The sequence below is a fragment of the Mesorhizobium silamurunense genome (assembly GCF_014843905.1).
GTDB classification, from domain to species: Bacteria; Pseudomonadota; Alphaproteobacteria; order Rhizobiales; family Rhizobiaceae; genus Mesorhizobium; species Mesorhizobium silamurunense.
In genome coordinates, this window is the sequence record NZ_LPVS01000061.1 from 56,421 (window position 1) to 112,578 (window position 56,158).

At 64.2% G+C, this 56,158-nt stretch carries 55 protein-coding genes (2 of these 55 only partly in view); 31 read left to right on the forward strand and 24 right to left on the reverse strand.

Annotation, left to right across the window (positions count from 1 at the left end; translation table 11 throughout):
* From AU465_RS17140 to trmB, 3 genes are all read left to right on the forward strand, one after another.
* Positions 1-56 carry the final stretch of a helix-turn-helix domain-containing protein gene (locus tag AU465_RS17140; protein ID WP_126086026.1) on the forward strand. 367 nt of this gene lie to the left of the window's left edge, so only the last 56 of its 423 coding nucleotides appear in the window; its start codon lies beyond the left edge, outside the window; its stop codon occupies positions 54-56.
* Positions 57-224: 168 nt separating this feature from the next.
* Complete coding sequence (metK, locus tag AU465_RS17145) at positions 225-1,490, forward strand: methionine adenosyltransferase (RefSeq protein ID WP_192250038.1); 1,266 nt, start codon at positions 225-227, stop codon at positions 1,488-1,490.
* A 5-nt stretch (positions 1,491-1,495) separates the two neighbouring features.
* Entirely contained in the window at positions 1,496-2,197 is a 702-nt protein-coding gene (trmB, locus tag AU465_RS17150) for a tRNA (guanine(46)-N(7))-methyltransferase TrmB (RefSeq protein WP_192250041.1), read from the forward strand.
* Between the two features lie 42 nt (positions 2,198-2,239).
* Here trmB and AU465_RS17155 read toward each other — a convergent pair whose 3' ends face one another.
* Complete coding sequence (locus tag AU465_RS17155; RefSeq protein WP_192250358.1) at positions 2,240-2,401, reverse strand: hypothetical protein; 162 nt, start codon at positions 2,399-2,401, stop codon at positions 2,240-2,242.
* Between the two features lie 289 nt (positions 2,402-2,690).
* Between AU465_RS17155 and rimP the strand changes: the two genes are divergently transcribed.
* From rimP to AU465_RS17205, 10 genes are all read left to right on the forward strand, one after another.
* Positions 2,691-3,323 (forward strand): ribosome maturation factor RimP, encoded by a 633-nt coding sequence (gene rimP / locus AU465_RS17160; RefSeq protein ID WP_192250044.1) that lies wholly within the window; start codon positions 2,691-2,693, stop codon positions 3,321-3,323.
* Between the two features lie 46 nt (positions 3,324-3,369).
* Positions 3,370-4,968, forward strand: coding sequence for a transcription termination factor NusA (nusA, locus tag AU465_RS17165; protein WP_192250048.1), 1,599 nt, complete (start codon positions 3,370-3,372; stop codon positions 4,966-4,968).
* Positions 4,969-5,000: 32 nt separating this feature from the next.
* On the forward strand, positions 5,001-5,651 hold the full coding sequence (locus AU465_RS17170) for an RNA-binding protein (protein ID WP_192250314.1): 651 nt from the start codon (positions 5,001-5,003) through the stop codon (positions 5,649-5,651).
* Positions 5,648-8,218 (forward strand): translation initiation factor IF-2, encoded by a 2,571-nt coding sequence (infB, locus tag AU465_RS17175; RefSeq protein WP_192250051.1) that lies wholly within the window; start codon positions 5,648-5,650, stop codon positions 8,216-8,218. Before AU465_RS17170 ends, infB begins: the two co-directional genes overlap by 4 nt.
* A 122-nt stretch (positions 8,219-8,340) precedes the next feature.
* Positions 8,341-8,760: a 30S ribosome-binding factor RbfA gene (gene rbfA / locus AU465_RS17180; protein WP_192250054.1), complete on the forward strand. Its 420-nt coding sequence runs from the start codon at positions 8,341-8,343 to the stop codon at positions 8,758-8,760.
* Complete coding sequence (gene truB / locus AU465_RS17185; RefSeq protein ID WP_192250057.1) at positions 8,761-9,720, forward strand: tRNA pseudouridine(55) synthase TruB; 960 nt, start codon at positions 8,761-8,763, stop codon at positions 9,718-9,720. It begins immediately after the preceding gene.
* A gap of 152 nt (positions 9,721-9,872) precedes the next feature.
* Positions 9,873-10,967, forward strand: coding sequence for a magnesium/cobalt transporter CorA (gene corA, locus AU465_RS17190; protein WP_192250060.1), 1,095 nt, complete (start codon positions 9,873-9,875; stop codon positions 10,965-10,967).
* A 147-nt stretch (positions 10,968-11,114) separates the two neighbouring features.
* The gene (rpsO, locus tag AU465_RS17195) at positions 11,115-11,426 is read left to right on the forward strand and encodes a 30S ribosomal protein S15 (protein WP_376774865.1); all 312 of its coding nucleotides are present in this window, start codon (positions 11,115-11,117) and stop codon (positions 11,424-11,426) included.
* Positions 11,427-11,793: 367 nt separating this feature from the next.
* Positions 11,794-13,944, forward strand: a complete 2,151-nt coding sequence (gene pnp, locus AU465_RS17200) for a polyribonucleotide nucleotidyltransferase (RefSeq protein WP_192250063.1) — start codon at positions 11,794-11,796, stop codon at positions 13,942-13,944.
* Positions 13,945-14,016: 72 nt separating this feature from the next.
* Complete coding sequence (locus AU465_RS17205; protein ID WP_192250066.1) at positions 14,017-15,027, forward strand: class I SAM-dependent methyltransferase; 1,011 nt, start codon at positions 14,017-14,019, stop codon at positions 15,025-15,027.
* 166 nt (positions 15,028-15,193) lie between these two features.
* Here AU465_RS17205 and AU465_RS17210 read toward each other — a convergent pair whose 3' ends face one another.
* From AU465_RS17210 to fabA, 4 genes are all read right to left on the reverse strand, one after another.
* On the reverse strand, positions 15,194-16,747 hold the full coding sequence (locus AU465_RS17210) for a putative bifunctional diguanylate cyclase/phosphodiesterase (RefSeq protein WP_192250070.1): 1,554 nt from the start codon (positions 16,745-16,747) through the stop codon (positions 15,194-15,196).
* 102 nt (positions 16,748-16,849) lie between these two features.
* Positions 16,850-17,662 (reverse strand): enoyl-ACP reductase FabI, encoded by an 813-nt coding sequence (gene fabI / locus AU465_RS17215; protein WP_192250072.1) that lies wholly within the window; start codon positions 17,660-17,662, stop codon positions 16,850-16,852.
* A 13-nt stretch (positions 17,663-17,675) separates the two neighbouring features.
* Positions 17,676-18,896: a beta-ketoacyl-ACP synthase I gene (fabB, locus tag AU465_RS17220; protein ID WP_192250075.1), complete on the reverse strand. Its 1,221-nt coding sequence runs from the start codon at positions 18,894-18,896 to the stop codon at positions 17,676-17,678.
* 125 nt (positions 18,897-19,021) lie between these two features.
* Positions 19,022-19,537, reverse strand: coding sequence for a 3-hydroxyacyl-[acyl-carrier-protein] dehydratase FabA (gene fabA, locus AU465_RS17225; RefSeq protein WP_027165888.1), 516 nt, complete (start codon positions 19,535-19,537; stop codon positions 19,022-19,024).
* A 244-nt stretch (positions 19,538-19,781) separates the two neighbouring features.
* Between fabA and irrA the strand changes: the two genes are divergently transcribed.
* Both irrA and AU465_RS17235 read left to right on the forward strand, forming a co-directional pair.
* On the forward strand, positions 19,782-20,213 hold the full coding sequence (irrA, locus tag AU465_RS17230; protein WP_071101810.1) for an iron response transcriptional regulator IrrA: 432 nt from the start codon (positions 19,782-19,784) through the stop codon (positions 20,211-20,213).
* Between the two features lie 8 nt (positions 20,214-20,221).
* Positions 20,222-20,602 carry a DUF4260 domain-containing protein gene (locus AU465_RS17235; protein WP_192250078.1) on the forward strand — a complete coding sequence of 127 codons (381 nt, stop codon included), beginning with the start codon at positions 20,222-20,224 and terminating at the stop codon, positions 20,600-20,602.
* Here the strand turns inward: AU465_RS17235 and AU465_RS17240 are convergent.
* Positions 20,592-21,149 (reverse strand): SH3 domain-containing protein, encoded by a 558-nt coding sequence (locus tag AU465_RS17240; RefSeq protein ID WP_192250081.1) that lies wholly within the window; start codon positions 21,147-21,149, stop codon positions 20,592-20,594. The genes AU465_RS17235 and AU465_RS17240 overlap by 11 nt on opposite strands.
* A 170-nt stretch (positions 21,150-21,319) precedes the next feature.
* On the opposite strand from AU465_RS17240, the gene AU465_RS17245 reads away from it, so the two are divergent.
* Positions 21,320-22,321, forward strand: coding sequence for a 2-hydroxyacid dehydrogenase (locus AU465_RS17245; RefSeq protein WP_124996031.1), 1,002 nt, complete (start codon positions 21,320-21,322; stop codon positions 22,319-22,321).
* Positions 22,322-22,335: 14 nt separating this feature from the next.
* Here AU465_RS17245 and AU465_RS17250 read toward each other — a convergent pair whose 3' ends face one another.
* The 11 genes from AU465_RS17250 to AU465_RS17300 all read right to left on the reverse strand — a co-directional run bounded on the left by AU465_RS17250 (position 22,336) and on the right by AU465_RS17300 (position 33,657).
* Entirely contained in the window at positions 22,336-22,746 is a 411-nt protein-coding gene (locus AU465_RS17250; protein WP_246506189.1) for an aconitase X swivel domain-containing protein, read from the reverse strand.
* Entirely contained in the window at positions 22,743-23,993 is a 1,251-nt protein-coding gene (locus AU465_RS17255) for an aconitase X (protein WP_312891275.1), read from the reverse strand. The genes AU465_RS17250 and AU465_RS17255 overlap by 4 nt, the downstream gene beginning before the upstream one ends.
* 5 nt (positions 23,994-23,998) lie before the next feature.
* A complete protein-coding gene (locus AU465_RS17260) occupies positions 23,999-24,487 on the reverse strand; it encodes a GNAT family N-acetyltransferase (protein WP_192250087.1) in 489 nt (162 codons plus the stop codon).
* A gap of 4 nt (positions 24,488-24,491) precedes the next feature.
* Positions 24,492-25,247: a molybdopterin-synthase adenylyltransferase MoeB gene (locus tag AU465_RS17265; RefSeq protein ID WP_192250090.1), complete on the reverse strand. Its 756-nt coding sequence runs from the start codon at positions 25,245-25,247 to the stop codon at positions 24,492-24,494.
* 97 nt (positions 25,248-25,344) lie between these two features.
* Positions 25,345-26,499, reverse strand: coding sequence for a DNA replication/repair protein RecF (gene recF / locus AU465_RS17270; RefSeq protein WP_192250093.1), 1,155 nt, complete (start codon positions 26,497-26,499; stop codon positions 25,345-25,347).
* Positions 26,500-26,538: 39 nt separating this feature from the next.
* A complete protein-coding gene (gene dnaN / locus AU465_RS17275) occupies positions 26,539-27,657 on the reverse strand; it encodes a DNA polymerase III subunit beta (RefSeq protein ID WP_192250096.1) in 1,119 nt (372 codons plus the stop codon).
* Positions 27,658-27,832: 175 nt separating this feature from the next.
* A complete protein-coding gene (dnaA, locus tag AU465_RS17280) occupies positions 27,833-29,305 on the reverse strand; it encodes a chromosomal replication initiator protein DnaA (protein ID WP_246506191.1) in 1,473 nt (490 codons plus the stop codon).
* 906 nt (positions 29,306-30,211) lie between these two features.
* On the reverse strand, positions 30,212-30,478 hold the full coding sequence (gene rpsT / locus AU465_RS17285) for a 30S ribosomal protein S20 (RefSeq protein ID WP_124996039.1): 267 nt from the start codon (positions 30,476-30,478) through the stop codon (positions 30,212-30,214).
* A gap of 243 nt (positions 30,479-30,721) precedes the next feature.
* On the reverse strand, positions 30,722-31,495 hold the full coding sequence (locus AU465_RS17290) for an enoyl-CoA hydratase (RefSeq protein WP_192250103.1): 774 nt from the start codon (positions 31,493-31,495) through the stop codon (positions 30,722-30,724).
* 40 nt (positions 31,496-31,535) lie between these two features.
* A complete protein-coding gene (gene mutM / locus AU465_RS17295) occupies positions 31,536-32,426 on the reverse strand; it encodes a bifunctional DNA-formamidopyrimidine glycosylase/DNA-(apurinic or apyrimidinic site) lyase (RefSeq protein WP_192250106.1) in 891 nt (296 codons plus the stop codon).
* Positions 32,410-33,657: a phosphopentomutase gene (locus AU465_RS17300; protein WP_192250109.1), complete on the reverse strand. Its 1,248-nt coding sequence runs from the start codon at positions 33,655-33,657 to the stop codon at positions 32,410-32,412. The genes mutM and AU465_RS17300 overlap by 17 nt, the downstream gene beginning before the upstream one ends.
* A 179-nt stretch (positions 33,658-33,836) precedes the next feature.
* Here AU465_RS17300 and AU465_RS17305 point away from each other — a divergent pair, with 179 nt between their 5' ends.
* Entirely contained in the window at positions 33,837-34,730 is an 894-nt protein-coding gene (locus AU465_RS17305; protein ID WP_192250112.1) for a phosphate/phosphite/phosphonate ABC transporter substrate-binding protein, read from the forward strand.
* Between the two features lie 4 nt (positions 34,731-34,734).
* Here AU465_RS17305 and AU465_RS17310 read toward each other — a convergent pair whose 3' ends face one another.
* The 3 genes from AU465_RS17310 to AU465_RS17320 form a co-directional block, all read right to left on the reverse strand.
* Positions 34,735-35,355 carry a TadE/TadG family type IV pilus assembly protein gene (locus AU465_RS17310; protein ID WP_192250115.1) on the reverse strand — a complete coding sequence of 207 codons (621 nt, stop codon included), beginning with the start codon at positions 35,353-35,355 and terminating at the stop codon, positions 34,735-34,737.
* 41 nt (positions 35,356-35,396) lie between these two features.
* A complete protein-coding gene (locus AU465_RS17315) occupies positions 35,397-36,002 on the reverse strand; it encodes a TadE/TadG family type IV pilus assembly protein (RefSeq protein ID WP_192250118.1) in 606 nt (201 codons plus the stop codon).
* A gap of 138 nt (positions 36,003-36,140) precedes the next feature.
* The gene (locus AU465_RS17320; protein ID WP_126085996.1) at positions 36,141-36,563 is read right to left on the reverse strand and encodes a pilus assembly protein N-terminal domain-containing protein; all 423 of its coding nucleotides are present in this window, start codon (positions 36,561-36,563) and stop codon (positions 36,141-36,143) included.
* A gap of 355 nt (positions 36,564-36,918) precedes the next feature.
* On the opposite strand from AU465_RS17320, the gene AU465_RS17325 reads away from it, so the two are divergent.
* The 9 genes from AU465_RS17325 to AU465_RS17365 all read left to right on the forward strand — a co-directional run bounded on the left by AU465_RS17325 (position 36,919) and on the right by AU465_RS17365 (position 46,059).
* Positions 36,919-37,098, forward strand: a complete 180-nt coding sequence (locus tag AU465_RS17325; protein ID WP_126085995.1) for a Flp family type IVb pilin — start codon at positions 36,919-36,921, stop codon at positions 37,096-37,098.
* Between the two features lie 156 nt (positions 37,099-37,254).
* Positions 37,255-37,773, forward strand: a complete 519-nt coding sequence (locus AU465_RS17330; RefSeq protein ID WP_192250121.1) for an A24 family peptidase — start codon at positions 37,255-37,257, stop codon at positions 37,771-37,773.
* Between the two features lie 278 nt (positions 37,774-38,051).
* The gene (gene cpaB, locus AU465_RS17335; protein WP_192250124.1) at positions 38,052-38,864 is read left to right on the forward strand and encodes a Flp pilus assembly protein CpaB; all 813 of its coding nucleotides are present in this window, start codon (positions 38,052-38,054) and stop codon (positions 38,862-38,864) included.
* Positions 38,861-40,390 (forward strand): type II and III secretion system protein family protein, encoded by a 1,530-nt coding sequence (locus AU465_RS17340; protein ID WP_192250128.1) that lies wholly within the window; start codon positions 38,861-38,863, stop codon positions 40,388-40,390. The genes cpaB and AU465_RS17340 overlap by 4 nt, the downstream gene beginning before the upstream one ends.
* A 14-nt stretch (positions 40,391-40,404) precedes the next feature.
* Positions 40,405-41,142: a CpaD family pilus assembly protein gene (locus tag AU465_RS17345; RefSeq protein ID WP_192250131.1), complete on the forward strand. Its 738-nt coding sequence runs from the start codon at positions 40,405-40,407 to the stop codon at positions 41,140-41,142.
* Positions 41,143-41,172: 30 nt separating this feature from the next.
* Positions 41,173-42,456, forward strand: coding sequence for a CpaE/TadZ family protein (locus AU465_RS17350; RefSeq protein WP_192250317.1), 1,284 nt, complete (start codon positions 41,173-41,175; stop codon positions 42,454-42,456).
* A gap of 30 nt (positions 42,457-42,486) precedes the next feature.
* Positions 42,487-43,986, forward strand: a complete 1,500-nt coding sequence (locus AU465_RS17355; RefSeq protein ID WP_192250134.1) for a TadA family conjugal transfer-associated ATPase — start codon at positions 42,487-42,489, stop codon at positions 43,984-43,986.
* A gap of 29 nt (positions 43,987-44,015) precedes the next feature.
* The gene (locus AU465_RS17360) at positions 44,016-45,029 is read left to right on the forward strand and encodes a type II secretion system F family protein (RefSeq protein ID WP_192250137.1); all 1,014 of its coding nucleotides are present in this window, start codon (positions 44,016-44,018) and stop codon (positions 45,027-45,029) included.
* Between the two features lie 13 nt (positions 45,030-45,042).
* On the forward strand, positions 45,043-46,059 hold the full coding sequence (locus AU465_RS17365) for a type II secretion system F family protein (protein WP_192250140.1): 1,017 nt from the start codon (positions 45,043-45,045) through the stop codon (positions 46,057-46,059).
* Positions 46,060-46,145: 86 nt separating this feature from the next.
* Here the strand turns inward: AU465_RS17365 and AU465_RS17370 are convergent, their stop codons facing one another.
* Entirely contained in the window at positions 46,146-46,973 is an 828-nt protein-coding gene (locus AU465_RS17370; protein ID WP_192250143.1) for a tetratricopeptide repeat protein, read from the reverse strand.
* Between the two features lie 119 nt (positions 46,974-47,092).
* Between AU465_RS17370 and AU465_RS17375 the strand changes: the two genes are divergently transcribed.
* The 5 genes from AU465_RS17375 to pdeM all read left to right on the forward strand — a co-directional run bounded on the left by AU465_RS17375 (position 47,093) and on the right by pdeM (position 53,308).
* Positions 47,093-48,457, forward strand: coding sequence for a leucyl aminopeptidase family protein (locus tag AU465_RS17375; protein WP_192250146.1), 1,365 nt, complete (start codon positions 47,093-47,095; stop codon positions 48,455-48,457).
* 73 nt (positions 48,458-48,530) lie between these two features.
* Positions 48,531-48,881 carry a MarR family winged helix-turn-helix transcriptional regulator gene (locus AU465_RS17380; protein WP_192250149.1) on the forward strand — a complete coding sequence of 117 codons (351 nt, stop codon included), beginning with the start codon at positions 48,531-48,533 and terminating at the stop codon, positions 48,879-48,881.
* A 29-nt stretch (positions 48,882-48,910) separates the two neighbouring features.
* Positions 48,911-49,771, forward strand: coding sequence for a C40 family peptidase (locus AU465_RS17385; protein ID WP_192250152.1), 861 nt, complete (start codon positions 48,911-48,913; stop codon positions 49,769-49,771).
* A 230-nt stretch (positions 49,772-50,001) separates the two neighbouring features.
* Positions 50,002-52,554 (forward strand): ligase-associated DNA damage response DEXH box helicase, encoded by a 2,553-nt coding sequence (locus AU465_RS17390; RefSeq protein ID WP_192250320.1) that lies wholly within the window; start codon positions 50,002-50,004, stop codon positions 52,552-52,554.
* Positions 52,555-52,591: 37 nt separating this feature from the next.
* Positions 52,592-53,308, forward strand: a complete 717-nt coding sequence (pdeM, locus tag AU465_RS17395) for a ligase-associated DNA damage response endonuclease PdeM (RefSeq protein ID WP_192250155.1) — start codon at positions 52,592-52,594, stop codon at positions 53,306-53,308.
* Positions 53,309-53,316: 8 nt separating this feature from the next.
* On the opposite strand, the gene AU465_RS17400 is transcribed toward pdeM, so the two are convergent.
* The 3 genes in view from AU465_RS17400 to AU465_RS17410 are tightly spaced (at most 13 nt apart) and all read right to left on the reverse strand, a layout consistent with a single transcriptional unit that may run on beyond the window.
* Positions 53,317-54,252: a dimethyl sulfoxide reductase anchor subunit family protein gene (locus AU465_RS17400; protein WP_192250158.1), complete on the reverse strand. Its 936-nt coding sequence runs from the start codon at positions 54,250-54,252 to the stop codon at positions 53,317-53,319.
* A 13-nt stretch (positions 54,253-54,265) separates the two neighbouring features.
* Positions 54,266-55,000, reverse strand: coding sequence for a 4Fe-4S dicluster domain-containing protein (locus AU465_RS17405; protein ID WP_192250161.1), 735 nt, complete (start codon positions 54,998-55,000; stop codon positions 54,266-54,268).
* On the reverse strand, positions 54,997-56,158 hold the end of the coding sequence (locus AU465_RS17410) for a molybdopterin oxidoreductase family protein (protein ID WP_192250164.1). The gene runs 1,769 nt beyond the window's last position; 1,162 of the gene's 2,931 nt are visible here — the last part of the coding sequence; the start codon falls outside the window, past its right edge; its stop codon occupies positions 54,997-54,999. The genes AU465_RS17405 and AU465_RS17410 overlap by 4 nt, the downstream gene beginning before the upstream one ends.

Here is a 56,158-nt window from a genome sequence, read left to right on the forward strand (position 1 = left end):
TGCGGCGCCGGATCATCGATCTTGTGAAGTCCCTTTCGCCGGACGATGCCGAGTGATTCCAGGCTCATGTCGCCGGCGGTGCCCTGCCGCCGGTGGCACAAGCTGATTGTGCCGAATAGTCATGCCAGATCCGTCGCACCGCTTGACGAGCGGCGCCCGGCACCGCTAACACGTGGCGCGCCAAAATCGGCAGCCCTGCCGATCTTTTTCAAGAGGGGACACCCGTGACGCGGCAGAACTATATCTTCACCTCGGAATCCGTCTCCGAGGGTCATCCCGACAAAGTCTGTGACCGTATCTCCGACGAGATCGTCGATCTTGTCTATCGCGAAGCCAGGAAGACGGGCATGGACCCGTGGAAGGTGCGCGTTGCCTGCGAGACGCTGGCCACCACCAACCGCGTCGTCATCGCCGGCGAGGTCAGGGTCCCCGAGACGCTGCTGAAGAAGGACAAGGCCGGCAACATCCTCAAGGATGCGGCGGGCCACCCGGTCGTCAATCCGGCCAAGTTCAAGTCGGTCGCCCGCAAGGCTATCCGCGAGATCGGCTATGAGCAGGCAGGCTTCCACTGGAAGACGGCCAAGATCGAGGTGCTGCTGCACGGCCAGTCGCCCGACATCGGCCAGGGCGTCGACAATGCCGCCGACCGCCAGGGCGAGGAAGGTGCCGGCGACCAGGGCATCATGTTCGGCTATGCCTGCCGCGAGACGCCGGACCTGATGCCGGCGCCGATCTATTACAGCCACAAGATCCTCGAATTGCTGGCCGCCGCGCGCCATGAAGGCAATGGCGAGGCCGGCAGGCTCGGCCCGGACGCCAAGAGCCAGGTCACCGTGCGCTATGCCGACGGCAAGGCCGCGGAAGTGACGCAGATCGTGCTTTCCACCCAGCATCTCGATTCGAGCTGGGATTCCAAGAAGGTCCGCAAGGTCGTCGAGCCTTACATCATCGAGGCGCTTGGCGATCTCAAGATCGCCGACGACTGCAACTGGTACATCAACCCGACCGGCAAGTTCGTCATCGGCGGGCCCGACGGCGATGCGGGCCTCACCGGCCGCAAGATCATTGTCGATACCTATGGCGGCGCGGCCCCCCATGGCGGCGGCGCCTTCTCCGGCAAGGACACCACCAAGGTCGACCGTTCGGCCGCCTATGCGGCGCGTTATCTCGCCAAGAACGTGGTCGCGGCCAAGCTCGCCGACCGCTGCACCATCCAGCTCTCCTATGCCATCGGCGTCGCCCAGCCGCTGTCGGTCTATGTCGACCTGCACGGCACCGGCAAGGTAGACGAGGCCAGGCTCGAGGAAGCGCTGCGCAAGGTGATGGACCTGTCGCCGTCCGGCATCCGCCGTCATCTCGACCTCAACAAGCCGATTTACGCCAAGACCTCGTCCTATGGCCATTTCGGCCGCAAGGCCGGCCGCGACGGTTCCTTCTCCTGGGAGAAGACGGACCTCGCCAAGGCGCTCAAGGACGCGGTCGCCGCCTGATACCAGTGGATCCGAAGGACCGGCCGAGCCGCGCGACCGAAGCATTTTTCGGCCGCCGGCACGGCAAGACCATTCGTCCGCAGCAGGCCGCGGCGCTGGAAAGCGGCCTGCGCGCCTACAGGCTCGACCTGACGGCGGCGGCGCCGGCGGACCTTGGAACGCTGTTCAAGGCGGAGGTTTCGGCCCTTCAGCTCGAGATCGGCTTCGGCGGCGGCGAGCATCTGTTGCATCGCGCGACGGAAGCGCCGGCGACGGGCTTCATCGGCGTCGAGCCCTTCGTCAACGGCATGGCCAAGGTGATGACGGCGCTCGCCAAGGCGCCGCTCGCCAATCTCAGGGTTCATGACGACGACGCCACGCGCCTGCTCGACTGGCTGCCGCCGGCCTCGCTCGACGGCATCGATCTGCTTTATCCCGACCCCTGGCCGAAGAAGAAGCACTGGAAGCGGCGCTTCGTGAGCCCTGCCAATCTCGACCGGTTCGCCCGGGTGCTGAAGGCGGGCGGCAGATTCCGCTTCGCCTCCGATATCGACAGCTACGTGAACTGGACGCTGCTCGCTTGCCGCGCCAATGGCAGCTTCGCCTGGCAGGCCAGGGAGGCCGCCGATTGGCATCGGCCCTATGAGGGCTGGCCCGGGACGCGCTACGAGGCAAAGGCCATCCGCGAGGGGCGGCGGCCTGCCTATCTGACTTTTATCCGGACGTAGGCCTGAAAAAGAGGGCGCGTCAGCATCCCCATCATCCGCTGCTTAGAAGCGGCCAATTCTATCGAAGGCGGTCGGGTCGATGCCGAGCTTCTTCAGGTCGCTGCGGCGCGGCTTGCGGCCGGCCTCGACGGCCCGCGATGCGGCAGCCGCGCTGCCGAACGTGCCAAGAAAATCGCCAATCACGAAAAACAGTCCACGGTCCATGACAAACATCTTCGCGCCACCGCGCGCGACCTTTCTTTTTGCGTTGCAAGATAGATGGGTACTGGCGGGCTCCAATCATAGGGGTGCCGGCGCATAGCCGTCATGCTCCAGAGGCAATGCTGATCCCGCCGCGGTGAAGTTTGGCCGCTGCCACCGTCAGGCTTGAAACACCGGCCAGGATCGTCTATATAACCCTCAAATTCTTGGTCGGTATGACGAAGAGTGGGTCCACCCGGTCCCGCTCTTTTTTGTTACCTGCCGGCCGGAGCGACAAGGCGACAGGAAATTTATGACCGCAGCGGCAAACGAAGCCGACGACCGTATCATCCGCGAAAGCGGCATCGATGCGCGCATTGCGCTGATCGTGCAGCCGGTGCTCAGGGCCGTCGGTTTCCGCCTTGTGCGGGTGCAACTGACCGGACAAAACGGGCTGACGCTGCAGATCATGGCCGAGCGCGACGACGGCACCATGACCGTCGAGGACTGCGAAGAGGTCAGCCGCGCCGTGTCGCCGGCGCTCGATGTCGATGATCCGATCGAAAAGGCGTATCATCTCGAAGTGTCGTCGCCTGGCATCGACCGGCCGCTGGTGCGCAAGTCGGATTTCGCCGCCTGGACCGGCCATCTGGTCAAGATGGAGACGTCGGTCCTCATCGGCGACCGCAAGCGCTTCAAAGGCAAGATCGCCGAGGCGGACGCCGACGGTATATTGCTGGAGCGCGACAAGGCGGCCTATGGCGAGGAGCCGACTGTGCGCGTGCCCTATGATGCGATCGCCGAGGCGCGGCTGGTGCTGACCGACGATCTTATCCGCGAGGCCCTGTCGAAGGACAACAGGGCCCGCAAGGAAGCAAAAAAACGCCGGGGCGAGGCGGAAGACGCCGCCGCCGGCGGAGGAAACGAAACAGAACAGGAAAGTTGATCGAGCTCTCGGGCTGCGTGTCCGAAGCGAAATCGGGAGAAAGACAATGGTTGTAAGCGCCAACAGGCTCGAACTGCTGCAGATCGCCGATGCGGTCGCGCGCGAAAAGTCGATCGACAAGTCGATCGTCATCGCCGCCATGGCCGATGCGATCCAGAAGGCGGCGCGTTCGCGTTACGGTCAGGAAACCAATATCCGCGCCGACATCAATCCCAATACGGGCGAGATGAAGCTGCAGCGGCTGATGGAGGTGGTCGAGAAGGTCGAGGACTACGCGACGCAGATCGCCCTTTCCACGGCGCGCGAGCGCAACCCCGACGCCCAACTCGGCGACTTCATCGCCGAACAACTGCCGCCGATGGATTTCGGGCGCATCGCCGCCCAGTCGGCCAAGCAGGTCATCGTCCAGAAGGTGCGCGAGGCCGAGCGTGATCGTCAGTATGACGAGTACAAGGACCGCATCGGCGAGATCGTCAACGGCACCGTCAAGCGCGTCGAATACGGCAACGTCATCGTCGACCTGGGCCGCGGCGAGGCGATCATCCGCCGCGACGAGCTGATCCCGCGCGAGAACTATAAATATGGCGACCGCGTCCGCGCCTATGTCTATGACGTGCGCCGCGAGCAGCGCGGCCCGCAGATCTTCCTGTCGCGCACGCATCCGCAGTTCATGGCCAAGCTCTTCACCATGGAAGTGCCGGAAATCTACGACGGCATCATCGAGATCAAGTCGGTCGCCCGCGACCCGGGCTCGCGCGCCAAGATCGCCGTCATCTCGCGCGACTCTTCCATCGATCCGGTCGGTGCCTGCGTCGGCATGCGCGGCAGCCGCGTCCAGGCGGTGGTCGGCGAACTGCAGGGCGAGAAGATCGACATCATTCCGTGGTCGCCTTCGGCCGCCTCCTTCATCGTCAACGCGCTGCAGCCGGCCGAAGTCGCCAAGGTGGTGCTCGACGAGGATGCCGAGCGCATCGAGGTGGTGGTGCCGGACGACCAGCTGTCGCTGGCCATCGGCCGCCGCGGCCAGAATGTTCGCCTTGCCTCGCAGCTCACCGGCTGGGACATCGACATCCTGACCGAGCAGGAGGAGAGCGAGCGTCGCCAGAAGGAATTCGTCGAACGTTCGGCGCTGTTCATGGAAGCCCTCGATGTCGACGAGATGGTCGGTCAGGTGCTCGCCTCCGAAGGCTTCACCAGCGTCGAGGAAGTCGCCTATGTCGACTCCGGCGAAATCTCCTCGATCGACGGCTTTGACGAGGACACCGCGTCCGAAATCCAGTCGCGCGCCCGCGAATATCTGGAGAAGATCGAGGCCGAGCACGACGACAAGCGCAAGGCGCTCGGCGTCCAGGACGAGTTGCGCGAGATTCCCGGCATCACCACGGCCATGATGGTGACGCTCGGCGAGGACGGTGTGAAGACGATCGAGGACTTCGCCGGCTATGCCGCCGACGACTTGATCGGCTGGAAGGAACGCAAGGACGGCGAGACCAAGGTGTTTCCGGGCGTGCTCGCCGATCACGGCGTCTCGCGCGCCGAAGCCGAAGAGATGGTGCTGGCCGCTCGCAAGAAGGCCGGCTGGATCTCCGAGGAAGAATTGGTCGCTGAGGAAGAAGCGGCTGCCGGCGAAACCGTCGGTGCGTGAGGTGAACGCGCATCGCAAAGCCCGTGGACGAGATGAACGATCGCACCTGCATCGTCACGCGCAGGCAGGCCGACGCGGATGAGCTGATCCGCTTCGTCGTCGGCCCGGATTCGGCCGTCGTTCCGGACATCAAGAGAAATCTGCCCGGCCGCGGTTGCTGGGTCACTGCCGATCGCCTACATATCGACAAGGCTGCGGCGAAGAACCTGTTCGCACGCGCCCTCAAGGCGCAGGTCGATGTTCCCGCCGATCTCGGCGGTATGGTCGATGGGCTGCTTTCCAGATCCGCTCTGGGTATGTTGGGTCTTGCCCGCAAGGCCGGAGCGGTCGTTCTCGGCGCCGCAAAGGTGGAGGCCGCTGTGCGCGACGGGCAGGCGCTCTTCGTGCTGCACGCGACCGAAGCCTCGGACGACGGTGTGCGCAAGATCAGTCAGGCGCGGCGGGCTACCGTCCATCTCGGCGGTCCCGCCATCCTTGCCTACAAACTTTTCCCCGAGGCCGAGTTGAGCTTGGCATTGGGGGGTACAAATGTGATACATGCTGCCGTCCTCGCGCAGGACGCGGGAAAGGCGGTTGAGAAGCGCATGGTCGCGCTCGACCGGTATCGGGGCGGAACCCCGGACGATTTGGCAATGCTTGCGGCCGTTGCTGACGAAGATGATGCCGCAGAGGATATGGAATGAGCGATACGAAATCGGGCGACGACAAGACGTTGAGCGTTACGCCGAAGAAAACCTTGACGCTGAAGCGTCCCGGCCTGGAGCAGGGCACCGTGCGCCAGAATTTCTCGCACGGGCGCACCAAGTCGGTCGTGGTCGAGACCAAGAAGCGCAAGTTCTCGCTGCACGGCGACAAGCCGGAGCCGGTGGCGCCGTCCGTCTTCACGCCGAAGCCCGCAGCCGCGGCACCCGCGCCTGCCGTGCAGGAAGCGCCGAAGGCGCCGCCCCCGCCGCCGGAACGCTCCGGCATGGTGCTGAACGAACTGTCGCGCGGCGAGATGGAAGCGCGCCGCAGGGCGCTCGAAGGCTCCAAGGTCCGTGAGATCGAGGACCGCCAGCGCGCGCAGGAAGAGGCCAAGCGCCGCGCCGAGGAAGAAGAGCGCCGCAAACGCGAGCGTGAGGAATCCGCGCGCCGCCAAGCCGAGGAAGAGGCGCGCCTTCAGGCCGAGGCCGAGTCGCGTCGCCGCGCCGAGGAAGAAGCCCGCCGCCGCGCCCCGCAGGCCGCCGAATTGGCTACGGTCGACGATGAGGAGGAGGTCAAGCCGCGGCGCCCTGGTGGCGCCGGCGCCGGAGCGCCGGTGCGTCGCCTGGCCACGCCGGAAGTCGCACGGCCGGCCAAGCCCACCAAGGGCGAGGAAGACCGCCGCCGCGGCAAGCTGACGCTGAACACCGCGCTGTCGGATGAAGATGCGCGCGGCCGCTCGCTGTCGTCGATGCGTCGCCGCCAGGAAAAATTCAAACGCGCGATGCACAACGAGCCGCGCGAGAAAGTCATGCGCGAAGTGATCCTGCCCGAAACCATCACCATCCAGGAACTGGCGCAGCGCATGTCCGAGCGCGCCGTGGACGTGGTCAAGTTCTTCATGAAGCAGGGCCAGATCCTGAAGCCGGGCGACGTCATCGACGCCGACACGGCCGAGCTGGTCGCTTCCGAATTCGGCCATACGGTCCGCCGCGTCGCCGAGTCCGACATCGAGGAAGGCCTGTTCAACATCGCCGACCGTGCGGAAGACCTGGTGTCGCGTCCGCCCGTGGTGACCATCATGGGCCATGTCGACCACGGCAAGACCTCGCTGCTCGACGCCATCCGCAACGCCAATGTCGTCTCCGGCGAGGCCGGCGGCATCACCCAGCACATCGGCGCCTACCAGGTCGAGAAGAACGGCCAGAAGATCACCTTCATTGACACGCCCGGCCACGCTGCCTTCACCGCCATGCGCGCCCGCGGCGCCCAGGTGACCGACATCGCCGTGCTGGTGGTGGCGGCCGACGACAGCGTGATGCCGCAGACGATCGAATCGATCAATCACGCCAAGGCGGCCGGCGTGCCGATCATCGTGGCGATCAACAAGATCGACAAGCGCGACGCCGACCCGCAGAAGGTGCGCGCCGAACTTCTGCGCCATGAAGTGTTCGTCGAATCGATGGGCGGCGAGGTGCTGGACGTCGAAGTGTCGGCGATCAAGGGCACCAACATCGACAAGCTGCTCGAGGCGATCCTGCTGCAGGCCGAAATCCTCGACCTCAAGGCCAACCCCGACCGTACCGCCGAAGGCGCGGTCATCGAGGCCAAGCTCGACAAGGGCCGCGGCCCGGTCGCCACCGTTCTGGTGCAGACCGGCACGCTGATGCCCGGCGACATCCTCGTCGCCGGCAACGAATGGGGCCGTGTCCGCGCGCTCGTCAACGATCGCGGCGAGCATGTGCCGGAAGCGCCGCCGGCAATGCCGGTCGAGGTGCTCGGCCTGCAGGGCACGCCGCAGGCGGGCGATCGCTTCGCCGTCGTCAACAACGAGGCGCGTGCGCGTGAGATCACCGAGTACCGCCAGCGCCTGGCGCGCGAGAAGGCGGTAGCCAAGCATGCCGGCCAGCGCGGCTCGCTCGAGCAGATGATGTCGCAGTTGCAAACGAGCGGATTGAAGGAATTCCCGCTGGTCATCAAGGGCGATGTGCAGGGCTCGATCGAGGCGATCAACGCCGCGCTCGAAAAGCTCGGCAACGACGAGGTGCGCGCACGCATCGTGCACGCCGGCGCCGGCGGCATCACCGAAAGCGACGTCTCGCTGGCCGAAACCTCGGGTGCGGCGATCATCGGCTTCAACGTCCGCGCCAACGCGCAGGCGCGTGCGGCCGCCGCCGCTGCCGGAATCGAGATCCGCTACTATTCGATCATCTACAACCTCGTCGATGATGTGAAGGCAGCTCTTTCCGGCATGCTGTCGCCGGAGCGGCGCGAGACCTTCATCGGCAATGCCGAGATCCTCGAGATCTTCGACATCAGCAAGATCGGCAAGATCGCCGGCTGCCGTGTCACGGAAGGCAAGGTCGAGCGTGGCGCGGGCGTGCGCCTGATCCGCGACAATGTCGTCGTCCACGAAGGCACGCTGAAGACGCTCAAGCGCTTCAAGGACGAGGTTTCGGAAGTGCCCGTCGGCCAGGAATGCGGCATGGCCTTCCAGAACTACGAGGACATGCGCGTCGGCGACGTCATCGAGTGCTTCCGCGTCGAGATGGTGAGCAGGACGCTCTAAATTCGGATACAATTGCCGAATGACCCGGGCGGCGGCCGAAAGGCTGCCGCCCAGAGCCTTATTTCGTATTGAGACATGTGGCGCGGTCCCATCCCGCGCTTCACGATTTCAGGATTGAAGAAATGTCCCGTCCGACAACATCAGGCCCTTCCCAGCGCATGCTGCGCGTCGGCGAGCAGGTGCGCCATGCGCTGTCCGAAACCTTGCAGCGCGGCGAGATCATCGATCCGGTGATAGAGAACACCGTCGTCTCGGTCTCCGAGGTACGGATGTCGCCCGACCTCAAGATAGCTACCGCTTTCGTTTCGCCGCTCGGCGTCGGCGACGCCGATGCCGTGGTCGGGGCCCTCAACAAACACGCGAAATTCATCCGCGGCCGCGTCACCGGCGCGCTGCGGCAGATGAAGTACATGCCGGAGATCCGCTTCCGGCTCGATACGTCCTTCGACAATTTCGCCAGGATCAACGAGTTGCTGAAGTCGCCCGAAGTCGCGCGCGATCTCGACGACCAGAATAAGAATACAGACAAGGACGAGGAATAAGTGGCGCGTCGCGGCAAGAAGAAGGGCAGGCCGATTTCCGGCTGGGTGGTGCTGGACAAGCCGGTCGGCATGGGCTCGACCGAGGCAGTCTCCAAGATCAAATGGCTGTTCCAGGCGGAGAAGGCCGGCCATGCCGGCACGCTCGATCCGCTCGCCTCCGGCATGCTGCCGATCGCGCTCGGCGAGGCGACCAAGACCGTGCCTTACGTGCAGGACGGCGCCAAAGTCTACCGCTTCACCGTCGCCTGGGGCGAGGAGCGCTCGACAGACGACCTCGAAGGCCCGGTGACGAACAGCTCCGACCGGCGCCCGGCCGAGGCCGAGGTGAGGGCGATGCTGCCGAAATACACCGGCATCATCATGCAGACGCCGCCGCAATTCTCGGCCATCAAGATCGCCGGCGAACGCGCCTATGACCTTGCCCGCGACGGCGAGACGGTCGACATTCCCGCCCGCGAGATCGAAATCGGCCGTTTGGACATCGTCGAGCATGGTGCCGATAGAACCGTCTTCGAGGTCGAATGCGGCAAGGGCACCTATGTGCGTTCGCTGGCGCGCGACATGGGCCGCGATCTGGGCTGCTTCGGCCATATCGCCGAACTGCGCCGCGTCGAGGTCGAGCCGTTCACGGCGGACGATTTCGTCACCGTCGCCGAGCTCGAGGCAGCGCGCTTCGGCGGCAAGACCGATGAAGGCGCGGGCGAGGCCGAGGCGCCGGCCGATTTCGGCGCCATCGATGCGCTGCTGGTCGATACCGCCGCAGCGCTCGACTGCCTGCCGCAGGTCGCTGTCAGCGACGACGCTGCGACCAAGATCCGCCTCGGCAACCCCGTCATCATTCGCGGCCGCGATGCGCCGGTCGAGGCCGAGGAGGCCTGCGCCACCGCGCGTGGCAAGCTCGTCGCCATCGGCGCCATCGAACAGGGCATGTTCAAGCCCAAGCGGGTCTTTGCCGGTTGACGACACCCCGCTAGTTTCGGCTCGAGCAATTCCAGGAAAATGTGTAACGGTTTCCGTCCGGAATTGCATGAAAACAGATGGTTAGAGCAGGTCAGTGACCCCCGAACTGCTCTAACGTTCGCGCCCGAAGCGCTCATGGCCCAGAGGAGCTCATGGCAAAGGCTGATACCGTCAGGAACCGGGCGCCGCTGAAAATCCGCCGGCCGCCGGTCGGCGCCTCGCCGGGCACCTTGATCGCCGATCCGGCGGCGCGGCGCAGCGAGCTCAGGCTGACGCTGATCTCGCCCGAAAAATTCAAGACCATCGACAATGCCAGCATCGACGAACTCAACGCCCATTGCGAAAAATGGCCGGTCGTCTGGCTGGATTGCACCGGACTTGCCAACATCCCGCTGATCGAAGAGATCGGCCGGATTTTCAACCTGCATCCGCTGGCGCTGGAGGATGTCGTCAACACTGGCCAGCGGCCGAAGGTGGATTTCTTCGAGGATCATGCCTTCGTCGTCATGCGCATGATCGACGATGTCACCGCCCACCGCTACGAGCAGATCGCCGTCTTCTTCGGCAAGAATTTCGTCGTCACCTTTCAGGAGCGCGAGGGCGATCCGTTCGACCCCGTGCGCAAGCGCATCGCGGCGGCCATGCCCAACCGGCTGCGCTCGCGCGGCGCCGACTATCTCGCCTATGCGCTGATCGACGCCATCGTCGACAGCTATTTTCCACCGATCGAGGCGGCGAGCGAATTGGTCGACGGCATCGAGGACCAGATGCTCAACACGCCGCACAAGCATCAGATGCGTCGGCTGCACGAGTTGCGGCGCGACGCCAATGTGCTGAAGGGCGCGCTGTGGCCGATGCGGGATGCGCTGGCTACGCTGATCCGCAACGACGTGCCCTTCGTGACGGCCGAGACCAAGATCTTCTTCAACGACACGCTCGACCATTCGCTGCGGCTGATCGAACTGGTCGAGAACCAACGCGACATGCTGACCGGCCTGATCGAGATGCATCTGTCGCTGACCCAGGCGCGCACCAACGACGTCATCTCCTATCTGACGATCGTCTCGGTGATCTTCATGCCGCTCACCTTCCTCGTCGGTGTCTGGGGCATGAACTTCGAGCCGGGAAGCTCGCCCTGGAACATGCCGGAACTGAAGGCCTATTACGGCTACCCGGCGGCACTTTTGTTTATGCTGGTCGTCGCTGCCGGGCTCGTCGCCTTCTTCAAATGGAAGAAGTGGCTGTAGCGGCAGAACCCTCTGTTTTTGCGGCAAGACCTGCGACAAGCCGGCTTGACAATTAGGCTGGTGTTTTGCGGGAAATTGCACTATATGCGCGGCAGCTTCGCGCCCTGACGCGTTGCTTGCACCGGCCCCTGCTGGACGACATCCCGGCTGTGGGCGTCCCGTTTCCTCGAACAGAAAAGGAAAAACACGATGTCGATTACTGCCGAGCGCAAGAAGGAATTGATGACTGAATTCGCGACCGCCAAGGGCGATACCGGGTCCCCGGAAGTCCAGGTTGCCATCCTTTCCGAGCGCATCAAGAACCTGACGGAGCACTTCAAGGACCACAAGAAGGATAACCATTCCCGCCGTGGTTTGCTTGCTCTCGTTTCCCAGCGCCGCAGCCTGCTTGATTACCTCAAGCGCAAAGACGACGCGCGCTATCAGACGCTGATCGACAAGCTCGGTCTCCGTCGCTGACGAATTGACCGGCGGGCTCTCTGTAGAGCCCGCCGGTCGCGCATTGGCGCATCGGATGGTCCGGTGCCTCGATGCTGAAAAAAGGAAATTCGCATTCGCGCAGGGCGCGTTCCGGAAACAGGGGTTTTCGGCGTCATGCGCAAGGCCGGCCGACCGGTCGGCCAGACCCGGTTCCGAAAGTGCAGAGGGCCATTCGGAACCGCCCGTGGACGGTCATGGGGCAGGATTGCAGGATGCTCGCTCGGCAGTACGCCGGACCTATCGAGCTTCCCGTTGTCTTGCCCGTGGCTGCCCGAAGGAAGCCAGGGAAGGGATGCCCCGCGACCGTTGAGACGGCGCGGCCCTTTCCGCATATGAAGGACAAGATATGTTCAATCAGCACAAAGTGGAAATCGAGTGGGGCGGCCGTCCGCTCATCCTGGAAACCGGCAAGATCGCCCGTCAGGCTGACGGCGCTGTGCTCGCCACCTACGGCGAGACCGTGGTTCTCGCCACCGTCGTTTCGATGAAGGAGCCGAAGCCCGGCCTCGATTTCTTCCCGCTCACCGTCAACTACCAGGAAAAGACCTATGCCGCCGGCAAGATCCCGGGCGGCTATTTCAAGCGCGAGGGCCGTCCGAGCGAGAAGGAAACGCTGGTTTCCCGCCTGATCGACCGCCCGATCCGCCCGCTGTTTGCCGACGGCTACAAGAACGATACCCAGATCGTCGTCACCGTCGTCCAGCACGATCTCGAGAACGATCCGGACATCCTGTCGATCGTCGCCACCTCGGCCGCGCTCACGCTCTCCGGCGTCCCCTTCATGGGCCCGATCGGCGGCGCCCGCGTCGGCTATATCAATGGTGAATATGTGCTCAACCCGCATATCGACGAGATGCAGGAATCGAAGCTCGACCTCGTCGTCGCCGGTACCGCCGACGCCGTCCTGATGGTCGAATCCGAGGCCAAGGAGCTCTCAGAGGAACTGATGCTCGGCGCCGTCGTGTTCGGCCACAAGAGCTTCCAGCCGGTGATCGAGGCGATCATCAAGCTGGCCGAGGTCGCCGCCAAGGAGCCGCGCGACTTCACCGCTCCGGACTATTCCGAGCTCGAAGGCGAGATGCTGAAGATCGTCGGCGACGAGCTGCGCGAGGCCTACAAGATCACCGACAAGCAGTCGCGTTACGCCGCCGTCGACGCCGTCAAGGCAAAGGTCAAGGCAGCGTTCGCGCCGGCCGAAGGCGAGGAAGCAAAATACGCCTCCGAGCAGATCGGTAGCGTCTTCAAGGAGCTCCAGGCCAAGGTGGTGCGCTGGAACATCCTCGACACCGGCTCGCGCATCGACGGCCGTGACCTGAAGACCGTCCGCAAGATCGTCTCCGAGGTCGGCGTCCTGCCGCGTACCCATGGTTCGGCGCTGTTCACCCGCGGCGAGACCCAGGCGCTGGTCGTCGCCACGCTCGGCACCGGCGAGGACGAGCAGTATGTCGACTCGCTGACCGGCATGTACAAGGAGAAGTTCCTCCTTCACTACAACTTCCCGCCCTACTCGGTCGGTGAAACCGGCCGCATGGGCTCGCCGGGCCGTCGCGAGATCGGCCACGGCAAGCTTGCCTGGCGCGCGATCCGCCCGATGCTGCCCTCCGCCGACCAGTTCCCCTACACGCTGCGCGTCGTCTCGGAGATTACCGAGTCCAACGGCTCATCCTCGATGGCGACCGTCTGCGGCACCTCGCTGGCGCTGATGGATGCCGGCGTGCCGATCGCCAAGCCCGTCGCCGGCATCGCCATGGGCCTGATCAAGGAAGGCGAGCGCTTCGCGGTGCTCTCCGACATCCTCGGCGACGAGGACCATCTCGGCGACATGGACTTCAAGGTCGCCGGCACCGCCAATGGCATCACCTCGCTGCAGATGGACATCAAGATCGATGGCATCACCGAGGAGATCATGGGCATCGCGCTCGATCAGGCCAAGGGCGGCCGCCTGCATATCCTCGGCGAGATGGCGTATGCGATCTCCGGCGCGCGCGCCGAGCTCGGCGAGTTCGCGCCGCGCATCGAGGTCATGCATATCCCGACCGACAAGATCCGCGACGTCATCGGCTCCGGCGGCAAGGTGATCCGCGAGATCGTCGAGAAGACCGGCGCCAAGATCAACATCGAGGACGACGGCACGGTCAAGATCGCTTCGTCGAACGCCAAGGAGATCGAGGCGGCGAAGAAGTGGATCCACACCATCGTCGCCGAGCCGGAAGTCGGCGAGATCTACGAGGGCACCGTCGTCAAGACGGCCGACTTCGGCGCCTTCGTCAACTTCTTCGGCCCGCGCGACGGCCTCGTCCACATCTCGCAGCTCGCCAATGAGCGCGTTGCCAAGACCTCGGACGTCGTCAAGGAAGGCGACAAGGTTTGGGTCAAGCTGATGGGCTTCGACGAGCGCGGCAAGGTTCGCCTGTCGATGAAGGTCGTCGACCAGGCGACCGGCAAGGAAATCGCCCAGGAGAAAAAGAAGCCGGAAGGCGAGGAAGACGCCGCCTGATCGGCCTGACCTGATAATCAAGACGGGCGCGCCGCGAGGTCGCGCCCGTTTTTGTTTGAAAGAGCTATGGGAATGGCCGCGGAGCCGCTGAAAACGCTGTTCTATCCGTTCGAGGCAGAGGCGCTCCCTCTGCCGCGAAAGGACGCTCGGGTGCTGTTTCTGGGCGCGGAGCCGGGCTTTCGGCTGCCCGACGGTTTTGATGCGGCGCTGCATCTCGTGCAAGGTTTTCGGCCGCATTTCCGCGCCCTGCAGGCGACCGGATACACCGTCACGCCGCGGGCGGAAGGCTCAGCCTTTGACGCTACCCTCGTGCTGGCCGGCCGGCATCGCGGCCAGAACGAGCTTCGGATCGGCGAAGCCATCGAGCGCGTGGCGCCCGGAGGACTGATCGTCGTCGCCGGCGGCAAGGACGACGGCATCGACAGCCTGCGCAAGCGCATCGATGCGCTGGCGCCGCTCGAGGCGCATATGCCGAAACATCACGGCGTCGCCTTCTGGTTCCGCCAGGCCGGCATGGATGCGGCCCGGACGCTTCGCGCCGCCAACCACGATCTGGTCGTCGAAGGCCGCTTCCGCACCGCGCCTGGCATGTTCTCTTTCGATCGCGTTGACGCCGGTTCGAAGCTTCTGCTGGAAACCTTGCCGGAGGGCCTTGCGGGCAACGTCGCCGATTTCTGCGCCGGCTGGGGCTACCTTGCGGCGGAAGTCTCGGAACGCTCGCCGGACCTCTCCGGTCTCGATCTCTACGAAGCGGATTTCGAGGCCCTGGAGGCGGCGAAGATCAATGTCCGCGCAGCCGCTGCCGAGCCGCGCTTCTTCTGGACCGATCTGCTGACCGAAACGGTCGAGCGACGTTACGACGCGGTCGTCATGAACCCGCCCTTCCACAGCGGCCGGGCGGCCGAGCCGGGCATCGGCGCCGGCATGATCCGTGCGGCGTCGAAGGCGCTGAAACCAGGTGGACGCCTGTTCATGGTGGCGAACCGGCAGTTGCCCTACGAACAGGTGCTGGCGGGAGCCTTCGCCAGCCACGCCGAGGTCGCGCGCGACGGCATGTTCAAGGTGTTTTCGGCGCGCCGCTAAGCAATTCCAGGAAAAGTGTGCAGCGGTTTTCCGCCTGAATTGCTGCAAACAAAAAAAGCAATTCCAGGAAAAGTGTGCAGCGGTATTTCGTCCGGAATTGCGACAAACAAAAAAGCAATTCCAGGAAAGCGTAGAGCGGTTTTCTGCCCAGGAAGGGCGAAGCGCCCTACTGCAGGCTGACCAGGCGTGCCGGCTCGCGTGTGGCATGAACGGGGCGCGCCTGGCCGAGCTCGATCTTGAGCGGCGCGGGGCGGCCGAACAGATAGCCCTGCACCACCTCGCAGCCGGCGGCTCTCAGCAGCGTCGCCTGGTTCTCGGTCTCGACGCCTTCTGCGATGATGCCGACGCCAAGCGCCCGCGACAGCCCGACGATGGTCGAGACGACAGCGCCCGAGCTGGAATCGGTATCGATGCGGCTGACGAAGGAGCGGTCGATCTTCAGCTTGCCGAACGAGAAGTCGATCAGGTAGCTCAGATTCGAGTAGCCTGTGCCGAAATCGTCGACGGCGACCGAGATGCCCATGTCGGCGAGTTGCTGCAGGATGACGGCCGCGCGGTCGCGGTCCTGCATCATCGCCGTCTCGGTGACTTCGAGCTCCAGCCGCGACGGCTTGATGCCGGTCGATGCCATGGTCTCGCGCACGATGCCGACGAAGTCCCTGGTCATGAACTGGACCGGCGAGATGTTGACGGCGACGAAGCAATCCTCCGGCAGGTACTGGGCGTCGCTGCAGGCCTTGCGCAGCACCCACTCGCCGATCGGATTGATCATGCCGGTTTCCTCGGCGATCGGAATGAATTCCATCGGCGGGATCATGCCGCGTTCAGGATGCTTCCACCGGATCAGCGCCTCATAGCCGACGACGCGGCCGCCCTGCAGGTCGAATTGCGGCTGGTAGTGGAGGCTGAAGTCACCGCGGTCGAAGGCGGTTTTCAGCTCGGATTCGATCCATTGCCGGTAGTCCGCCACCCGCCCCATATCGGCGTGGAAGACCGACCAGTTGCCGATGCCGCTTGCGCGCGCATTCTGCAGCGCCAGGTTCGAGCGGCGAAGGACGAGCACCGGATCGACGCCATCCTTCGGCATCGCCACGATACCGACGGACATGCTGACGGACTGCAGGTGCGTCTGGAGCTGATAGGGCTCCATCATCTGGTTGATGAGCTTCTCGAGCAGCCGTTCGAGCGGTCCCCTTAAATCGCAGTCCGGCAGCAGCACGGCGAATTCGCCGGCGCCGATGCGCCCGATCACCGCATTCTCCGGCATGTTCTCCTTCAGCCTTGTGGTGAAGGCGCGGACCAGCTCGTCGCCATTGCTGTAGCCGATGGCATCGTTGATCTGCTTGAAGCGGTCGATGTCGATATCGATCAGGTAGACCGGTTCGCCGGTCCTGATCGTTTCCGACGCCGCCGCGGCGATCTTGCCGACCATGGCCGGGCGCGACAGCAGGCCGGTCAGCTTGTCGAAATGCGTTTCCTTGAAGACGTATTCGGCCGATTCATCGACGCCCGCGAAGAACGAGAGCGCGGCGCCGCCGGCGGAAAGGGCGCAGAGCGCGGCGATGATTCCCGCCATCGTCTCCGCCGTCATGCCGGCCAGCCCGTCGCCGAAGCCGAACTGCAATCCCCAGAGTCCGAGGATAAAACTGCCCATGGCCGAGCTGGCGATGGTGATCAGCCGGAACAGCGGTGTTCGCTTCGGGTTGCTGACTGCAGACATGCAAGGTCCCTAAACTACGGGACCTTCTAGCGGACACCTCCTTAAAATCGGTTTCCGCCAATGCCTCCAATTTTACTGGAAAGTACTTTTTGCGTTAGCGAATTATTCGCGGGCGCCGTCGTTCTGCTTCAGCTCATCGAGCGTCGGCATGGAGACGATGTGGTAGCCGGAATCGACATAGTGGATTTCGCCGGTGACCCCCGAAGACAGATCGGACAGCAGGTAGAGTGCCGAGCCGCCGACCTCGTCGATGGTCACGGTGCGCCGCAGCGGCGAATTGCGCTGCTGATAGGAGAACATGTGACGCGCGTCGGACACGCCGGAGCCGGCGAGCGTCCGCACCGGTCCCGCCGAGATGCCGTTCACCCGGATGCCGCGCGGGCCGTAATCATTGGCGAGATAGCGCACGCTTGCCTCCAGCCCGGCCTTGGCGACGCCCATGACGTTGTAGTTGGGCATGACCCGCACCGACCCGGCATAGGTCAGCGTGATCATCGAGCCGCCATTCTTCATGAGCGCCGCGGCATTGCGGGCGACCTCGGTGAAGGAATAGCAGGAGATCACCATGGTGCGGACGAAGTTGTCGCGGCTGGTGTCGGCGTAGAGGCCCTTGAGCTCGTTCTTGTCGGAGAAGCCGATGGCGTGGACGATGAAATCCAGTCCGCCCCAGGCCTTGCCGAGCGTCTCGAAGGTCGCAGTGACGGAGGCGCTGTCCTCAACGTCGCAAGGCACGATCAGCGAGGCGCCGACCTTCTCGGCCAGCGGCTTGACCCGCCGCCCGAAAGCGTCGCCCTGATAGGTGAAGGCAAGTTCCGCCCCGTGTTCGGACAATTTCCTGGCGATGCCCCAGGCGATCGAATGATCGTTGGCGACCCCCATGACAAGCCCGCGCTTGCCCTTCATCAACCCTTCCATACGAGGCAAATCCTTATGCGGAATAGCGCTGGAAAATCAGCGTTGCGTTGGTGCCACCGAAACCGAAGGAATTGGACAAAACGGTGTCGATCTTGGCGTTGTCGATGCGCTTGCGCACGATCGGCATGCCCTCGAATTCGGGATCGAGCTCCTCGATATGGGCGCTCTCGCCGACGAAGCCGCCCTGCATCATCAGGATCGAGTAGATCGATTCCTGGACCCCGGCGGCACCGAGCGAATGGCCGGTCAGCGACTTGGTCGAGGTGATGAACGGCATCTTGTCGCCGAACACCTCGCGGATGGCGCCCATCTCCTTGGAATCGCCCACCGGCGTCGAGGTGCCGTGCGTGTTGATGTAGTCGACCGGTGTCGAGACGGTTGCAAGTGCCTGCCGCATGCAGCGCACAGCGCCTTCGCCGGACGGCGCCACCATGTCGTAGCCGTCGGAGGTCGCGCCGTAGCCGACGATCTCGGCATAGATCTTGGCGCCGCGCGCCTTGGCGTGCTCCAGCTCTTCCAGCACCAGCACGCCCGCGCCGCCGGCGATGACGAAGCCGTCGCGGTTGACGTCATAGGCGCGGGACGCGGTCGATGCATTGTCATTGAATTTCGACGACATGGCGCCCATGGCGTCGAACAGGTCCGACATCGTCCAGTCGAGGTCCTCGTGACCGCCGGCGAACATCATGTCCTGCTTGCCCCACTGGATAAGCTCATAGGCATTGCCGATGCAGTGCGCCGAGGTCGAGCAGGCCGACGAGATCGAGTAATTGACGCCGTGGATCTTGAACCAGGTAGCCAAAGTGGCCGAAGCGGTCGACGACATCGCCTTCGGCACCGCGAACGGACCGATGCGCTTCGGGCTGCCATTCTTGAGCGTCGTTTCGGCGGCTTCCACGATGGTCCTGGTCGACGGTCCGCCGGAGCCCATGACGATGCCGGTGCGCTCGTTGGTTATGTCGCTCTCGCCTAAACCGGCGTCCGCGATCGCCTGATCCATGGCGACATGGTTCCAGGCGGCACCTTGGCTCAGGAAACGCATGGCGCGGCGGTCGATCATCGCCGACGGGTCGAGCGTCGGCGCCCCCCACACCTGGCAGCGGAAGCCGTGCTCGGCGAAGGAATTGGAAAAGCTGATGCCGGACTTGGCATCGTAAAGCGAGGACTGCACCTCATTGGCGTTGTTGCCGATCGACGACACAATGCCGAGGCCTGTCACTACGACGCGTCTCATTCGCAACTCCTTCCGGCGTAGTTTGGCGAAAAACCTAATCGGTTTTCGCGCTTGATCATACGCAAAATAACTGCCGCGGCGTCCTTGCGCATCCGTCTGACACGCGAGGCCCGTGGCGAAAGCAATCAGGCGGCGGACTGCTTGGACAGGCCTACCTTCAGATCCGTTGCCGCGTATATGGGTTCGCCATCCGCCTTGAGCCAGCCATCGGCGATGCCGAGCACGAGGCGTCCGCGCATCACGCGCTTGAAGTCGACACCATATTCGACCTTCTTGACCGACGGCGTCACCATGCCCTTGAACTTCACCTCGCCGGTCGACAGCGCCATGCCCTTGCCGGGCTCGCCGAGCCAGCCGAGATAGAAACCGGTCAATTGCCACATGGCGTCGAGGCCGAGGCAGCCCGGCATGATCGGATTGCCGATGAAATGGCAGGCGAAGAACCAAAGATCCGGCTTGATGTCGAACTCGGCGCGGATGAAACCCTTGTCGAAAGCGCCGCCGGTCTCGCTGATCTCGGTGATGCGGTCGAACATCAGCATCGGCGGATAGGGCAGCTGGGCGTTTCCCGGTCCGAACAGCTCGCCGCGGGCGCAGGCAAGCAGTTCCTCGTAATCGTAGCTGGACTTTTGACCCGCCATTAACTCCGTCCCCGTTTTCCTTCCGGGCGGCAGGGCGCCCTTGTCGTTGGTTTCCTAACACACTCTGTTTGCGGCCGGAAACCGGCGTTTGCGCTTAACCCGCGCGCCTGCCTGGGTCAATGCGCGCTATTGATCGCATTTGGGCGACAGAATATATGTCGGGTGGTTTCCAGTTTTTGGCATTGACGTCTTTTTGCCATTCTGGACCGGTCTATGGGGATGGCTGCAAGCTTCGACGGGATAGATGGATTCGGGCTGCCGGAAGGAAAATGTCGCTGTGGACAAGCGGGTTCGCGAAGCCGGCCTGAGGCCGACGCGCCAGCGCATTGCGCTGGCCGATCTGCTTTTCGCCAAGGGCGACCGCCATCTCTCGGCCGAGGAACTGCATGAGGAGGCGATCGCCGCCGGCGTGCCGGTTTCGCTCGCGACCGTCTATAACGCGCTGCACCAGTTCACCCAGGCCGGCCTGCTGCGCATCCTCGCGGTCGAAGGGTCGAAGACCTATTTCGACACCAACACCTCTGACCACCATCACTTCTATGTCGAAGGCGAGAATCGGATCTTCGATATCGCCAGCGGCCCGGTGAGCGTCTCCAACCTGCCGGAGCCTCCTGAAGGCATGGAGATCGCCAATGTCGACATCGTGGTGAGGCTGCGCCCCAAGCGCCGCGACTGATCCCAGCGATGCGGTCCCTCGATCTGACGATCCGGCTGGAATGGGTCGTCGCTGCCGTGGTGGCCATCGTCTTCTACAAATTGACCGGTGTATCCTGGTGGCTGTTTGCGCTGCTCATCCTGGCGCCGGACCTGTCGATGCTGGGCTATCTCGCCGGGCCGCGTATCGGCGCGATGGCCTACAATGCGCTGCACATCCTGATCGCCCCGCTCGTCCTGGTGCTCGCCGGTGTCCTGCTTGCCGGTCCGATCACAACGGCCGTGGCGCTCATCTGGATCGCCCACATTGCCATCGACCGCGCCCTTGGCTACGGCCTGAAGCTTCCTACTGGTTTTCAGGATACGCATCTCGGCCACATCGGGCGCGACCGGAAGGCGATCAGTTCTTGACCTTTTCACCTGGATAGGCGCCCCAGACCTGCGACTGGGCGATCCAGCCGGTATGGCCGTCGAAGGTCATCTCGCACCACTGGCCGTCGCACTTCTTGATCGAGCCCATGACGCCGGGCTCGAGGATCGCGATCACGCCGGCGTCCTTGTCGGGATCGTCAAGCAGATTGATTCGGCCGCCCTTGCCGCGCTGCCAGGGGGCGACGATCGCGGTGCGGCGGCCCGAAAGCAGCGACTGGTTGATCCAGCCTTCCGAGCCGTCTGCGTCGCGCACGCGGCGCCAGGTATCGAATTCCTGGATGATTTCCATCGGCAGCCCGGCCTTCATGTACATCCAGTCGACGGAATAGTTGGCGCCCGGGCCGACGCGCGAGTTGACGCGGCCCGATTTCAGGCTGACGAAACGCGGCAGCGGCAGGCCGCTCGGCCCCAGCGTCACCGTTTGCGCCGGCGCGGCCGCACTTTGCGCGGATGCCTGCGGCGCGCAAAGCAGCGCGCCGAGAACGGCGGCGCTGAAAGCCAGGCGGAGCGACGCGAGAGCAGACACTTTCATTCCTTTCGGCGCCGGTTCCGTCGGGATGAGCGCCCCTTTTTCTTTGTCTTCGGCGGCACCGCTTGTTACAGGAGTGGGCTGATGCCGCGATCGGCTACAAGTTTCGCCGGTCTTGGTTAAAGAGGTCTCAACGAGATCGGTTTCGAGGAAGCTTCGGGAATAAAATGGCAGGCAAAAAACGGCCCCTCGTCGTCATCACGCGCAAGCTGCCCGACCCGGTCGAAACCCGCATGCGCGAACTGTTCGACGCGCGCCTCAACGTCGAGGACCGGCCGATGACCCAGCCGGAACTGGTTGCGGCGGTCAAGGAAGCCGACGTGCTGGTGCCGACCATCACCGACCATATCGATGCCGCGCTGATAGCCCAGGCCGGCGAGAACCTGAAGCTGATCGCCAATTTCGGCAACGGCGTCGACAAGATCGATGTCGCCGCGGCGGCCAAGAAAGGCATCACCGTCACCAACACGCCGAACGTGCTCACCGAAGACACCGCCGACATGACCATGGCGCTGATGCTCGCCGTGCCGCGGCGATTGGCCGAAGGCGCCAACGTGCTCACCGGCGAGAAGAAATGGGCCGGCTGGTCGCCGACCTGGATGCTTGGCCGCCGCATCTGGGGCAAGCGCCTTGGCATCGTCGGCATGGGCCGTATCGGCACGGCGGTCGCCAGGCGCGCCAAGGCATTCGGCCTGTCCATCCACTACCACAATCGCCACCGCGTGCTGCCGGCGGTCGAGGACGAATTGGAAGCGACCTATTGGGAAAGCCTTGACCAGATGCTCGCCCGCATGGACATCATTTCGGTCAATTGTCCGTCGACGCCGGCGACCTTCCATCTCTTGTCCGCCCGGCGCCTGGCGCTGATGCAGCCAGCAGCTTACATCGTCAACACCGCGCGCGGCGACATCATCGACGAGGAATCACTGATCAAGCTCATCCAGGACGGCAAGATCGCCGGCGCCGGCCTCGACGTCTACGAGCATGAGCCGGCGCTGAACAGCAAGCTGTTGAAGCTCGCCCACAAGGGCAAGGTCGTGCTTTTGCCGCATATGGGCTCGGCGACGCTCGAAGGCCGCATCGACATGGGCGAGAAGGTGATCATCAACATCCGCGCCTTCTTCGACGGCCATCGCCCGCCGGACCGCGTGCTGCCGCTCAGGACCTGAAAAACCACGGTTGTTCAGGCGGCGACGCCAACCGCGCCGTCGTCGGCGACTTTGACGGTGCTTCCGCGATAGGCGTCGAACGCGCCATGGGCGAGCCGCACCGCCATCGGCGTTTCCCAGCCCATCTCCCGGGCGACGATCAGGCCGAGCAGAAGGATGGCGTCGGGTTCGCGCAGCACCAGGGCGGCCGGCGCGCGGCCGTTGTGGACCAGCTCCATCAGCACCGCCGAAGCCGACGACGAACCGATCGTGCCCGGCAGGAACAGCACCCGGCTGGAAATGATCTCACCATGTTGCGGATGGCGGACATCGGCGATGCGGCCTGTCTTAGGGTCGACGCCGCCCCAGAAGCTGATCGGCGCCGTCAGCACCAAAGCCTCCCCTTCGCCGGCCTTGCCCGGCACCAGGATCTCGGCGGCGCTCATGGGGCGATGTCCGTGAAGCGCGGCGTGCCGGCGATCGCGCTTTCGACGCAATCGGCGAGCGAGGCATAGAGCACCGCATAGCCGGTGTTGCCCGGAGCGTAATGCGCGAACTTTCCCGAATTGGTCATCAGCACGCCGTCGCTGAGCTCCGGCATGATCGGCGTCACCACCACGCAGGTGTCGGCGATGATGATCACGCCGCTGGCTTCGAGCCGGTTCCGGCAGTCATCTAGTTCCAGCGAAGCAAGTACGTGCCGACCGGTGCAGGCATAGATCGGCACGGCGAGCCGCCGTCCGGCGATCAATCGCTCCAGCATGTCGAACTCGGCTTGCGACAGATGCGGGCTGCCGATCGCGACCGCATCGATCGTCTTGGCCGCAGCGGCGGTCGACAAGGCAGCGCGGGCCTTCGCCACCATCTCAGGTGTGACCCGGATAACCGCCTCCGCCTCAGGTTCCGGCCCGGCCAGAATGGTTTCGACATCAGGCGCCTCGGGCGTTACCCCGGCGATGTGGAACAGGCCGACCGCGCCGGATGAAGCGGCCGCGGCGCCGAAAGCCTTCAGCGCGTCCTCGCCGGGGTGGCTAGCGATGCCGGTGACGACGCCGATCGAATTGCCGACCTCGCGGCCATAGAGGCTGCCCAGCACCGGCCAGGCGATCTCGGAGGCGAGGAAGGAAGCAGAAAGGCCCGAGACGTCGAACACCAGCCGCGCCCGGCGGTTCTCAGGCCGATGCAGGCCATAATCCGGCGCCCGGCCGGTGATGGCGCAGGCGATGTCGAGGAAGTCGCCGTAGCGGTTGGTGCGGGCGCCCAGCACCGAGTTGCAGAACACCACCGCATTGGATTCGCCCCAGGCGACATCGCTGCCCTGTGCCGGCCTGTGCCCGGCCTGATAAGGCGCGCAGGTCCAGCTCTGCTCGCAGCCGAGCTTGCGATAAGCCTCCATCATCCGTCGCGCCATGCCGCGCTGCGGCTCTTCCAGGCGGATGCGCGAGCAGCCCGTCAGGTCGAGCGCCCCGACATTGAGCGTCGAGCGGACCGCCACCCTGGCGCCGCCCTCGACCAGCCGCTCGGCGAAGAGCGTGCCGGAATCGCCATGGTAGAGCGCACCGTCGATATGCGCCGAAGCGATCGGGATCAGCCGCGGCGCCCCGAGCAGACGCGCGCTCTCGGCGACGATGCGCATCGCCATCCCCGCGCCGTCTTCGCCGACGGCGATTGCCTGTTCTTGCGGGTTGAGCACGAGACTCAAGACAGCACCTTGCGCATGGTGATCGAGGTCGGCCTGTCGTAGCCCGCATGCGCCGTGCGCTCGCTCTCGCGAAAGCCGAGTCGGGCGAAGGCGGCGTGGTTTGCGGTCAGTTCGATGCGCGTCTGCAACTCGACGGCATGCTTGCCGCGCCGGCGGGCAAAGTCCTCCACGGCCTGCATCAGCCGTCCGCCTATGCCTCGCCCCTGAAGGCCGGGCTCGACGGCAAGCTTGCCGACATAGAGGTCCTTCGCCCTCTCCAGCGCGAACACGCAACCAACGATCCGGCCGTTTTCCACGGCCAGGAAGGCCGTCTCTTGCGCCGCCTTATTCCGAAGGCCTTCCGGCGTCAGCAGATGTGCCGAGGATGGCGGGTCGATCAGGCCGTCCATATAGGCGAAGGCGCGCCGGATCAGCGCCAGCACTTCCTCCCACTGCGCGAAGTCCGGCGGAAGCTCGGTGACAGGAGGAGTGGCCGGCCGGTCCATGCGCTCAGACGGCCTTGTAGCGGACGGTGTCGAAACGGGCGGTGAGCCCGTCGTAGAGCAGCAGCCGGCCGACCAGCGGCTCGCCGATGCCGGTGATCAGCTTGATCGCTTCCATCGCCTCAAGGGTGCCGATGACACCCGTCAGCGCGCCGACGATGCCGGCAACGGCGCAGGACGGCACCAGCCCTTCGGGCGGCGCTTCCGGGAAAAGGTCGCGGTAGCCTGGATTGCGCTTGCCGTCGGCGCCGGTCTCGTACGGCTTCAGCACCGTCACCGAGCCGTCGAAGCGGCCGACGGCGGCGGTGACCAAGGGCTTCTTTTCCTGGGCGCACGCATCGGCCAGCGCATAGCGTGTCTCGAAATTGTCGGAGCCGTCGACGACGACATCGTAGCGGGCGACGAGGGCAGGGGCGTTTTCCGCTGTCAGCCTGAGACGATGCAGTTCCACTCCGACATTGGGGTTGATGCGCATGATCGCCGCCGAGGCGCTGTCGGTCTTCGCCATGCCGATCGTGTCTGTCGCATGGATCACCTGCCGCTGCAGGTTGGACAGCGAGACGTCATCGTCGTCGACGATGCCCAGCGTGCCGACGCCGGCCGCGGCAAGATATTCAAGCACCGGCGCCCCCAGTCCGCCGGCGCCGATGACCAGCACCCGCGCCCGCTTCAGCTTCTGCTGGCCGGGGCCGCCGATTTCGGGCAGCACGATGTGTCGGGCATAGCGTTCGAGCTCTTCGTCGGTGAGGGCGGCATTGGTCATGGCCGGACCTTATAGCGGGCAGGAAACCTTGTCATGCACATGCAAGGCAAAGCCTTGTCATGGGCAGGTGGCGGCGAGCCCTGGCTCTTTCAAGAAGTTAGCTGGTCGATCCAATACTGCCGTGGTCGACCGTCAGAAATTGCGCCCGCCCGGCAAGGCTGGAAAACAGCGCCGCGTCGGCACCAGTCATGAAGGCCTGGCAGTTCAGCTCCTCAAGGATGGAAAACAGCGCCGCGCGCCGGCCGCTGTCGAGATGCGCGGCGATCTCGTCGAGCAGGAGGATCGGCGTCAGGCCCGACATCTCGCCGGTCAGCCTCGCATGCGACAGCACGATGCCGACCAGCAGCGCCTTCTGCTCGCCGGTCGAGCACAATTCGGCCGGCATCGACTTCGGCCGGTGACGGACCACGAGATCCGACCGGTGCGGACCGTCGAGCGTGCGGCCGGCGGCGCGATCGCGCTCGCGGCCATTGGCAAGCGCGGCGCGGAACCGCTCCTCGACATCGACGGCCGGCGCGGCAGCGATCTCGCTCTCCAATTCGCCGGAGAGGCTGATGTCGGCCTGCGGAAACGGGCCGCTGCCGGGCAGCTTGTCGATCATGGCGGCAAGCAGCCGCACCAGTTCCGCCCGCGCCGCCGCGATCGCCACCCCGGTTTCGGCCATCTGCGTCTCGATCGCGTCGAACCAGCCGCTGTCGCGCGAGCCTTCCGTAAGCAGTCGGTTACGGCCGCGCACCGCCTTTTCATAATCCAGCGCCCGTTGCCCATGGCTGGGATCGATCGCCAGCACGAGTCGGTCGAGGAAGCGGCGCCGGTCGGCGGCCGGTCCCGGAAACAGCCCGTCCATCGCCGGCGTCAGCCAGACGACCCGCAGCCATTCCAGCATATCTTCGGCCGACTTCGCCGGTGCACCGTTGATGCGAACGCGCCTGCCGCCTTCTCCGTCGCCGCCGGAAATGCCGGTGCCGATTTCGACCTGGCCTTCCGGCCCTTCGATGCGGGCGTGCAAGGCAAAGCCGCCATCGCCGCCCTCGCGCGCCACGTCGGCATAGGGTGCGCGGCGCAATCCGCGCCCCGGCGTCAGCAGCGAGATGGCTTCGAGCAGATTGGTCTTGCCGGCGCCGTTGTCGCCGGACAGCACCACGGCACCCGGGCCAAGCTCGAGCGAAAGCCCCACATAGTTGCGGAAATTGGTAAGTGTTAGCTTACTAATATAGCTTTGCTGCCGAAGCTGTTTGGCGCCCGAAGTCACGGCGACACCTTTTCCGTGAAACGCCGAGCTCGCGAGAGCCTACACCCGCATCGGCATCAGCACGTAGAGCGCGGTCTCGTCGGCCAAGTCGTGGATCAGCGTTGGGGACCCGGCATCCGCCAGCATGAACTTCGCCTCCGTGCCGGTGAGCTGGGCCGCGACATCGAGCAGATACTTGGCATTGAAGCCGATCTCGATCGGGTCGGACGAATAGTCGGCCGCCAGCTCCTCGGTGGCACTGCCCGAATCCGGATTGTTGACGGCGAGCGTGACCTGGCCGTCATTGATCGACAGTTTCACGGCCCGGCCGCGCTCGGACGAAATGGTCGAGACGCGGTCGACCGCGGCGGCGAAGCTCTGGCGGTCGATGATCAGCTTCTTGTCGTTGCCGGTCGGGATGACCCGCTGATAGTCCGGGAAGGTGCCGTCGATCAGCTTCGAGGTCAGGATGACGCTGCCGATGGTGAAGCGGATCTTGGTGTCCGACAGCTCCGTCGTCACTGCGATATCCGGGTCGTCGACCAGCTTCTGCAACTCGCTCACCGTCTTGCGCGGGATGATGATGCCGGGCATGCCTTCGGAGCCTGCCGGCGCGTCGATCTCGGCGCGCGCCAGGCGGTGGCCATCGGTCGCGACCGAACGCAGCTTCAGCTTGCCGCCCGCCTCAAGCGTGTGCAGGAAGATGCCGTTGAGATAGTAGCGCGTCTCTTCGGTCGAGATGGCGAACTGCGTCTTCTCGATGAGGCCCTTGAGCGCCACCGAGTCGAGCCGGAAGATGTGCGAGAAGGAACCGGCCGAAAGCTCCGGGAAATCCGACTGCGGCAGGCACTGCAGGCGGAAGCTGGAGCGGCCGGACGTGACGGTCATCGCATTGCCGTCCTCGTCGGTCTTCAGCATCACCTCGGCGCCGTCGGACAGCTTGCGCACGATGTCGTAGAGCAGATGCGCCGGAACCGTCGTCGCTCCGCCGCGCTCGACCTTGGCCGGCGTGGCTTCCGTCACTTCGAGGTCGAGGTCGGTCGCTTTCATTTCCAGGCTGGCGCCTTCAGCGCTGAGCAGCACATTCGACAGGATCGGTATGGTGTTGCGCCGCTCCACCACGCGATGAACGTGGTTGAGGGACTTCAGGAGATTGGACCGTTCCAGGATAACACGCATGACCAAACAGGCTCGCTTCAATGAATGAGCGGGTCACCAGGGAGCGGCGTCCCGCGAAAGCTCCGAAAAGCTCAGAATCTATGTAAGCTGACAGTAAAACCCCTGCAAACGCAAGCCCGCGGCACCGGTTCCGGCCGGTTGCGCGGGCTTTCTGGGGATAAAGCAGGCGAAGTGCTCAGGCCTGCTCGTTGATCAGCCTTCTGAGTAGTTCGAGCTCCTGCGCCAGCGTGTTGTCGCCACCGGAAAGATCCTCGATCTTGCGAACGGCATGCAGAACCGTCGTGTGGTCGCGGCCGCCGAAACGCCGTCCGATCTCCGGCAGCGAGCGCGGCGTCATCACCTTAGACAGATACATCGCCACCTGCCGCGGCTTGACGATGGTGCGCGTGCGCCGGTTGGAGAGCAGCTCCGTCTTCGACACGTTGTAGTGGCGCGCCACGATGCGCTGGATGTCCTCGATGCGCACCCGCTTCGGCTCGCCCGAGCGGTAGATGTGCCCGAGGATCTCGTCGATGCGGTCGATGGTGATCTGCGGCTCGAAGGACTGGCGGAACAGAAGCTGGTTGAACGCGCCTTCAAGCTCGCGCCCGCTGCCCGTCACCGTGCGGGCGACGTGATCGAGGATCTCGTCCGAAATATCGAGCGAGGCATCGTCGATCTTGGCGGTGGCAAGGCGCAGCTTCAGCATGCCAAGGCGCATAGCGAAATCCGGCGCCGACATTTCGAGCGCCACGCCGCCATTCAGGCGCGAACGCACGCGCGGCTCCAGCGATTCCAGTTCCGACGGCGGCCGGTCGGCGGCGACCACCACCTGCTTGGCGCTGTCGAGCAGCATGTTGATGAGATGGCAGAACTCATGCTGGATCGACTTGCCTTGCAGGAACTGCATGTCGTCGATGATCAGAAGATCGATGTCGCGCAGCTGTTCCTTGAGGGTGAGCGCATTGTTGTCGCGGATCGCGGTGGCGAAGCGCCACATGAAATATTCCGCCGTCAGATAAACCACGCGCGATTTCGGGTTGTGCCGCAGCGATTCCGCGGCGATCGCCTGCAGCAGGTGTGTCTTGCCCAGTCCGACGGTCGCATGAAGGAAGAGCGGGTTGAAGCGCACCGCGCTCGACTGCGATTCCGCGACTGCCTTGGCCGCCGCGAAGGCCACCCGGTTCGAGGGTCCTTCGATGAAGGAAGCGAACGTGTAGCGCGGGTCGAGCGGCGACCCCAGCACGTTGTGGCGGAACTCGGTCTCCGCCGGCACGCCCGGGCGGGGCGCCGGTGCCCGTTCCACCCGGCCGGCGCTTGCGGTCCCGGCGGCAAGCGCGGTCTGCGCCTGCTTGGTCATCTTGCGCGCAGGTGCGATTTCCGGCTCGACATGGTTGCGGCCCTGCCGCGTGGCGGTTCGCACGATGATCTCGATCTTGAGAAGGTCGGGATCCTCATGCCTCCACAGTTCGGCGATAAGATCGAGATAGTGGCCGTTGATCCACGACCGCAGGAAGGCCGTGGGCACGGAGATGCGAACAATGCCGCGCGACGCCTCGGCAACCTTCATGCGGCCAAACCAGCTCGAATAGACCTCGGCTCCCAGACGCGCCTTCAACTGGGCCTTGACCCGCTCGAACTTCTGTTCAGCGTCGCTGGATGCCGCCATGCCGTCCCCTCCGACGATAGTTGCTGGGAATGGGAGCTCGCCCGCTATCTCCCGTTCGATGCCGCTCTGCATGATCAAGTTCCTTGTCTCTCGTACCCTTTTCCGCCGGGAGTGCGCCTCCTGCACCCTGGATCCGGCGAGCTTTTTTCGCTGCGCCATCGCCGCCGCCGGCGATATCGTCGCAACGTTGCGCAAGGGACCGATGCCAGCTCTCGCAAGCCGACCTGAACATGTCAGGGCAATACAACATCGTCCGGCGAAAACGCCGGCCCAACGTCGACTGCCATGTACAATTACGCCAGTCCCCTACCCGCACCGAAGAGACAAACCAAGCCACACGCGGAATTGCTCCGCGTCATGAATTCCGCCATTTTTTGCTGGCCGATCCAGGCTGGGTCAGGGGCCAAAGCCCGTCCCTTCGATGGATGGACATTACCGAAATCGCTGTGGATAGGGCAAGGCCACGTCTAACCGATTTTTAACGAATCTGATTACCGGAGACGTGTTCGGATGAGGTGCCATCGAGGCATGTTTTGACAAAGCCATTGTGATTCAAACCCTTTTCCGGCGAATGCGAAAAAGGCCACACCTCCGGAAATTTTCTGAAATAATTCTCTTGACAGCTACTTGTCCCCCGTCGCCCCTCCGCGAGTTGAACAAGCTGTGGATGACCGTCCGTAAGTTTCTGAAAAATATATGGAATTTGTGACAGGCTAATTTATGAGCGCGCTCGCATCCAACGGGCACCAGCATGAGCGATTATGTATATGCCGGCAAAACATTCGCAACTTTGAAATTCGAGCCAGACATCGTTATGCGGGCGTTCTTTTTAAGTACTTGCCGGCAAACGAAAAAACCCGGCCTGTGCGGCCGGGCTTAAGGATAACGGTTCTAAACGAAAGTTGGTTAGGCCGACAGCACCTTGACCCGCTGGGCCAGGCGCGAAACCTTACGGGAAGCCGTGTTCTTATGGATGACGCCCTTGGTTGCGGCGCGCATCAATTCCGGCTCCGCGGCCTTGAACGCTTCCAGCGCCGCGGCCTTGTCCCCGGCGGCCAGCGCCTCTTCGACCTGGCGAACATAGGTGCGGACGCGCGACCGGCGGTTCTTGTTGATCGCCGCGCGGCGGGCGATCTTGCGCGTTGCCTTTTTGGCCGAGGATGTGTTGGCCATGATGCCTCTCTTCTGATCTGGTGGGCGCCAGCGGGGGTGCCGCAGGGCGCAAAAAACAAACGGGCAGCACGGGGCCGCCTCGGTTGGTGCGGCTTATAGTTCAGCTTTTCCGGCGCGTCAACGCTGCTTGGTGGTCTTTTTGGGGACCTTAGAGCCCGTCACGCTGAAACGCCCTACGCCCTCTAAGTCTTTGTCTTATGCACGCGGTTTCCCAGACTGCTCGCACACTTTGGGCGACATGCTTCAGCGGTTGGTGAAATTCGGCTTCCGCTTCTCGACGAAGGCGGCCATGCCTTCCTTCTGGTCGTCGAGCGCAAACAGCGAATGAAACAGCCGGCGCTCGAAGCGCAGCCCCTCGGAAAGCGTCGTCTCATAGGCCCGGTTGACGGCTTCCTTGGCCATCATCACCGATGGCAGGGAAAACTCGGCGATCTTCGCCGCCGCCTTCAGCGCCTCCTCGACCAGTTCGCCGGCCGGCACCACGCGCGACACCAGTCCGCAGCGCTCGGCTTCGGCGGCGTCCATCATCCGTCCGGTCAGGCACATGTCCATCGCCTTCGACTTGCCGACGAAACGGGTCAATCGCTGCGATCCGCCCATGCCCGGCATGACGCCGAGCGTGATTTCCGGCTGGCCGAATTTTGCATTGTCGGCGGCGATGATGAAATCGCACATCATGGCCAGCTCGCAGCCGCCGCCAAGCGCATAGCCGGCGACCGCCGCGATGATCGGCTTGCGCGCGCGCGTCAGTTCCTCCCAGCCGACGAAGAAGTCCTGGGTATAGGCGTCGGCGAAGGAGATCGCCTGCATTTCCTTGATGTCGGCGCCGGCCGCGAAGGCCTTTTCCGAACCCGTAAGGACCATCGCGCCGATGCCGGCATCGGCGCCGAACGCGTTCACGGCCTCAACGATCTCTGCCAACACCTGCGAATTCAGCGCATTGAGCGCCTTTGGCCGGTTCAGCGTGATCAGCCCGACCTTGCCGCGTGTTTCCACGAGAATGGTTTCATAGGTCATGGCATCGTCTCCTCGCTTCGATTGAGGAGACCGGTCTAGCTCACCGCTGACAGGTCCGGCAATAGAAGGTCGAGCGGCCGCTCTGCACGATGCGCTCGATGTGGCCGCTGCAGCCCGGTTTCGAACACGGCTGGCCTTCGCGGTCGTAGACCGCGAAGGAATGCTGGAAGTAGCCGAGCGACCCATCTGCCTGGACATAGTCGCGCAGCGAGGATCCGCCGGCGGCGATCGCATCGGCGATGACCGAGCGGATCGATTCGGCCAGGCGTTCGCATTGCTGTTTCGCTTTCTTGCCGGAGCCGGCGATGGTGCCGGCTTCGCGCAGCGGCGATAGGCCGGCGCGCCACAGCGCCTCCGACACATATATATTGCCGAGCCCGGCGATCAGCCGCTGGTCGAGCAACGCGGCCTTGAGGGGCGACCTGCGGCCCTTAAGCAGCGCGGCGAGCAGGGGGCCGTCGAGCGCATTGCCGGTCGGCTCGATGCCCAGCCCCGCCAGCATCGGGTGCGTGTCCGGCGCTCCTTCGGCAAACAGCATGAAGCCGAAACGGCGCGGGTCGTTGAAGATGACGCGGGACCGCTCGCCCTTCGGCGAGGCGACATCGAACACGACGTGGTCGTGCGCGGCGCTCTTCGGGCGCTCGTGATGGAAGGTTCCTGGGATGTCGCTGCTCCCTGCGGTTTCGACGCGGAACGATCCCGACATGCCGAGATGGCAGATCAGCACCGGACCGTCTTCGATGTGCATCGTCAGATATTTGGCGCGCCGGCCGAGCGCCGTCACGGTCTTGCCGGCAAGCCGCTCCGAAAAGCGTTCGGGAAAGGGAAAGCGAAGGTCGGGCCTGCGCGCCTCAACGTTGACGAGCCGCGCCCCTTCCAGAACCGGCTGCAGCCCGCGCCGCACCGTTTCGACTTCAGGCAGTTCTGGCATGGCCGCCTATCGTTGCAAGGAAAGAGGCGCCGTGGCGGCCGGGCGCGAGGCCAAGATGATCGGCGACGGTTTCGCCGATATCGGCGAAGGTCGGCCGGAGCTCGATGTCGCCGCCCTTCAGCCCGGGCCCGATGCCGATCACCGGAACGCGCTCGCGCGTATGGTCCGTGCCGCGCCAGGTCGGGTCGTTGCCGTGGTCTGCGGTGAGGATGAGCAGGTCGCCCGGCTTGATGCGCGACAGCGCTTCCGGCAGCCGGCGGTCGAAGGCCTCGAGTGCTCCGGCATAGCCGGCGACATCGCGCCGGTGGCCGAACTCGGTGTCGAAATCGACGAAATTGGCAAAGACCAGATCGCCTTCGCCGGCGTCGTCCATGGCGCCCAGCGCCTCGTCGAACATCGCCATGTTGCCGCCCGCCTTGCGCACCTGCGAGATGCCGCGATGGGCGAAGATGTCGCCGATCTTGCCGACGGCGATGACCTTGCTGCCGCGCTCCGTCAGCCGGTCGAGCAAGGTCGGCTCCGGCGGCGGCACGGCATAGTCGCGGCGGTTGTGGGTGCGCTGGAAGGTGGCTTTTGTCTCGCCGACGAAGGGCCGCGCGATCACCCGTCCGATCTTGAGCGGATCGACTAGCCGGCGCACCGTCAGGCAAAGCTCATACAGTCTTTCGAGGCCGAAATGCGTTTCGTGCGCGGCGATCTGCAATACGGAGTCTACCGAGGTGTAGCAGATGGGCTTGCCGGTGCGGATGTGCTCCTCGCCGAAACGCTCGATGATCTCGGTTCCGGGCGCATGGCAATCGCCGAGGATGCCCGGCACCTTGCCTTCGCGGATGATCGCGCCGGTCAACTCGGCCGGGAAGGCCGGCACGGTGTCGGGAAAGTAGCCCCAGTCGAAACGCACGGGCAGGCCGGCAATCTCCCAGTGGCCCGACGGTGTGTCCTTGCCGCTCGAGACCTCCTGGGCAGCGCCATGGAAAGAAGCGGCAAGCAGCGGCGTGTCGACGTCGAGCTTCAACCCGGTCGCCGTCTGTGCCGCGCGGGCAAGCCCGAGCGAGACCATGTTCGGCACGGCAAGCGGGCCGCTGCGCAAGCCTTCACGGTTCGCGCGGCCGTCGGCGCAGGCCTGCGCGATGTGCCCGAACGTGTCGGCGCCGGCATCGCCGTAGCGTTCGGCATCGGCCGCCCCGCCGACGCCGAAGGAATCGAGAACGAATAGGAAAGCCCGCGCCATAGGGTGCCATTGTTGCCAGTCCAGGCAGCCAGACATAAGGTTCCGCAGTGGCGTTGGCAAATCGGAAACCAAACCGAAACCGGCATGGCGCCACAGTGGTGCGATCGGGCGCAGTGTCGGCGGGAGCGCGGCAGGGGATGGGCAAGGGCGCGGGATTCGTGGCAGGCCGGACTTTGGGGATGTGCGCGGCGGCTCTCGCGCTGCTCTCCTCGGCATCGCCGGCGCGCGCCGACTGGCGCGACGACATCAGCACGTTTCGCATAGGCATCGTCGCCGAGCCTGGAGGCGGCAACACGGTACCCGCTCTGGCCCGCCTGACGGATGCCTATACGAATGCTCTCGGCATGAAGGTCGAGTTCGTGGTTGCCCGCGACTATGCGGCATTGATCGAGGCGCAGGCGAGCGGCCGCGTCCAGTACGCGATCTATTCGGCGCTCGCTTATGCTGCGGCTTCGGAGCGCTGCGGCTGTGTCGAGCCGCTGGTGGCGCCGGTCGATGCCGACGGGGTCGCCGGTATCCGTTCCGTGCTGGTGACGCGCGACGGCAAAGTGCCGGACCTCGCCGCCATGGCCTCGCATCGGATCGCGATCGCGCCCGCGGACAATGTCGCCGGTTCTTTGCTGCCGCTGACCGGCCTGGCTGGCGAAGGCGTGAAGATCGCGGAGGATTCACCCTTCCTGGCACGCGCGCCGTCGGCCACCGCGGCCGAGACGATGCTCGGCGACGGCGAAGCCGACGGCCTGTTCGGCTGGGAGCCCGTCGGCGCCGATGGCCAGCCCACCGATACGGGCGGCACGATCATGCGGCTCGAGGCCGCCGGCGTTCCGAAGACGTCGCTTCGGGTGCTATGGAACTCGGCTCCGCTGCGATACGGGCCTCATGCCGTGCGCAGCGATCTCGATGCCGAGGCGAGGCGTCGGCTGGCCGTCTTCCTGACCAATCTCAAGTCTCTGACCCCGGACGTCTACGATCTTCTGGAATCGACGCATTCCGGCGGCTTCGAACTGGCCGTATCAAAGGACTACGCAACGGCGCTGGCCATCGTGCGGCGGGAAGCGGGCGGCCAGCAATGATCTCTCAGCAGTCGGTGCAGGGGACCGTGGGCCCGCGGCGCGGCCTCAGATAGTATGTTTCGCCCATGGCTATGTTGTTGAAGGCCGAGGTCAAGCCAAGAGCCTTCGAATCGCCGGCCGACCAGGTGATGATCGGCTTGTAGCCGAGGTCGCTTTCCACCCGCACAAGGAAGGTGTTGCGGATATTCAGCGTCGACGGAACGGTGGTGATGCTGTCCTTCGCGGCGTCGGCGCTATAGGTGGTGCCTACCAGCTTGCGCGACCATGCCACCTTCACCTTGGGCGACGCCTCGTCGGTGATCTGGATCCCGGTAACGATGATCGTCGGCGTGGAGCGGTTGTAGGGCTGCAGCGTCGAGGTGCCGATCTTCATGATCGCATCGAGATCGGCTTTCTTGACGCTCGTCTGCTGCGTGACGAGATCCGCCACCATGCTGCCGATGCGGCTGACCTTCTTGCTGGTCTCGATCGCCTGCGAGGCTTCCATCGTGATGAAGTACATGATGAGCAGCACCGGCACGATGAACGCGAACTCGATTGCCGCCACGCCGCGGCGATCGCGGCAAAACCGTGCCGCCTTCGCCAGAATGGCCGAAATTCCCCGCTGTGCCCCCGCACGGTACATACCCTACCCCCACGCCGCCGTAGTCTCGACCGGCCGCAATCTCAGTCGTCGAATGGTTCGTTCTGCCAGGTCACCGATGCGAAGTGCAGCGTCCTGCCGTCCTTCAGATTGGCCATTTGCTTGGCCAGGAAATCGGTGATCACCGGCCATTTGTAGAAGACCCGCAGCATGTTCCTCGATTCCGCCAGCCCCGGAGACACCGTGAAGGTCGTCGAGCTCGTGCCTGTCAGCACGATTTCGCCGCTCTGGATATTGAAGCCCGCCGCCGCGGCGTCGGCGAAGGTCGGATATTCGCGCAGGTCCACCAGCAGTGAAGCATTTGACCCGGACCCGGGGCAATTCGTGGCGACCATGATCTCCAGCCTGTCGCAGATCAGCTTCTTGATCGAGTCTTCGGTGACGTTGGCCTTCCTAAGCTGGCCGGTCCTGAGCTGGCGCGCGATATCGTCGGTGGCATTGGCCATCACTTCCTGGCCGGCGAACGAGATGCAGCTCTCAAGGATGGCGAAAACGAGCAGGGCGAACGGTATGGCCAGCATCGCGAATTCCAACGCCGTGCTGCCGCGCCTGTCGCTGAAGAAGCCATGACGGGGCTTTGCCCGTGCCTTGCCGTCCATGCCACCCTCGGATGCCGGATCCTTGCTCATGTCCGTTCCTGCCGAACCCTTGCAATGTCGGGCGGCAACATAGGGAAAACCCATTGAGGTCGGGTTTGGATGAGCGTTAAATTCGCCGGGCGACTTTTAACCCGCCATTAACGTCGCAGGCGCTTGCCGACGCCAGCCTCAGCGGCTGGCATTCATTTCGGTTTCGGAAGTTCTCTCCGCTTCGCTCTTGTATGAGCTTTCGCAATAGGGCGTGCAGGACATGGTCTGGACGTCGGCGCGCCGGTAGATGCGCACCGAAGACGCGGCTTGCCGGACCACCGTCACCTGCTCATCGACGATCGGGCTGCCATCGGAATCGAGCACGACCAGATTGGTGACGCCGAAACCCTTGCCGGTGAGAACGACCGTCGAGGCATCCTGCACGGCGGCGTCGGCGATTGCCGGATTGCCGATGACGATCGTATCGGCGGCGCGCGACAACTTGACGATCTTTGCCTGATTCATGGTGACCTCGATGCCGGCACCGGCGCTGGCGGGCATGGCGAAGGCGGCAACTGCCAGCAGCGCGACGACTGGAAATGGCGATCTCGACAAGGTCATTGAAGCGCTCCGGAGCGGCAGACTGTTCAACGGAACATGAACGAAATTGGTGAACCGACGGTTAAACGCCGCATGGCCGCGATAAGCATTGGCCGCCTCGAGGGTAAGAACCACCAGCATGCGCTGTTTTAGCGAAATCGCGGCTGGGCCGGATCTCTGCGCTTTTCCTGCCCGCCGGGCCGCGTTTGGGCGTTTAGGCCACGGTTAACCAAGCAACGGGTTCGCCTCCGGAAAGGAATCGGTAAGGGTATTTATTAAGCCGATCGAAAGGGCTTCCCCCTAGATTTGCAGCATCCGATCAACCGGCAAGAGAAGTTGACGGAAGTGCTGTAACACGTGGAGTAGGAGCTCTCGAATGTCTAACCTCATCGCACGTTTCGTGAAGGACGAATCCGGCGCGACCGCCATCGAATACGGTCTGATCGCCGCTCTCATCGCACTCGCCATCATGGTCGGCGCCAGCCAGCTCGGCACCGCCCTGAACAGCAAGTTCGTGGCGATCGCCAGCGCCGTCAAGACCGGCAAGGCCCCGTGATAGGCCGCGGAAGCCAGTAGTTGCTTTGAAGTAGAAGGGTCGCCATTGGCGGCCCTTCTTCATGCGGTCGGGTGATTTCGACGATCCGACCTCATCAATCGTTAATTCCAGCATGCCTAGATTGCAGCTGGTAAAATGCGCCATAGGCACCGCGCCATGCTTGAAGCCGCGATCTTCGTCGTCTTTCCTTTCTGCATGCTGTTCGCGGCGATCTCAGACACGCTGTCGATGACGATCGCCAACCGCGTGCCGGTGCTGCTGGTGGCGACGTTCGCTCTGGTGGCTCCGATGACCGGGATGGACTGGGCAACCTATGGCGGGCATTTCGCGGCCGGTGCCCTGGTGCTGGGGGTGACATTCGGCTTGTTCGCGCTCGGCGGCATGGGCGGGGGCGATGCCAAGCTCCTGGCGGCAACCGCGGTATGGATGGGGCTCAACATCAATCTCGTCGGCTACCTGGTAACCTCGACATTGATCGGCGGTCTGTTGACGATTGCCATTCTGGCCTACCGGAAATCGCCATTTGCGGTCTACACCGGCCACAACCGTTTTCTGCGCCATTTCGCCGACGAGAGCGGAGGCATTCCTTATGGCGTCGCGCTTGGTCTCGGCGGGCTCCTCACCTTTCCGGATTCTCCGCTGATGATCTGGGCGCTGGACAGGCTCGCCGCCTAAAGCACGTCGCCATTTTCAGGTCCGCTCGGTGGGCTTTGGATTTTTGACTTTACGCTTGTCTTGTCCCGAAGCCGGTTCCCGCTTTCGGAAGGCTCGTTTCCTTGAAAAGAGGGCTCTTGGCCGCCTTTTTTCGTTAACGGCAAGCGGTTCCATCAAATTTGAGTAAACCTTAAATTAATCACGATCGTAAGCATTACATTAACCTTGTTTTGACGATTGCGGCTGCAAAGTCCGGCCTGGCTAGGTGGTTTTGCCTTGAGGCGAAGGGTTCGGACGAAATGCCAGCATCCCGACTGATTATTCTGGGCGTGGCTGTGGCTGCGGCGGGTGGCGCGGGTTATGTCGCAAAGAACATGGTAGCGCCGCCGCCGCCTCAAGTCGTCGTCGACAATCCCAAGCAGCCGGCGATCGCGTTGCAGGACGTGCTGGTGCTTTCCGGCGATGTCGCGATGGGCAGCCAGCTCGGTGACAACATCAGCTGGGAGCAGTGGCCGGCCAGCGGCATCAACGCCAATTTCATCACCCGTGCGGCCGAACCGGACGCGGTTGAAAAGCTCAAGGGCTCGGTGGCACGTGTGGCCATGTATACCGGTGAGCCGTTGCGGCGCTCCAAGTTGGTCGGCGAGGGGCAGAGCTTCATGTCCTCGATCCTGCCGTCCGGCATGCGCGCCGTCGCGACCGCCATATCGGCCGACACATCGGCGGGCGGCTTCATCCTGCCCAATGACTTCGTCGACGTCATCATGACCCGGCGCGCCGACGCCAGCAACGGCGGCAGCGGCTTCAACACCGAGACCATCCTCAAGAACATCCGCGTCCTGGCCATCGACCAGACCATCCAGGAGGACGAGGAAGGCAAGAAGACCAGGGTCGGCCAGACCGCGACGCTGGAGCTGACGCCGCAGCAGGCGGAGATCATCACCGTCGCGCAGCAGATGGCGGACCGCCTGACCCTGGCGCTGCGTCCGATCACCGACACGAATGAGAAGAACCTGGGCGAGGCCGACTATCTGGTGAACGGCAATGGCCGGCGCGGCACGGTGCGGTTGATCAAGTCGGGCGAAGTTTCCGAAGTGGGAGCAAGGAAATGAGGCTAAGCGGCAAACTGCCCGTCGTCGCGGCGGCGGCAATCGGCCTGTTCCTGATCGGCACCAATGCGCCCGGCCTCGTCGAGGCCAAGGCCGCGAACAGGGCGGCCGGCGTGACGGCCTCGGTTGCCTCGCAGCGCGTCAAGCTCGGCCTCAACAAGTCGGTGGTCATCGACCTGCCGAGCGACGCCTACGACATCCTCGTCGCCAATCCGGCGGTGGCCGACGCGGTGACGCGCACGGCGCGCCGCATCTATCTGTTCGGCAAGGCTGTCGGCGAAACCAACATCTTCGTCTTCGGCCCCAACGGCGAACAGATCGCCAGTCTCGACCTGGCGGTCGAGCGCGACGTCGCCGGGCTGGAAGACTATCTCAAGCGCTTCCTCCCGTCGTCGCAGATCAAGGTCGAGCTGCTGAACGACAACGTGATTCTCACCGGCAACGTGGACACACCGCTCGACGCCAAGCGCGCCGTCGACCTGGCCACCATCTTTGTCTCGGGCGGTGAAGCGACAACCGGCCAATATTCTCAGACAGCCGCCGGTGGCTCGGCCAATGGCGGCGTCGACATCAACAATCCCGACGCCGAACGCCGGGTCTCCAAGATCGTCAATCTGCTGCAGATCATCGGTGACGATCAGGTGACGCTGAAGGTGACGGTGGCCGAAGTCAGCCGCTCGGTGATGAAGCAGCTCGGCGTCAACATGGTCGGCAACGGCGGCAGCAACGGCATTTCCTGGGGCGCGCTCAGCGACAATTTCACCGGCCTCGGCAAGCAGCTGTCCAATTCGAGCTTCAATGTCGGGACGTCCTCGATCCAGGCCTACATAAATGCCATGGAATCGGCCGGCGTCATGAAGACGCTGGCAGAACCGACGCTCACTGCGGTGTCCGGCGAGAAGGCAACCTTCAAGGTCGGCGGCGAATACAACATGGTGAACAGCGTTTCCGCCAACGTCTCCAACGACAACCAGACAGGGCTGAAGACCTATTCGATCGAGAAGATCGAATACGGCATCGGATTGGAGTTTCAGCCGGTGGTGCTGTCACCCGGCCGCATCAGCCTGAAGGTGCGGACCGCCGTTTCCGAGCCGACAACCGAGGGATCGGTTTCGCTTTCCGATGGCGGGAGGAGTCCCGGCATGAACGCTTTGTCGCTGCGCAAGCGCCTGGCCGATACGACGGTGGAACTGCCTTCCGGCGGTTCGATGATGATCGCAGGCCTCGTGCGCGACGACGTCAGGCAGGCCGTCAACGGATTGCCCGGGCTGACCAAGATTCCCGTGCTCGGCGCGCTCTTCCGCAGCCGCGACTTCGTGCGCAACGAGAGCGAGCTCGTCATCATCATCACGCCTTATCTGGCGCGGCCCGTGGCGCGCAACGAATTGGCCAAGCCCGACGACAATTTCAATCCACCCAGCGATGGCGCCGGCATGTTCCTTGGTCGCGTCAATCGCGTCTACGGCACCATGCAGACCGACAGGCCACCTGGCCGTTACCACGGCGTCGTCGGCTTCATCTACAAGTGAGCGGGAAAGCGGACATGTCCAAGTCAGCATCGAAGGCCACGACGATCGCAGCGGCAAAATCCGGCCGCGGACGTTTCCGCGGGTCGTCTCCGGTCCTGGCGATCGCCCTTGCGGCGTCGCTCACCGGATGCGCCAACTTCCATCGCGACAGTGTGACGGTGGGCTCCATTCCGGATGACTACCGCACCAATCATCCGATCGTCATTGCCGAGAAGAACCAGAAGATCGACCTTCCGGTCGGCGCCGGCGATCGCGGCATGACCGGTTCGCAGCGTGACACTCTGCTCGGCTTCCTCGACGGCTACGACAGGAGCGCCGCGCCTGCGCTGACGATTGCGGCTCCGGTCGGTTCCGCAAACCAGGCCGCCGCCCAGGCCGCCAGCCGTGATTTCGCCAGGCTTGCCATTGCGGCCGGCGTCAAGCGCGACCGGATCGTCATGACATCTTACCAGGCGGCCGTGCCGGAAGCCTCGGCGCCGGTCCGCGTCGCCTTCGTCGCCGTGAAGGCCCAGACCGACAAATGCGGGCGCTGGCCGGAAGACCTGCTGCAGACATCGGAAAACAAGCACTACGCCGATTTCGGGTGCTCCTATCAGAACAATCTCGCCGCCCAGATGGCCAATCCCAACGATCTGCTCGGGCCGCGCAAGCAGTCCGACATCGACGCCGAAAATCGCGGCAAGGTGATCGATATCTATCGCGCCCGAGGCATTTCGGACGAGTTCCTCGGCAATTCGGAAGTGACTTATTAAGCCGCGCCGGATCACGGAAAGAGCATGACGATGAGCAATCTCGCCTACGACACGCCCACGGATGCCGGCGATCTCTCGCAACAGGACATCGCCGCCATGCAGGCGCTGCGCCCGGTGCCGCGCATCTCGATCCAGGCTTTCTGCGAGACCGAGGGCGTCGCCAATCCCATCGAGCGCGCCGGCGAGGACCGCCGCATGGCCAAGGCCCATCTCAAGGCCCATATGGGCGGCATCGCCACCGCGATCGAATTCTACCAGTCGGCGCCGACGCCAAACCTGATCCTGCTGGAATCGCGCAGCGAGCCGAAACAGCTGCTGGAGCAGCTCGCTCAGCTCGCGGAATATTGTGATCCGACCTCGAAGGTCGTGGTCATCGGCCATTACAACGATGTCGGCCTCTACCGCGAGCTTATCCGTTCGGGTATTTCCGAATATGTCATCGCGCCGGTCTCGATGACCGATATCGTCAGCGTCGTCTCGTCGATCTTCGTCGATCCCGAGTCCGATCCGATCGGCCGCTCCATCGCTTTCATCGGCGCCAAGGGCGGTGTCGGCTCCTCGACGATCGCCCACAACGTCGCCTGGGCGATGTCGTCCTTGTTCAAGTCCGAAGTCGTCGTTGCCGATCTCGATCTCGCCTTCGGCACCGCCAACATCAACTTCGACCAGGACCCCGCGCAGGGCATCGCCGAGGCGGTGTTTTCGCCCGAGCGCGTCGACGAGGTTTATCTCGATCGGCTGCTCGCGCAGTGCGCCGAGCATTTGTCGCTGCTGGCGGCACCGTCCACGCTCGAGCGCGTCTATGATTTCGATCCGGACGCCTTCTCCCAGGTCATCGAAACGGCCCAGCGCAGCGCGCCCTTGCTCGTGCTCGACATTCCTCACGTCTGGAGCGGTTGGACCAAGAGCACGCTGATCAAGGCCGACGAGATCGTCATCACGGCCACGCCCGAACTCGCAAACCTGCGCAACACCAAGAATATGGTGGACATGCTGAAGCGGCTGCGTCCGAACGACCCGCCGCCGAAGCTGATCATCAACCAGGCGGGCGTTCCGAAACGGCCGGAGATCGCGGCATCGGATTTTTCCGAACCGCTCGGCATCACGCCCATGGCGGTGATCAATTTCGAGCCGCTGCTGTTCGGCAACGCGGCCAACAATGGCCGCATGCTTGGCGAGATGGATGCCAAAAGTCCGGTCGTCGGCACGATCAACGAAATCGCGCATGTGCTGACCGGGCGCAGCGAAATCAAGGCGAAGAAGAAGGCAGGCCTGGGCGCCATCCTCGGCAAGCTTTCGCGCAACAAGAAATGACGCTCGCGCAGCGGCATCGGGTAGTCGATCATGTTTGGTAAAAGAGGCACAGACGACGGCAGCCGGACAACTCCCGAATTCCGTCCGCCAGCACCTCCCCCCGCCGCTCCCGCTCCGGCCGGGACGATGGCTCTCGATCGGCCGGCCGCGCCTGTGCCGAGCATGCCCGCCGCGTCGCCCGTTCGCCGTCCGGTGGAGGCGCCGCCGATGGCGCCCGAGCCGCCGAGAAGGGCCCAGCGCGAGCGTAGCGAAACCTACTACGACACCAAGAGCCAGGTGTTTTCGGCGCTGATCGATACGATCGATCTTTCGCAGCTCGCCAAGCTCGATCCGGAAAGCGCGCGCGAGGAAATCCGCGACATCGTCAACGACATCATCGCGATCAAGAATTTCGCAATGTCGATCTCCGAGCAGGAAGAGCTGCTCGAGGACATCTGCAACGACGTGCTCGGCTATGGGCCGCTGGAGCCGCTGCTCGCGCGCGACGACATCGCCGACATCATGGTCAACGGTTCCAAGAACGTCTACATCGAGGTCAACGGCAAGGTCGAGCAGACCAGCATCCGCTTCCGCGATAACCAGCAGCTGCTCAACATCTGCCAGCGCATCGTCAGCCAGGTCGGCCGCCGCGTCGATGAATCGAGCCCGATCTGCGACGCGCGTCTTCCCGACGGCTCGCGCGTCAACGTGATCGCGCCGCCGCTCTCGCTCGATGGCACCGCGCTCACCATCCGCAAGTTCAAGAAGGACAAGCTGACGCTTGACCAGCTGGTCAAGTTCGGCGCCATCTCGCCGCAAGGCGCGGAGATCCTGAAGATCATTGGCCGCGTCCGCTGCAATGTCGTCATCTCGGGCGGTACCGGCTCGGGCAAGACGACGCTGCTCAACTGCCTGACCAACTACATCGATCGCGAGGAACGGGTCATCACCTGCGAGGACTCGGCCGAGCTGCAGTTGCAGCAGCCGCACGTGGTCCGTCTCGAAACCAGGCCGCCCAATCTCGAAGGCGAGGGCGAGGTGACCATGCGCGACCTCGTCAAGAACTGCCTGCGCATGCGGCCCGAACGGATCATCGTCGGCGAGGTGCGCGGACCGGAAGTGTTCGACCTTCTGCAGGCGATGAACACCGGCCATGACGGCTCGATGGGAACGATCCACTCCAACAGCCCGCGCGAATGCCTGAACCGTATTGAATCGATGATCGCCATGGGCGGCTATTCGCTGCCGCAGAGGACGGTGCGCGAGATCGTCGTCGGCTCGGTCGACGTGATAATCCAGGCGGCCCGCCTGCGCGACGGCTCGCGCCGCATCACCCACATCACCGAGGTGATCGGCATGGAAGGCGACGTCATCATCACCCAGGATATTGTCCTCTACAACATCAAGGGCGAAGACGCGAACGGTAGGCTGCTGGGCGAGCACGTATCGACCGGCATCGGCAGGCCGCATTTCTGGGATCGTGCCCGCTACTACGGCGAGGAGCAGCGCCTCGCCAACGCGCTCGAAGCCATGGAGAAACGCGCTGACTGATGCATCTGGAGGTGTAGGGGCCCCGGTCGATGTTCGGAATTGACACCACGGTTCTGGCTTTCGTCGTGCTTGCGGGCCTCAGCGCCGGCGCGATAGCCTATGCTTTCCTGTTCAAGCGCATCGACAATGAAAAGCAGGCCGGCAAGCGGCTTGAAACAATCAAGACGGCCGAGACCGACCGGTCGGTGGTGAAGGCTACGCGCGACCGCGCCGCGGAAGCGGTCAGGCGGCGCAAGACCCTCCAGGATTCGCTCAAGCAGCTCGATGAGAAGCAGAAGACCAACGACCGCAACCTCAAGAAGCCGCCGCTGAAGGCCCAGATCCGCCAGGCCGGCATGACGGTTTCCATCGAGCGCTTCTACATCTACTCGGCGATCTGCGGCGTCGTGCTTACGTTCCTCGCCTATTTTGCTGGCGCGCCGTTGCTGGTTCTGCCCGGCGCTCTCTTGGCCGGAGCCCTCGGCCTGCCGCGCTGGTTCGTATCGTTTCGCCGCACGCGCCGGGTGAAGGCTTTCCTGGAGGAGTTCCCGAATGCCCTCGACATCATCGTGCGCGCGGTCAAGTCCGGTCTGCCGCTGAACGACGCGATCCGCATGATCGCCAACGAATCTCCCGAGCCGGTGCGCTCCGAGTTTCGCCGCATCGTCGATTCCCAGCAGATGGGCATGTCGATCCCCGACGCGACGCTGCGCATGTCCGAGACCATGCCATGCACCGAGGCCGGCTTCTTCGGCATCGTCATCCAGATCCAGTCGCAGGCCGGCGGCAATCTCTCCGAGGCGCTGGGCAACCTTTCGCGCGTGTTGCGCGACCGCAAGAAGATGAAGGCCAAGGTGCAGGCACTGTCGATGGAAGCGAAGGCATCCGCCGTCATCATCGGCGCCTTGCCGTTCGTCGTCGCCTTTCTCGTTTATCTTTCGAGCCCGAACTACATCATGCCGCTGTTCACGACCAGCGTCGGCAATTTGATCCTCGGCTGCTCCGGCGTCTGGATGTCGATCGGCATCCTGGTGATGCGCAAGATGATGAATTTCGAAGTGTAGGGACGCGGACCCAATGACAGACCAGGTCGTCAAGACGCTAACCGATCCTTCTTTTCTTATCGCGCTGCTGGTCGGCATCGCGGTTTTTGCGACCGTCTTCACGCTCCTGCCGGCGCTTGGCGGCAATCAGCTCAAGGCGCGCATGAAAAGCGTGGCGCTCGAGCGTGACGAACTGCGCGCCAGGCAGCGTCAGTGGCTCGCCAACGAAGCCGACCGCCGCCGCAAGGGCTTGCGCGAGGAGCAGTCGATCGGCATGCGCAACATCGTCGAACGGCTGGACCTCAAGCGCGCGCTTGCCGACGAAGGCACGCTGCAGAAGCTCAAGGTGGCGGGCTTCCGCGGCCAGAATCCGCTGACGCGCTTCCTGTTCTTTCGCCTGATCCTGCCCTTCATCGGATTCGCGCTCGCAGCGATCTACCTGTTCGTTCTGGGCGGTCTGGCGCAACAGCCGGCCTTCATCAAGCTGTTCGTCTGCATTCTTGTCGCCTATGGCGGCTTCTATGCGCCGATCCTCTACGTCAACAACCGCGCGACCAAGCGCAAGCAGTCGATCCAGCTGGCATGGCCGGACGCGCTCGACCTGATGCTAATCTGCGTGGAATCCGGCATGTCGGTGGAAGCAGCGCTTCGCAAGGTCGCCGACGAGATCGGCACCCAGTCCGTCGCGCTCGCCGAGGAATTCGTGCTCACCAATGCCGAGCTCTCCTATCTGCAGGACCGCAAGGTCGCCTATGAGAACCTGGCAAGCCGCACCGGCCTGGAATCGGTGAAGTCGGTGTCCCAGGCCCTGGTCCAGGCGGAACGCTACGGCACGCCGGTGGCGCATGCGCTGCGCGTGCTGGCGTCGGAAAGCCGCGACATGCGCATGAACGCGGCCGAGAAGAAGGCCGCAGCACTGCCGCCGAAGCTCACCGTGCCCATGATCCTATTCTTCCTGCCGGTTCTGTTCGCCATCATTCTGGGGCCGGCCGGCATCCAGGTCAGCCAGCGCGGCATCTTCGGCGACCAGCACAATTCCAGCAGTCACTAGAAAACCCGAACGGATATGGAAAGGCCGCACGGTTTATGCCGCGCGGCCTTTTGTCGTCGATCGGCGCGATCCCGCGCCCTGCTCGATCAGTTCGTCGCGGCCTTCGCCTTGTCCTTGTCCTGATCCTTGAGCTGGCTCCAGGCATTCTGCTGGGCAAGCATCTGGCGCAGATAGGCGACATTGGCCTGCGCCTGCTCCGGCGAAAGCTCCTGCGAGGCGATCTTTTCGGCCTCGTCGAAGCGGCCCTGCAGGCCGACGACCAGCGCCAGGTTCTGCCGCACGCGGCTGTCGGCACTCGGCTGCTGCACGGCCGAGCGCATATAGGTCTCGGCGGTGCGCAGATCCCCCTCCAGCACATAGGACATGCCGAGATTGGAGAGGATCGAAGGTTCGTTCGGCTTGAGCTCGAGCGCCTTCCGGTAATCCTGACGTGCCTCGTCCCGCTGCCCTATCTGGTCGAGGATGGCGGCTTCCGCCGACACCAGGCGCCAGTCCGGATATTCCGGCGTCTGCGCGCGGCGCACCGCATCGAGCGCCTGCTCGAACTGCCCGTTGGCGGCGAGCGCCTTGCCGTAGGCGGCGAGCACGTCCCGGTCCTTGGGGTAGGCGATTGCGAGCTTGCGTATCACCGCCAGCGACTGGTCGGCGTCGCCATCCATCTGCAGCGCCGCGGCGTAATTCGTGGCGATGCGTTTGTCGTTCGGGTTCCTGGCGTAGGATTCGCCAAGCCTGGTCGTGGCGCCGTGCAGTTCGCCGGCCGACATCGTTTCCAGCGGCCTGTTATCGGAGCGGGAAATGGAGCCGGTCGTGAACTTGCTGGTGCTGGCGCAGCCCGCAACGCTGGCCGCCAGCGCTGCCATGAATGCCGTGGTGATCAGACGCTTGCTCGTGAAGGTCAATGCTTTGATCGGCATCGCGCCGTCTCCATTCCTGCGCGGCCATTAACTGGCCGTCTTCCCTCTCACAGAAATATTCTGTTAACCCTAACGGATCGTTAAAAAGCCGACTCGCGGTGTCGGCCGGAGACCATTGAATGCCTGTCGAAATCATTGACCAGAAACCGGAAGCCGCCTTGCCAGTTTATCTGGTGGGAAAGGACGGTCTCGACGCCTCGATCCTCCCGCCTTCGGTCATTGCCTGGGCGCGGGCCAATGGCTTTTCCGGCGATGCGGGCCGTACGCTCGTTCTGCCGGGCGACGGTGGCGCTCTCGCCGGCGCGCTGTTCGGCACCGGCGACGGCGAGAGCCAGCTTGCCATCGGCGCCTTGGCGAGATCGCTGCCCGAGGGCGAATGGCATTTCGCCCAGGATTTGCCAGTGCCGGATCTTGCGGCGCTGGCCCTCGTCCTCGGCGGCTACGTCTTCACCCGCTACGGCAAGAAGCCCGGCAAGGCGTTGCGCTTCGCGCTGCCGTTGGGCGCCGACGTCGCGCGTGTACGCCGCATCGCCGAGGGCGTTTTCCTGACGCGTGACCTCGTCAACACGCCGACCAGCGACATGGGGCCGGATGAGCTGGACGAGGCCGTCCAGACATTGGCCGCTGCGCACGGCGCCGACGTCTCCGTTGTCAAGGGCGACGATCTCCTGGTGCGGAATTTCCCGATGATCCATGCCGTCGGCCGCGCCTCGGCCGCCGCGCCGCGGTTGATCGACATGACATGGGGACCGAGCGATGCGCCGAAGGTGACGCTGGTCGGCAAGGGCGTCTGCTTCGACACCGGCGGTCTCGACATCAAGCCGTCGTCCGGCATGCTGTTAATGAAGAAGGACATGGGTGGGGCCGCCAACGTGCTGGGTCTAGCCTCAATCATTATGGCGGCGAAACTGAATGTGCGGTTGCGGGCGCTGATCCCCGCCGTCGAAAATTCGATCGCCGGCAACGCCTTTCGGCCGGGCGATGTGCTGAGAAGCCGCAAGGGCATCACGGTCGAGATCGGCAACACCGACGCCGAAGGACGGCTGATCCTCGCCGACGCCCTGGCGCTCGCCGACGAGGAAAGGCCGGCCCTGCTGTTCGACATGGCGACGCTGACCGGAGCCGCACGTGTCGCGCTCGGCCCCGATCTGCCGCCCTTCTATACCGGCGACGAGGCGCTGGCGGCCGACCTGGCTGCGGCTTCGCTCGCTGTCGAGGACCCGCTGTGGCGCATGCCCTTGTGGCGTCCCTATGATGCGAAGCTTTCCTCGAAGGTCGCAGACGTCAACAACGTCACCACGGATGGTTTTGCCGGATCGATCACCGCGGCTCTGTTCCTCAAGCGCTTCGTCGAGAAGACGCCCGGCTGGGCGCATTTCGACATCTTCGCCTGGAATCCGTCCGATCGTCCGTACGGCCTGACCGGTGGCGAGGCGCAAGGCATTCGCGCGCTGGAACGGATCATCTCGAAGCGCTTCGGTTGAGGTTGGCAAAAAGCCGGCAAAAAAGGCCGCAGACTGAAACGGAAGCGAAACAATTTGCCGTCATGCTGGGCGGATGTCGATCTCGATGCGCCCGAGCCAGGCCTTGCGACTGTGGCAGCAGGTGTTGCTGTCGCAGGTGCGCGAGGGCGCGCCCGACCTCACCATGCGCCAGACGGCGATCCTGCTCACCATCTACCTCGACCCGCCGCCGCATACGGTGCGCGGACTGGCAGCCAGGCTCAATGTCACCAAGCCGGTCATCACCCGCGCGCTCGACACGATGGGCGCTCTGAAGCTGGTGTCGCGCCACCGCGACGAGCTCGACAAGCGCAACGTGCTGATCCGGCGCACGGTCGAAGGCGCGCTCTTTGTCGAGCGCTTCGGCGATGGTATCGTCGCCAGGGCGCATGAACTGCCCATCTGACCGATCACCGAGTTGACTGGATTGCTGATTTGACTGCCAGGGATGCCCGCCTTCACGCCTTTCGTTCCGATCTCGCCGACGCCAGGCTGAAAGGAGAGGTCGCCGCCGAGCGCTTCGTCGCTGGCCGGCCGGCGCGGATAACCGCCGCCGTCGCCGACCTGCACAAGGCGCCGCGCCCCGATGCCGGGATCAACACGCAGGCGCTGTTCGGCGATAACGTGCTCGTCTTCGAGGACGCGGAAGGCTGGGCCTGGGTGCAGGCCGAGCGCGACGGCTACGTCGGCTATGTCGCCGATAACGTGCTTGGCGCATGTGAACACGCGCTTACCCACATCGTCTCCGTGCCGCGCACCTTCCTCTATCCGGGTCCTGATCTGCGCTTTCCGATCGGCGGACAATTGTCGATGGGCTCGACGGTGACGGTGACGGGCTCCGCCGAAACGCGCGGCACGCATTACGCGCTGCTGCCTTCCGGCCAGGCGGTGATTGCCCGCCATCTGCGGCCGATCGGAGAACTCGCCGACGACTACGTCACGGTCGCGGAGAGCTTTCTCGGCACGCCCTATCTCTGGGGTGGCGTTTCCGCTTTCGGCATCGACTGTTCCGGCCTCGTGCAGCTGGCGATGCGCATGACGGGCAAGGATGTGCTGCGCGATTCCGATATGCAGGGGGCATCGATCGGCACGCCGCTCGAGCCGGGCCCTGAGTTTTCCGGACTCAGGCGCGGCGATCTCGTCTTCTGGAAGGGCCATGTCGCGATCATGACGGACGCGAAAGAGATGATCCACGCCAATGGCCACACCATGCTGGTCTCGCGCGAAGGGCTGAAAGAGGCGGTCGAGCGCATCGGCTATCTCTATGGCGGCCCGACTGGGTTTAGGAGGCCATAGCATCTTTACCTCTTCCCTTGTAGGAGAGGTCGGATTGCCCCGATTTGCCCTTCGCAAATCGGTTGGCAATCCGGGTGAGTGGTAAGCGGCGCCAAGCTGAAACATCCCTCATCCGTCTCGGCGCTGCGCGCCGATCCACCTTCTCCCACAAGAAGGAGAGAAGGGAAGAACGATCCCCTTTTGTTCCGATTTTCCTTGGCGTGCGCTTGGCATCGCGCTACCTCTGGCGTGTGACAGAGCAGCCGCGCCTTGCCGAACAGAATGCCGCCGTTCTCCTGCCCGAGCCATTCGTCAGATGGTTCGCTGCAAAAGGCTGGTCGCCGCGCATCCATCAGCTCGAGCTGCTGGCCAAGGCGCAAGCCGGACAATCGGTGCTGCTGATCGCGCCGACCGGCGCCGGCAAGACCCTAGCCGGCTTCCTACCGTCTTTGACCGAGCTTGCCCACCGGCCCAAGCGGAAGCCCGGCGAAGCGCATCGCGGCATCCACACGCTCTACATCTCGCCGCTCAAGGCGCTGGCCGTCGATATCGAGCGCAATCTCGGCAGGCCGGTCGACGAGATCGGGCTGCCGGTCACAATCGAAACGCGCACCGGCGACACGCCTTCGCACAAGCGCCAGCGGCAGAAGCTGGTGCCGCCTGACATCCTGCTCACCACGCCCGAACAGCTCGCGCTGCTGATCGCCTCAAACGACGCGAGGCGCTTCTTCGAGGACCTGCGCTATGTCGTGCTCGACGAGCTGCATTCGCTCGTCACCTCGAAGCGCGGGCATCTTCTGGCGCTTGGCCTGGCGCGGCTGCGGAGGTTCGTTCCCGAGTTGCAAACCATAGGCCTGTCGGCAACTGTCGCTGAGCCGGACGAATTGCGCCGCTGGCTGGTTAGCCAAAATCCTGCAGGCGACAGGGCCGGGCTGATCACCGTCGCCGGCGGCGCCAAGCCCGACATCTCCATCCTCGACTCGCGCGAGCGCGTGCCGTGGTCGGGGCACTCGGCCCGCTACGCCATCCCCGAGATCTACGAGGCGATCAAAGAGCACCGCACGACGCTTCTCTTCGTCAACACCCGCAGCCAGGCCGAGCTTTTGTTCCAGGAGCTGTGGCGGGCGAACGAAGACTCGCTCCCCATAGCGCTCCATCACGGCTCGCTCGATGTCGGCCAGCGCCGCCGCGTCGAGAAGGCGATGGCCGACAATGCGCTGCGCGCCATCGTCGCCACCTCCACCCTCGACCTCGGCATCGACTGGGGCGATGTCGACCTGGTCGTGCATGTCGGCGCGCCGAAGGGCGCCAGCCGCCTGGCGCAGCGCATCGGCCGCGCCAACCACCGCATGGACGAGCCGTCGAAGGCGATCCTGATCCCGGCCAACCGCTTCGAGGTGCTGGAATGCCGCGCCGCGCTCGACGCCAACTATCTCGGCGCGCAGGACACGCCGCCTTTGATCAAGGGCGCGCTCGATGTGCTCTCGCAGCATGTGCTGGGCGTCGCTTGCGGCGGACCGTTCGATGCCGACCTTCTGTACGAGGAAGTGCGCGGCGCCGCGCCTTACGCAGCGCTGGAACGCGAGACCTTCGATCGCGTCATCGACTTCGTCGCGACAGGCGGCTACGCGCTGAAGAACTATGAGCGCTACGCCCGCATCCGCCGGAACAAGGACGGGCTGTGGCGTGTCTCGCATCCGCGCGTCGCGCAGCAATACCGGCTCAATGTCGGCACCATCGTCGAAATGCCGGAGCTCAATGTCCGCTATGTCCGGCAGGGGCGAGGCATGGCCGGCCGCGGCGGGCCTGTGCTTGGCAAGATCGAGGAGTATTTCGCCGAGACGCTGCGGCCCGGCGACAATTTTCTCTTCGCCGGCAAGGTGCTGCGCTTCGAAGGCATTCGCGAAAACGAATGCGTCGTCTCCAACGGCGCCGGCGCCAACATCATCGTGCCGTCCTATGCCGGCGGCAAGTTCCCGCTGTCGACTTATCTCGCCGAACAGGTGCGCGGCATGCTGGCCGACAGCGACCGCTGGAAGGTCCTGCCCGAACAGGTCGCCGACTGGCTTCGGGTCCAGGAGGAAAAGTCGGTGCTGCCGAAGCGCGGCGATCTTCTGGTCGAGACCTTTCCGCGCGGCAACCGCCACTACATGGTCGCCTATCCCTTCGAAGGCCGGCTGGCGCACCAGACGCTCGGCATGCTGCTCACGCGCCGGCTGGAGCGCGCGCATGCCAGGCCGCTCGGCTTTGTCGCCACCGACTATTCGCTCGCTGTCTGGGCACTCGACGACATGGCGGCTTTGTTCAAGGCGAAGAAGCCGTCGCTGCCCACACTTTTCGACGAAGATATGCTGGGCGATGATCTGGAAGCCTGGCTGAACGACAGCTGGATGCTGAAGCGCACCTTCCGCACCTGCGCCGTCATCGCCGGACTGATCGAAAAACGCTACCCCGGACAGGAGAAGAGCGGGCGCCAGGTGACGGTCTCGGCCGACCTGATCTACGATGTGCTGCGCAGCCACGAGCCGGACCATATCCTGCTGCAGGCGACGCGCACGGATGCCTCGGCCGGATTGCTCGATGTCAGCAGACTTGGCGAGATGCTCTCGCGCGTCCGCGGTCGAATCATGCATAAACATCTCGACCAGATCTCGCCGCTGGCGGTGCCGGTGATGCTGGAGATCGGTAAGGAATCGGTCAATGGCGGCGCCAATGACACGCTGTTGATGGAAGCCGCCGACCTGGTCGAAGAGGCGATGGGTCGCGGGTGGCGGGCTGGAAGCAATTCCAGGAAAAGTATGTAGCGGTTTTCCATTCGGAAATTGCGTAAACGGAGAGGGCATGAATTTTTCGCTGTCGCGCGCAACGTTGATCGCCGAGGCCGATTTGATCGGCATCGCCGGCGAGCGCGCGGTCTGCGATCGGCGCGGCATCCTCTATTTCCCCGATCTTCGGCTACTCGCGGTCTCCGACCTGCATCTCGAAAAAGGCTCTTCCTTCGCCAGGCGCGGCGCGCTGATCCCGCCCTACGACACCGGTGCCACGCTGCTGCGGCTGCAGGCGGTGATCGCCGACTATCAGCCGCGCATCGTCGTTAGCCTCGGCGACTCCTTCCATGATGGGGGCGGCGCCGAGCGCATGCATCAGAGCTTCCGCGAACGGCTGGAGGCGATGATGGCCGGCCGCGACTGGTTCTGGGTCGCCGGCAACCATGATCCCGATGCGCCGGCCGACCTGCCGGGCGAGACGGTCAGGGAACTCGCCGTCGGCTCGCTGGCGTTTCGCCACGAGCCCTCCAGGCTGCGGGTCGAAGGCGAGATCGCCGGCCATCTCCATCCTTGCGCCCGCATCGTTCAGCGCGGCCGTTCGGTGCGGCGGCGCTGCTTCGCCGGCGACGGCGGCCGCATGATCATGCCAGCCTTCGGCGCCTATACCGGCTCGCTCAACGTACTCGACCGCGCCTATGCCGGCCTGTTCCGGCTGGAAACACTGATGGCCTATATGCTGGGCGCCGAACGCATCTTCGCGATATCCGGCTCGATGCTCAGGCCCGGCTGAAGCCGCTCCTATCTACCATAGTAGAGTGTGACCGTGTGCTTCGCCTCGGCGAAGAACAGCCAGCGCTCGACCAGCATGCCGATAAGTTGGGAAATGGCTGCGAGCGCCGACGCAATGGCCGCGAAAGGCCACTGTGAGGCGAAGGCGACAGCAAGCAAGATAGCCGGCACGGCGAAGGCCAATACCTGCGTGATCCGCCGCAACTTCGCACTGTGCTTACGCGCAATGCGGAATCCCATCTCCTTGAGTAGGTAGTTTTCTTCGGTGTGCGGCCATTCGATCGACCGCACCGTGCCGCCGGCGAGGCCCGTCGCCGTGTTGGCGGTGGTCGGGATTTTCAGCCGGTCGTTGTACCGCCAGGTCGCGAGCTTCCAGGCCCAACCGGCGAGCGTGGCAAGTGTCGCTCCTGTCACAACCACCGTCGAACCGACGGCGAAACCCTGAAGAAGGGCGTTGAGCAACACACTGCCTGTCATGCAAGCGAAAATAAGATAAGCCGGCAAAGTATAGCGGCTGTGCCACTGCGCGATAGGCTTAAGCGAAGCATAGATCATGCCGGTCGTGCAGACCGTCGTGACCGCGCCGGCTGCCGCCAGAAGCCCGGCAACGGCCACCCAGCCGCCGCTATCGCCAAGCAGCACCCAGCCGATGCCGAACAGCCCGGCCGGAATGAAGGTCGCGACCGACGCCACGCCTTCGCGCGACAGCCAGGAGCTGCGCCATTGCGAGAAGGCCCGCCAGGCTCGCTCGGGCCGGCCGAGATGGCCGGTCGAGGAGAGCAAGCCCGCCGCGATCAGGCCGAGCGCAAGCGCCATGCCGACAAGGCCAAGCCAGAAATCGGCTGGAATCAACCCAAACCCGCCAAGCAGGCCGAGCAGCGCCAGCAGGCCATAGCCGGCCCCGGTGGCGGTGGTGAAGAAGAGGACGGAAAAGGCCGGATGCATGGGCTGCGCGAATTCAGTTCGAAAGCATGCGGTCGATCCAGCCGAGGAAGCCGCCCTCGGCTTTGATCGGCTCAAGTGCCGGCGCGTCCACGTTGGCCGCGCGTTCGGTGCGGGCACGCGGCAGCAGGTATTTGTTGGTCGGCTTGTAGCCGAGCTCCGGCATCAGGTCGACGCCGCCGCGGTTTGTGACCAGTTGCGAGATTGCCGATGCGGGATCGCCGAGATCGCCGAAATGCCTGGCGCTGGTCGGGCAAGCGGCGACGCAGGCCGGCACGCGGTCGTCTTCGGCCAGATTGTCGTTGTAGATGCGATCGACGCAGAGCGTGCATTTCTTCATCACGCCGACATCGGTGTCGAACTCGCGCGCACCGTAGGGGCAGGCCCAGCTGCAGAGCTTGCAGCCGATGCATTTGTCCTCGTCGACCAGCACGATGCCGTCCGAGGCGCGCTTGTAGGAGGCGCCGGTTGGGCAGACGGTGACGCAGGCCGGCTGCTCGCAATGCAGGCACGAGCGCGGAAAGTTCACCGTGCGGCCGCCCATCTCGGTCGTGTGCTCATAAGCGTGCACGCGGTTGAACCAGACCCCGTCGACATGCCCGCCATAGGGATCGATGTCGGTCAGCGGCGCCATGTGGCCGCCGGTGTTCCATTCCTTGCAGGCGGTCACACAGGCCTGGCAGCCGACGCAGGTGTCGAGATCGATGACGAGGCCGAGCTTTTTCTCGGTATGGCCGGGAAGGCAGGTCATTCGGCGGCTTCCCTCTTGATGCGGAATTCCGCGCCGAAGCGAAGCACATCCGGAGACGGTTCGACATTTGGCGGCTGCCGGAAGCGTTCGAACTGCGGCTCGCTGAAGCCGGCCTCGTCCGCCGCGCATTTGACGATGCGCACGCGCACGTCGAACCACGCCGCCTGGCCGGTGACTGGATCGGAATTCGAATAGCGCTTGCCGTTGGCATCGGCCGAAATCTGATCGCCGATGATGTGGTTGAGCAGGAAGCCGCGGTTGGATTCTGCCGCATCATCCTTGAGGCCCCAGCTGCCGCGCCGCTTGCCGATGGCGTTCCAGGTCCAGACCGTGTCCGGGTTGACGCCGTCGATCAGCTTGATCTGCCCCTTCACCTTGCCGTTGACACTCTCGATCCACACCCAGTCGTCATCGGCAAGGCCGAGCCGGGCGGCCGTCTCGCGGTGCACGAACAGCCGGTTCTGGCTGGTGATCTGCCTCAGCCAGGCATTCTGCGCACCCCAGGAATGATACATGTGCATCGGCCGCTGCGTCAGCGCATGCAGCGGATATTCTTGGAGATCGACGGTCCCGTCCTCGAAGGGCGCGTACCAGAAGGGCAGCGGGTCCATATAGGCTTCGATACGGCCGCGCTCGGCCTCTGGTGGCTGCGCTTTTCCGTGGCCGCGCGCGGCGAGGCGGAAGCGCTGCATCGGCTCGGAATAGAGCTGGAAGACGGTTCGTTCCGCCCTGGGGATGAAGCCCATCTCGACCGCGAAGTCGAGATAGGCGCGGTTGCCCATCTTGTAGTAGCGCTGGTCGTCGGAAAAATCGTGGTGCCAGAAGCCGCCATTGTCGATGTAGCGCTTGAGCTGGTCCGGATTGACCTCGCCCTTGCCGATCGCCTCGCCGTTCTTGCCGCGCCAGCCGGCGAGCGGGCCGATGCCCGGCGTGCGCTCGTGGTTGACGATGTAGTCGGCATAGTCGCGGTATTTCGCCGAACCGTCCTCGTTGACGAAGCCGGGCAGGCCGAGCCGCGCGCCGAGCTCGATCAGCACCGACTGGAATGGCCTGACGTCCCGATCCGGCTGCACCACGGGATGGCGGATGGCGTCGCCCGGCCCGTCGGCATGGCTGATCGGCCGGTCGAGCAGGCTGATGCAGTCGTGCCGCTCGAGA

Excerpts from the sequence above, each read along its gene's own strand:
- AU465_RS17370 (WP_192250143.1), bottom strand. The coding sequence starts at position 46,973 with ATGCCGATCAAAGCATTGACCTTCACGAGCAAGCGTCTGATCACCACG.
- AU465_RS17250 (WP_246506189.1), bottom strand. The coding sequence starts at position 22,746 with ATGAGCGCCGCCGAGATCCTGGTGCCGGGCAAGGCCGGCGAAGGGGAG.
- AU465_RS17290 (WP_192250103.1), bottom strand. The coding sequence starts at position 31,495 with ATGACCTATGAAACCATTCTCGTGGAAACACGCGGCAAGGTCGGGCTG.
- AU465_RS17155 (WP_192250358.1), bottom strand. The coding sequence starts at position 2,401 with ATGGACCGTGGACTGTTTTTCGTGATTGGCGATTTTCTTGGCACGTTC.
- AU465_RS17380 (WP_192250149.1), top strand. The coding sequence starts at position 48,531 with ATGTCGATCTCGATGCGCCCGAGCCAGGCCTTGCGACTGTGGCAGCAG.
- rbfA (WP_192250054.1), top strand. The coding sequence starts at position 8,341 with ATGTCCCGTCCGACAACATCAGGCCCTTCCCAGCGCATGCTGCGCGTC.
- nusA (WP_192250048.1), top strand. The coding sequence starts at position 3,370 with ATGGTTGTAAGCGCCAACAGGCTCGAACTGCTGCAGATCGCCGATGCG.
- dnaA (WP_246506191.1), bottom strand. The coding sequence starts at position 29,305 with ATGGCGGCATCCAGCGACGCTGAACAGAAGTTCGAGCGGGTCAAGGCC.
- AU465_RS17305 (WP_192250112.1), top strand. The coding sequence starts at position 33,837 with ATGTGCGCGGCGGCTCTCGCGCTGCTCTCCTCGGCATCGCCGGCGCGC.
- AU465_RS17350 (WP_192250317.1), top strand. The coding sequence starts at position 41,173 with ATGAGCAATCTCGCCTACGACACGCCCACGGATGCCGGCGATCTCTCG.
- corA (WP_192250060.1), top strand. The coding sequence starts at position 9,873 with ATGGCAAAGGCTGATACCGTCAGGAACCGGGCGCCGCTGAAAATCCGC.
- AU465_RS17210 (WP_192250070.1), bottom strand. The coding sequence starts at position 16,747 with ATGTCTGCAGTCAGCAACCCGAAGCGAACACCGCTGTTCCGGCTGATC.
- cpaB (WP_192250124.1), top strand. The coding sequence starts at position 38,052 with ATGCCAGCATCCCGACTGATTATTCTGGGCGTGGCTGTGGCTGCGGCG.
- AU465_RS17330 (WP_192250121.1), top strand. The coding sequence starts at position 37,255 with ATGCTTGAAGCCGCGATCTTCGTCGTCTTTCCTTTCTGCATGCTGTTC.
- AU465_RS17360 (WP_192250137.1), top strand. The coding sequence starts at position 44,016 with ATGTTCGGAATTGACACCACGGTTCTGGCTTTCGTCGTGCTTGCGGGC.
- pdeM (WP_192250155.1), top strand. The coding sequence starts at position 52,592 with ATGAATTTTTCGCTGTCGCGCGCAACGTTGATCGCCGAGGCCGATTTG.
- AU465_RS17265 (WP_192250090.1), bottom strand. The coding sequence starts at position 25,247 with ATGACCAATGCCGCCCTCACCGACGAAGAGCTCGAACGCTATGCCCGA.
- AU465_RS17315 (WP_192250118.1), bottom strand. The coding sequence starts at position 36,002 with ATGAGCAAGGATCCGGCATCCGAGGGTGGCATGGACGGCAAGGCACGG.
- fabB (WP_192250075.1), bottom strand. The coding sequence starts at position 18,896 with ATGAGACGCGTCGTAGTGACAGGCCTCGGCATTGTGTCGTCGATCGGC.
- AU465_RS17345 (WP_192250131.1), top strand. The coding sequence starts at position 40,405 with ATGTCCAAGTCAGCATCGAAGGCCACGACGATCGCAGCGGCAAAATCC.
- AU465_RS17355 (WP_192250134.1), top strand. The coding sequence starts at position 42,487 with ATGTTTGGTAAAAGAGGCACAGACGACGGCAGCCGGACAACTCCCGAA.
- AU465_RS17375 (WP_192250146.1), top strand. The coding sequence starts at position 47,093 with ATGCCTGTCGAAATCATTGACCAGAAACCGGAAGCCGCCTTGCCAGTT.
- AU465_RS17320 (WP_126085996.1), bottom strand. The coding sequence starts at position 36,563 with ATGACCTTGTCGAGATCGCCATTTCCAGTCGTCGCGCTGCTGGCAGTT.
- AU465_RS17170 (WP_192250314.1), top strand. The coding sequence starts at position 5,001 with ATGAACGATCGCACCTGCATCGTCACGCGCAGGCAGGCCGACGCGGAT.
- AU465_RS17400 (WP_192250158.1), bottom strand. The coding sequence starts at position 54,252 with ATGCATCCGGCCTTTTCCGTCCTCTTCTTCACCACCGCCACCGGGGCC.
- irrA (WP_071101810.1), top strand. The coding sequence starts at position 19,782 with ATGGATTCGGGCTGCCGGAAGGAAAATGTCGCTGTGGACAAGCGGGTT.
- mutM (WP_192250106.1), bottom strand. The coding sequence starts at position 32,426 with ATGCCAGAACTGCCTGAAGTCGAAACGGTGCGGCGCGGGCTGCAGCCG.
- AU465_RS17405 (WP_192250161.1), bottom strand. The coding sequence starts at position 55,000 with ATGACCTGCCTTCCCGGCCATACCGAGAAAAAGCTCGGCCTCGTCATC.
- AU465_RS17205 (WP_192250066.1), top strand. The coding sequence starts at position 14,017 with ATGGCCGCGGAGCCGCTGAAAACGCTGTTCTATCCGTTCGAGGCAGAG.
- fabA (WP_027165888.1), bottom strand. The coding sequence starts at position 19,537 with ATGGCGGGTCAAAAGTCCAGCTACGATTACGAGGAACTGCTTGCCTGC.
- AU465_RS17260 (WP_192250087.1), bottom strand. The coding sequence starts at position 24,487 with ATGGACCGGCCGGCCACTCCTCCTGTCACCGAGCTTCCGCCGGACTTC.
- AU465_RS17245 (WP_124996031.1), top strand. The coding sequence starts at position 21,320 with ATGGCAGGCAAAAAACGGCCCCTCGTCGTCATCACGCGCAAGCTGCCC.
- AU465_RS17325 (WP_126085995.1), top strand. The coding sequence starts at position 36,919 with ATGTCTAACCTCATCGCACGTTTCGTGAAGGACGAATCCGGCGCGACC.
- rimP (WP_192250044.1), top strand. The coding sequence starts at position 2,691 with ATGACCGCAGCGGCAAACGAAGCCGACGACCGTATCATCCGCGAAAGC.
- AU465_RS17235 (WP_192250078.1), top strand. The coding sequence starts at position 20,222 with ATGCGGTCCCTCGATCTGACGATCCGGCTGGAATGGGTCGTCGCTGCC.
- AU465_RS17310 (WP_192250115.1), bottom strand. The coding sequence starts at position 35,355 with ATGTACCGTGCGGGGGCACAGCGGGGAATTTCGGCCATTCTGGCGAAG.
- infB (WP_192250051.1), top strand. The coding sequence starts at position 5,648 with ATGAGCGATACGAAATCGGGCGACGACAAGACGTTGAGCGTTACGCCG.
- AU465_RS17300 (WP_192250109.1), bottom strand. The coding sequence starts at position 33,657 with ATGGCGCGGGCTTTCCTATTCGTTCTCGATTCCTTCGGCGTCGGCGGG.
- AU465_RS17340 (WP_192250128.1), top strand. The coding sequence starts at position 38,861 with ATGAGGCTAAGCGGCAAACTGCCCGTCGTCGCGGCGGCGGCAATCGGC.
- AU465_RS17365 (WP_192250140.1), top strand. The coding sequence starts at position 45,043 with ATGACAGACCAGGTCGTCAAGACGCTAACCGATCCTTCTTTTCTTATC.
- rpsT (WP_124996039.1), bottom strand. The coding sequence starts at position 30,478 with ATGGCCAACACATCCTCGGCCAAAAAGGCAACGCGCAAGATCGCCCGC.
- dnaN (WP_192250096.1), bottom strand. The coding sequence starts at position 27,657 with ATGCGTGTTATCCTGGAACGGTCCAATCTCCTGAAGTCCCTCAACCAC.
- fabI (WP_192250072.1), bottom strand. The coding sequence starts at position 17,662 with ATGGAAGGGTTGATGAAGGGCAAGCGCGGGCTTGTCATGGGGGTCGCC.
- pnp (WP_192250063.1), top strand. The coding sequence starts at position 11,794 with ATGTTCAATCAGCACAAAGTGGAAATCGAGTGGGGCGGCCGTCCGCTC.